Source organism: Paraburkholderia polaris, assembly GCF_012927345.1.
Classification (GTDB): domain Bacteria; phylum Pseudomonadota; class Gammaproteobacteria; order Burkholderiales; family Burkholderiaceae; genus Paraburkholderia; species Paraburkholderia polaris.
The window spans coordinates 57,672-114,902 of the sequence record NZ_JABBGJ010000037.1 but is presented as its reverse complement, the minus strand read 5'-3'; the positions used below and the strand labels follow the sequence as shown (position 1 = coordinate 114,902).

Below are 57,231 nucleotides of genomic sequence, written 5' to 3'. Positions count from 1 at the left end.
GGGTATCGAGTGGCCGATTGACTTCGAGCCGTTGCTGGCCGCGAAAGACGCGGCAGGCAAGCGTCTTGCCGATGCTGAAGTCTACGCATAAGGGGTTACCGTATGAGCGCACATGATGCCAGGCGGACGATTCTCGTCACCGGGGTAAATGGCCAGGTTGGCTTCGAGCTCGCGCGTACGCTGCAAGGGCTCGGCAACGTAGTCGCGGTCGACCGCGCCACGCTGGATCTGTCCAATCTGGACCAGGTCCGTGCGGTTGTTCGAGACGTGCGGCCTGCGCTGATCGTCAACCCCGCGGCCTATACGGCGGTCGACAAGGCAGAAGAGGAATTCGATCTCGCCATGCGCATCAACGGCGAAGCGCCGGGCGTGCTGGCCGAAGAAGCGAAAAAGCTCGGCGCAGCGTTGATTCACTATTCGACCGATTACGTGTTCAACGGCGAGAAAGACGGTGCCTACGTCGAAGACGACCCCACGGATCCGCAGAACGCGTACGGGCGTACCAAGCTCGCCGGCGAGCAGGCGATCGCTGCGACTGGCGTGAATCATCTGGTGTTGCGTACGAGCTGGGTGTACGGCACCCGTGGCAAGAATTTTCTGCTCACCATGCTGCGGCTCGGCGCCGATCGGCCCGAGTTAAAGGTCGTCGCCGATCAGTTCGGCGCGCCGACCTGGAGCAACACGATCGCGACGCTGACCGCGCATCTGAGCGCCCAGGCATTTGCTGCGGAAGACAGCGCTACGTGGTGGAGCGAGCGCTCGGGCATCTATCACCTGTGTGCTGGCGATGCGACATCGTGGCACGGTTTCGCGTCCGCTATTTTCGAACTCGCGGATCTGCCGAACCGTCCGAAGACGCTGCCGATTCCGGCTTCCGACTATCCAACGCCGGCAAAGCGTCCATCCAATTCACGGATGTCGAACGAGAAGTTGGCGCAGGTGTTCGGGCTTGCTGCGCCGCATTGGCGCGACGCCTTGAAGCTGTGCCTGACCGACGCTTTTCCGCGGTCGCCTGCAGCCCGTTCTTAACGCATAAGACGCGCTCTTGCCCGACGCTCGCCATGCGGCGTGGCGCCTTGACTGTCTGACGATAGTGAAAGGGGGCAGGGGTAGAATATCGCTCGGTCTGGAAGACTCGCGGCGGCCCGGTATTTGGGGCAAACGCGTGAACATTCAGGGCGTGCGGATGGTCGCGCGATCGACTGATTTGTGGGTCGTGCTGACTATTCACCGTCAGAAGACATCAGTAATAAATACGGTACTGAGAGGGCTCTGTGAGTTTGTTACCGATCATTCTTTGTGGCGGGGCGGGTTCGAGACTATGGCCGGTCTCGCGCGAGTCGCACCCAAAACCGTTCATTCGCCTTGCGGATGGCGAGAGCCTGCTGCAAAAGGCGTTCTTGCGCGCGGTTGCGCTGCCGGGCGTGAAGGAAGTGCTCACGGTAACGAACCGCGATCTGTTCTTCAAGACCGAGGACGATTTCCGCCAGGTGAACGCGAAGGGCAACGCAACCTCGTTCATTCTCGAACCGTTTGGTCGCAACACGGCTGCGGCGATTGCCACGGCGGCGTTGCACACGGCGAAGGTGCATGGCGACCAGACAGTCATGCTGGTACTGGCCGCCGATCACCTGATTGCCGACCAGCAGGCGTTCGCCGCGGCTGTGGCGGCGGCGCAGAAGCTTGCGCAGGCGGGCAAGGTGGTGACCTTCGGTATGCATCCGGAGACACCTGAAACCGGCTATGGCTACATCGAGGCGGATGGCGACAAGGTGGTGCGTTTTGTCGAGAAGCCTTCGCTCGAGAAGGCACGCGAGTATCTCGCTTCGGGCAATTTCTTGTGGAACTCGGGCATGTTCTGCTTCACCGCGGGCACGATCCTGAAGGAAATGCAGCAGCACTGCCCGGAGATTCTCAGCGCGGCTGCGGAGTGCATGGAGAAGTCGCCCTCCGCCGAGGGTAAGGCTGGTGCTCAGGTTCGCCTTGAGCCTGGCTCCTTTGGCGCGGTGCCGGACGTATCGTTCGACTATGCGGTGATGGAGAAGTGCGAGCAGGCGGCGGTGGTTCGCTGCGACATCGGCTGGACGGATGTCGGTTCGTGGACGGCGCTTAGCGACCTCTCGCCGGCGGACGGCAGCGGCAATCGTGTCGAAGGCGAAGCGCTGCTGCTCGACGTCAAGAACTGCTATTTGCGTGGCGGCGACCGGCTGATTGGCGCGGTGGGCGTCGAGAACCTGATCGTGATCGATACGCCGGACGCGCTGCTCATCGCGGATAAAGACCGGGCTCAGGACGTGAAGCAGATTTTTGCCGAACTCAAGTCGCGCGGTCATGAAACGTACAAGGTGCATCGCAAGGTGCACCGGCCGTGGGGGACTTACTCGGTGCTCGAAGAAGGCCCCCGCTTCAAGATCAAACGCATCGAGGTCAAGCCGGGCGCGAGTCTTAGCTTGCAGATGCATCATCATCGCAACGAGCATTGGGTGGTGGTCAGTGGCATGGCCAAGGTCGTGAACGGAGAGAAGGAGCTATTCGTTTCGACCAATGAGTCGACCTACATTCCGGCGGGTCACAAACATCGCCTCGAGAATCCGGGCGTAGTTGAACTCGTGATGATTGAAGTGCAGAGCGGCGAATATCTGGGTGAAGATGACATCGTCCGCTTTGAAGACATTTACGGACGTGCTTGAGATGGATATTAGTTTTGTCAATGATACGGAAGACCTCACACGTCACACTCAGAACGACGATCTGATCGTCGGGATGAAGTCGGTGCGGGTATGGGGCACGCTGGGATGGCACGATATCCGGCAGCGGTATCGCCGTTCGGTAATCGGTCCGTTCTGGTTTACGTTGAGCACCGTCATCATGGTGCTGGTGCTGGGCGCGCTGTATTCGACGCTGCTGCACCAGGAAATCTCCGACTATCTGCCGTACCTCGCAGTCGGGTTGGTGGTATGGGCCTATCTGGCCTCGGTGGCAAACGAAGGGTGTACGGCCTTCATAGGCTCGGCATATCTGATCAAGCAGATCCGTCTGCCGCTAACGATCCACGTGTGTCGGATTGCCTGGCGCAACTTCGTGATCATGCTGCACAGCTTGCCTGTGGTCGTCGTGCTGTTGCTGGCGTTCGGCAAATGGCCGGGCTGGGAAATCCTGCTAGTGCCGTTCGGTCTGGTGCTGCTGCTGCTGCATGGCGTATGGCTCGGCGTGACGCTCGGCGTGCTGTGCGCGCGCTTTCGCGACATCCCGCCGATCGTCACGAATCTGGTCCAGGTCGTGTTTTTTTTCACGCCGGTCATGTGGTCGCCGGAAATCCTGAAGAGCCGTGCGTGGGTCGCTGAATACAACCCGCTTTATCACCTGATCGAAACGGTTCGCGCTCCGTTGACCGGCCGTACGATGCATTGGGAATCGTGGGCGTGGTCAGTTGGTTTGTTGGTAGTGGGTTTTGTCTTCGCGCAATTCCTGATGCAGCGTTTTCGTAATCGCGTTCCTTATTGGCTTTGATACCGTGAGTTCTTCTTCGATTGTTGCTCGTAACATATCCGTCGAATTTCCGATTTACGAGAACTCCCATCGCTCACTGAAAAAGGCGGTGCTCAATCTCACGACGGGTGGCCGCATCGGTCAGGATGCCGGTCGGCATGCGATTGTCAAAGCGCTCGACGATCTCAGCTTCAGCTTTACCGAAGGCGACCGCGTGGGTCTGGTCGGTCACAACGGGTCAGGCAAGACAACCCTGTTGCGCACGCTGTCGGGCGTGTACGCGCCCGTGCGCGGCGAGCTCAGGGTGAATGGCAAGATCGCTTCGCTGCTGGATGTGTCGATGGGCCTCGACCCCGATGCAACCGGCTTCGAAAACATTTATCTGCGCGGCATTCTCGACGGCCTGAAGCCAGCGCGTATCCGCAGCAAGATCGACGAAATCGCGGATTTCAGCCAATTGGGCGACTACCTGAATCTGCCGGTGCGCACCTATTCGAGCGGGATGATGTTGCGTCTTGCGTTCGCGATTTCGACCAGCGTCGAAGCCGACATTCTGATCATGGACGAGTGGCTGAGCGTAGGTGATGCGGAGTTCAGCATCAAAGCGGCGGAGCGCCTCGAGAGTCTGGTGGGCAAGGCTTCGGTGCTGGTGGTGGCTTCGCACGATCCGAAGCTGGTGGCGCGGGTGTGCAACCGCAAAATTTCCATGGAGCACGGCAAGATGATCTCCGACGAGCCGATCGTCGCGCCGGAGCCTGACCCGGAACCGCTGGTCAGCCACTCGGCGCAATTGCCGCACTGATACGGCTACGGGCGGTTGGTCGCGGTCATATGGCCGCGGTACCGTCCGTTGCATGCATTTGACGGCGATGCGGCGCCGGCCGTTATGTCTCATTGAGGCTGCACGCCTAATCCAAACAGTAACGCTGAAAGCGTGCGCGGTTCTGCGCGGTGCAATCGGCGCAAGCCACACAGGCGCAACAAGGTTCGAATTTCATGCGAGCTAATCATCCATTTCTGCGGTACTCCGAATCTTTGCTCGTGCGACAGCCGTTTCGCACGCTCAAGGGCTTCGCGGGTGGCTATATCGCCTATCCGATTGCCGAGAGCCGCGAAAAGCGCAGCGTGCGTCCGAAAATCGAAGAGTTGCGCCAGCATTACGCCCTACCGATGCCAGAGCGTCGCCGCATTGCGCTCGAGCGGTTGGCCGGCATGCTCGAATTCGCGGGCGCGCAGGTGCCGTATTACCGCGATCTGTTCCAGGCGAAGCAGTTCGATCCGGCGAAAGTCAAGCAAGACCAGCGTTATCTGGAAGAGCTTCCTTATCTGACCAAAGATATTATCCGCGAGCAGGGCGCACGACTGTATTCGGCGCCACTCGAACAAACGCGGCATCACGTCTGCAAAACCGGCGGGTCGACAGGCCTGTCGTGCACGATCTATTACGATCAGGACGGCGCCGACTATTCATCGGCAGTCACGTTCTACGCCCGCGAGCGCATCGGCAAATTGCGTCACCGCTCCGAACTTCATTTCGCTTGCCGTTTTCCGGATCAGGCGATTCCGGAATGGCCATCGCGCGAAGACTTCAAATGCTTCGCGATGAATCGAAGCAACATCTTCTTCGACCGCATCGACGACGAAGGGCTTGAGGAGATGTGGCAGACGCTCAAACGGCGTAAGCCCTATCTGGCTCATTCGCATCCGTCGACCATGTATGCGCTCGCCTGTTACGTGCAGCGCAAGTATGGCGGCGGCAACGCATTCCAGGTATTCGAGTCGAGTGGCGAATTGCTCGAACCGCACGCGCGCGAAGTGATTGCGTCGGCATTGCGTTGCCGGGTGATCGATCGCTACGGTCTCGCCGAGCTCGGTGTGATGGCCTACGAACTCAATGGTCACGAAGGCGGTTTTCAGATTCTCGAATCCGAAGGGTGGCCGGAAAGCCGCGTATCGGAAGGCAATCCCGATGGTGCGCATGAACTTGTGTTCACCGGTTTCCGCAATCGGCTAATGCCGTTGATCCGCTACGCGACGGGCGATCTTGCACGTGTGGAGGAATCCGCGAACGGTTTTTTCCTGACGGATGTTGTCGGGCGAATTCATGATGTCGTACCGATCAACGGCGTAGCGCACCCCACGCACCATATCCAGGACATGCTTGATCATCGGGTCGGCGGCATTCAGGAGTTTCAGATCGATTTGCGGACCACGCCGCCGACATTGCGCATCGTGCTCGAGCCTTGGGCGAATCCGGACGAAACAAGCAGCAAGCTGCGCCACTATTGGCAGGATGCTTTTACGATTGCTTTCGTCGGGCATGACGATCTGGTGCGCGTCGGAAGTCGCGCCAAGTTTCGTCACGTGGTGAGCGCATGATCGGCGTTCTGTTCGCGGACGCTTCCGCGGTGGCTGGCCAATACGTATTGGCCGCCGTGCGGCGGTCGGTCAGTGTGACTCAGGCACAGCCGATTTCGCGCAGTGCTTTGCGCTCTATCGCGCCGGCCGTAGTCGTTGCAATCGATGTGCCGGAGGAGTGGGGCGCGGACCTGTTTGAATGGTTAAGCGCTCAGCCACGCAAGCTGGTCCTCTTCGGTCGCGTGCCGTCTGCACTCGCGCGGGATCTGAACTATGAAACGGTAGACTGGCCGGCGGAACTGGAAGCGGATAGTCGCAGCGAAGCCGCGCCGTCGCGTGAAGCGAGAGAGAGCCATGCCGTAGTGCGCTATACGCACCTGGTGGAAGCATTGGGCGGGCAGACGTGGGACCGACCATTCGAGCGCTTCGACTTCACTGACGAATGGAACAACCTCGGCTACGGGCGCATTCGGCACGACGGCTCGATTTGGGCGGTCGCGCAAGCGGGCCAGGTAGCAAGCGATGCGGAACTGGCGTCGGTACACGTCGCCGGCGGCCGTCGTTTTTCTTACGCGGCGCTTTGGGACGCGGACGCAGCGAGCGTGCTGTGGATCAACCGCCCAGTCGGGCCATGCGATTCGTTCGAATGGCGCATCGTCGAGAATTTCCTGTCAGGCTATCGCGCGCAAGCACTGCCGTGTCAGCCGGTGTTGAGCGAGATTCCATGGGGTTTCGATGCAGCGATTACCTCGCGACTCGATTGCGATGAAAGTGTCGAGGCAGCGCGCCCGTTGTGGCAAGCCTACCAGCGCCTCGGCGTGCCGTTTACGCTGGCTGTGCATACGCAGAATCTGATCCGGCCTGAAGAACACGCGATCTTGTGGGAACTGCTGGTCGACCAGGGGCAGGGCGCGGTGCTCTCTCATACGGCGACTCACGCGCCTAATTGGGGCGGCAGCTACGAAGCCGCCCTCGAAGAGGGGCGTCAATCGGCACAAGCGCTGCAGATCGTGACGGGCAATCCGGTGCGGTACGCGGTGTCGCCGTTTCACCAGTCGCCGCCGTATGCGTTGCGCGCATTGGCCGACGCCGGCTATGAAGGCTGCGTCGGCGGCATCATCCGCAATGATCCGGAGTTCGTGCTGGCGCGCGGCGGAGCGCTTGCGGGTTTGCCGGAAGGCTTCGTCGGCCATAGCCAGCAATGCATGCTGCACGGCGATTGCATGCTCGCCGTAGGCGACCCGCTTGCCGTATTCAAGCGTGCTTTCGATCTCGCGTACGACACACAAACGTTGTTCGGCTATCTCGATCATCCGTTTTCGCCGCGCTATCAATACGGTTGGCCGGACGAAGCGGCGCGCATTGAAGCACATGAGCAATTCATTGAGTACATCCGCAGCCGCGCGCAAATGCCGGTCTTCATGACGGAGGCGGGTGCGCTCGATTTCCTCAAGTTCAAGTCGCAGACACAGGTGATCGAGGAGGACGGCGGATTCCGCGTCCTCGTCCCTACCGGCATGGCCGCTCCTTATTCGCTCGGCGTCGAATTTCGCGGTGCCTATGAGCAAGTCGAGTCAGGGGAACGATTGCAATGAAAATCATGGTGGTGATGGGCACGCGGCCCGAGGTCATCAAGCTGGCGCCGGTCGTAAGAGCCTTGCGCGCCGAGGTCGAAACCGTCGTTTGCGCGAGCGGTCAACACAAGGACATGGCTGCACAGGCGCTCAAATTTTTCGGCATCGAACCGGACATCACGCTCGACACGATGAGTCCGGGGCAATCGCTGAACGCCTTGTCGTCGCGCCTCCTGGCTGCTCTCGATCGGGCGCTGGAGCAGGCGCGTCCGGACTGGGTAATCGTGCAAGGCGATACGACGACGGCGTTTTGCGCCGGTCTCGCGGCTTTTCATCGCGGGATTCCGGTGGGCCACGTCGAAGCTGGATTGCGCACCGGTGATCTCAAGAGCCCGTTCCCCGAAGAAGCCAATCGCAGTCTGCTGAGCCGCATCACCACGCTGCATTTCGCGCCGACTGAATTGGCGCGCCAGAATCTGTTGAACGAAGGCATTGCAGCGGAAAAAATCCTCGTCACCGGCAATACGGTGGTGGATGCGATTGCGGCAGTGCGCAGGAGTTGGGACGGGACGCCGCCAGAAAGTCCGCTGCCACCATGGACGGGTGCCGAGCAGCAGCACATCCTCGTCACCTGCCATCGGCGCGAAAATTTTGGCGACGTGTTGCAGGATATTTGTCGCGTATTGCGCGACCTGTGCCAACGCTATAGCGATTACCGCTGGATCTTCCCGGTGCATTTAAATCCCGCCGTGCGCGAGCCCGTGCTGCGTGAACTGAACGGCATCGCCAATCTCGCGTTGATTGAGCCGGTCGATTACCCGACCAGTCTCTATCTGATCAGCGGCAGCGCGGTCGTTGTCAGCGACTCCGGCGGCATTCAGGAGGAAGCACCCACTTTCGGCGTGCCGGTCGTCGTGATGCGCAACCACACCGAGCGGCGCGAAGGGGTTGACGCGGGCTTTGCAACGCTGGCCGGTCAGGCGTCGGACAGTATCGAACGCGCGGTGATTGGCTGGCTCGACGATCCGGCGCGCCGCGAGGCACTGCGTAATCGAGCGAACCCTTACGGTGACGGGCTGGCCTCGCAGCGTATTCTCGACAGTCTGCTGGGCCGGCCGGTCGAGGTGTTCAGTGGTTGAACGGCAGGATACGACGCTTGCCGCGCGAGACTGCGTGTTGTTTTCGACCGCCGACTGGGACGAACCGTATTGGACGAACAAGCAGCATACCGCGAGCAATCTGGCCGCGCGTGGCTGGCGGGTGCTTTACGTGGAGAGCGTCGGATTCCGTTCGCCCAAAGTCGGCAGCGGGCGCGACTGGGCCCGCCTGTGGCGCCGTCTGTGGCGCGGCATGCAGTCGCTCGTACTCGGGGCGCCTCGGCGCGCTGAGAACATCTGGGTGCTGTCGCCGTTGATGGTGCCGGCCAAACATCATTGGCCGCTGGTTCGCACGCTGAACCAGGCGCTGCTTCGGTTCTCCGTCGTGCGCTTCGCGAAATCACGGCGCTTCAAAGATCCAGTCGTGTGGACATATCACCCGTTCATGCTCGATGCAATCGAGACGCTGCCGCGCGGGCCGCTCGTGTATCACTGCGTCGACGATATCGCGACCATTCCCGGCGTCGACGTGGCAGCGTTCAACAATGCGCAGCAAGCGCTGCTCGCGCGTTGCGAAGCGGTCTTCACGACCGCGAAATCGCTGCAGGAGACCTGTCTGCCGTATAACCCGAACACGCACTACTTCGGTAATGTGGTGGACGACGCGCACTTCGGCCAGGCACGTCAAGCGGGCCCGGTGCCTGCGGAACTGGCCGCCATTCCGGAACCCCGGCTGGTCTATCACGGCGTGCTGTCCGACTTCAAGATCGACTTCCCGCTGCTTTTGCAGACCGCACAGGCGCGGCCGGATTGGCACTGGATCATCATCGGCGAAGAACGCGAAGGGCAGCGCAGCGATTTGCTCGCACAACTTGCGCGCTTACCCAATGTGCATCTATTCGGCTATCGCAGCTATCAAACCTTGCCGGAGTATCTGCGCGGCGTGCAGATCGGCGTGCTGCCGACCTTGCTGAACGAGTACACGCGCTCGATGTTTCCGATGAAGTTTTATGAATACCTGGCGGCCGGCTTGCCGGTGGTGTCGACGCCGCTGGATTTTGCGAAAGAACCGCGTGCGGGTCTCGAAGTGGGTGGCGACCTCGAAGCCTTCATTGCCGCAATCGAGAAACAGCTTGCGCGCGGCAAGCTGAACGCGGATGAGGCGCGAGCGGCGGTGGGCGACAACACGTGGGAGCGGCGTCTGGACAAGATGCTGCAGATCACGTTCAGCGGCCGTGAATCGGGCAACGGCAGCGTGCGACAGCACTGCGGCGCGGAGGTGCGCACGTGAAAGTGGTTCATGTCTACCGTACCTACTTCCCCGATCCGCCAGGTGGCTTGCAGGAAGCGATTCGCCAGATCGCGCTGTCGACGCGCGCGTGCGGTGTCGAGCCACGCATTCTGACTTTGTCGCCGACACCCGAGCCAACGGAGATCGACTCTCCCGAGGGGCGCGTCGTACGCGCGAAATCCTGGGCGGCGCCTGCGTCGTGCGATCTGGGCGGCCCGAGTGCATTAATGAAGTATTGGCAGATGGCCGACTGGGCCGACGTCGTGCATTTCCACTTTCCGTGGCCGTTCGCGGATGTATTGCATCTGCTGGGTCGCACGAAAAAGCCCACAGTGATGACATATCACTCTGACATCGTGCGGCAGAAAGCGCTTGGCGCCGTCTACGGGCCGTTGATGCGGCGCACGCTGCGTAGCATGTCCGCTGTGGTTGCGACTTCGCCTGCCTATGCACAGACCAGCGAGGCGTTGATGGAATGCGTGACGAAGGAGCGGCTGAAGACCATTCCGCTCGGCATCATCGACTACCGAGACGAGCCGCATCCCGTAGATGCGCAACGCGACATGGCGAACCGTCTTGGTCTTGCGGCGGACGAACCGTACTTTCTAGCTCTCGGCGTGTTGCGCTATTACAAAGGCCTGCACACGCTGATCGAGGCTGCGCGCCATGTTAATGCGAAAATTGTGATCGCCGGTTCCGGTCCGGAACGGGGGCGTTTGGCGGAGTTGGCGAGGCAGACGGGTGCGAGCAATGTCGTCTTCGCGGGGCAGGTGACGCACGAAGAAAAGGTCGCCTTGCTCAAGGGATGCCGCGCGATGGTGCTGCCGTCGCATTTGCGCTCTGAAGCGTTCGGCATGGTGTTGGTGGAGGCCGCAATGTTCGGTAAGCCCATGGTGTGCTGCGAGGTCGGATCCGGAACGTCCTACGTCAACCAACACGGTGTGACGGGCTTTGTCGTCGCACCGGAACAACCAAAGGAACTGGCTGGCGCGATGAATGTGCTACTGAGTGACGACGCCTTGGCGGCACACATGGGGCAAGCGGCGCGCGAGCATTATGAAACGTTGTTTTCGGGTGAGGCATTGGGTAAGGCGTATAGCGCGCTGTACGACGACGTCGCGCGATGAAGCCCAGGGCGATGCGAAGGCAGAACGGCAATGCGCGGGCTGTCTCAACGAGTTATTTCCGTGACGAATCGGCAATCTCGCCGCGGGGAACTCGGCCGGTGACTTGGGGACAATCACTGTGGCCATGGGACGCGTATACAATGTTACGTTTCGGGCGGTGGGGCCGCGAGCAGGCATAGCGCGACGGCATGCGGTTGCCCCCCGGGCAGCGTGCTCCCTGGATTTCGAGGGCTTCGTGCACGTATCTGCTGGCGCAGATTTCCAACGAGTAGACGTGCCTTTGCGCTCCTCATTTTGCGGTATGGTCCGCAGACGCTTGCGTTTCCGGATCGGCATGACAAACACACGACACACATGAACTCAAGTATCTCGAACACGCCTTCGTCGATTGCAGTCGTCATTCCGTGCTACAAAGTCCGCCCGCACATTCTTGGTGTGATCGCAAAGATCGGGCCGGAAGTCGACCAGATTTATGTGGTGGACGACTGCTGTCCCGAGAGCAGTGGCGACTTCGTCGAGGGCAATTGCACAGACCCGCGCGTTCGCGTTGTCCGCCATACGGTGAATCAGGGCGTCGGAGGGGCGGTTATGTCGGGGTATGCGGAAGCAATCGCCGGCGGAGCGGACGTGATCGTCAAGGTGGATGGTGACGGTCAGATGGACCCGGGTCTGCTGCCGCAATTTGTGCTGCCGATTGTCGACGGCTGGGCTGACTATACCAAGGGCAATCGCTTTTACGATCTGACGCATATCACCAGAATGCCGGCGATGCGCCTCATCGGTAATGCTGGACTGTCGATCATGACCAAGATATCGACCGGCTACTGGACAATTTTCGACCCAACGAATGGCTACACGGCAATCAATGCGCGCGCCGCGGCGCACTTGCCCTTCGACCGGATCAGTCGGCGTTATTTCTTCGAAACAGACATGCTGTTTCGCCTGAACACGTTGCGAGCGGTTGTCGCGGATATTCCTATGGACGCGGTGTACGGAGACGAAGAATCCAACTTGAAAATAACGAGTGTTCTTTTTGAGTTTATGGGTAAGCACGCAAAAAATTTCACGAAGCGGATTTTCTATAACTATTTCCTGCGTGACATGACTGCCGCTACGTTTGAACTGATCATCGGCTTGATTCTGTTCATTTTTGGCGTCTGCTTTGGTACTGTTCATTGGATCAGCGCCCTTGCGTCCACGACCCCGACACCTCTGGGAACGATCATGCTGTCGGCATTGCCGGTGCTGATCGGTTTGCAGCTCCTGTTGGGGTTTCTAAACTTTGACGTCGCGAACGTCCCATCCCGGCCAATAAGCAAGTTCCTGCCTTTCAACCCGGTCGAGGCGCGTGTGGGGTTACGCTCGAACGATGAGAAGCTAGAGCGCTCCGAATAATGCTGCTTGTGAGTGCCCCGGGCGTTAGGCGTGGGGCGCTGATGTGCTTCCTCTCACAACGATTGAATTACTGCCTACGAGAATGACGCCTCTTCAAACAATTTGGGCCATCGCCTGCGCCTGCATCATCGCAATCGGACAAATCGCCTTCAAGAAGGCAGGTATGGAAGTGCAGAGTGCCGGCACCTGGTTTTCTCCACGTGCGGTGCTGACGATCTTTTTCGCTCTTGCCATCTATGCAATCGCTACGTTGCTGTGGATTAACCTGTTGAGATTCGTGAATCTCAACAAGGCTTATTCATTTATGGCGTTGTGCTTCATCATCGTGCCGATCGCTAGCCACTTTGTGTTCAAGGAAACTGTGACCGCGGGATATGCGGTAGGCACCGCCCTCGTGGTTTTAGGTTTGGTAATCGCGACCCGCTTTGGTTAGTGGCACGCCTGAGTGGGCGATGTCCGCTGACGGTCGGCTTGCCGGCCGTCGGCGTGAGAGTTCATGGCAGCTGCGCCGACCTTGTCGAGCGTGTGCGACGTAGATTCCCATTCGCACCATAGAACACTTTTATCCGACCAAGATGCGAAAGATTCTAATAGCAATCTGCCTGTTAATGGCCTGCGTTGGCTTGTCGCCGGCACATGCGGCAAACGATTCCTCGCAAACTTCGCGAGCGTTTCTGGATAGCGTAGAAGTCAACGCACACACTCGCACGATCACGTTATCTGGCTGGGCGGAGTCAGCCCACGGCACCACCGAAAATCTCAAGCTCCTTGTGTTTATCGGCCCTGAGCAGGTTGCGACGGGGCAGGTTGAGCGCTATGCGCGGCCGGACGTCGCAGCGGCGACCGGCCGACGCGACTGGCTCGATTCGGGGTGGATCGCAAACGTTCCCATCCCGGCCTCGCTGCAGCGGGGCGCACGAAGCTTGCGCGTCAAAGTTCAGTTCGAGCATGACGGTGAGGTCGATTGCGTGCCGTCGAACCCGGCTTTCACTTCCTTGGTCATTCATGCAGATACAGGGCGTTTAATGGCGACGAAGCTGATCGTTATTGTGGGCCTCGGCCTGCTCGTGCTGTGCTTTGTGTTTGCATCCCGCATCAGTCAGGCCTTGTCAGCGTGGATGCGCTGCGCGGTTGCTCCCGTGGCGCCCTTGGCAGTGGGAATCGTTGCCGGTTTCGCGACGCTCGTGGCGCTCGGCGTATCCGGCACCTCTTTGGGCATCACGGACGAAGATATTCCCATCGACGGTATTCAGACAACTGTGCTGGCCGGCCATAGCGAGCAAATCAGAAGCGATGAGTGGCGCGTTCTAACGCCCATGTCGATTGGACAGACCCGCCACGTGCCGCCGTTTCCAGTAGTCAATCGGAACCTCGGCCCGAACGGGCATAACATGCTGATTCCCGGTATGACGTCCGTTCCGGTACTTGGCGTGCCAGCGTTGGGCCGCCCCGCTACATGGGGCTACTTTATTCTCCCGTTGCCGCAGGCATTGGCATGGCAATGGTGGATGCCGGCGTTCGGGTGCCTTCTAGCGCTTTGGGCATGTTTCTCATTGTTGTTCCGGGCTCAGTGGCGTCTGGCGTTTTGCCTTTCACTTTGCTTCGTCATTTCGCCGTATGTAATTGCCTGGTCTTACTGGCCCGCCTATGTAACGATGTTCGCCGCATCTGCATTTTCGGCCTTCGTTGTCTTGCTGAGAGGATGCACGAGGTGGATGAAACCTTTGCTGGCTGTGCTCCTCGGTATCACTGCTTCTGGTTTCGTACTTACCCTATATCCGGCGTGGCAAGTACCGCTTGGTTACCTGTTTGTCATGCTGCTTGCGGCCATTGTTATCCGTGACCGGAAGTCGATCATCTGGTCGCCGCGCGGCTTGATCTGGATCGTCGCTGGTTTGATGCTGGCCGGTGTAACTGTGGGCTTCTGGTGGATGGAGGCTAAGGACGCTGTGGCGGCGATGCTTGCTACCGTTTATCCAGGAAAGCGAATTGCGGTGCCAGGAGGCACTATAGATTCCTGGTATTTTGCACGAGGGTTTTCGAACTTCACGACCCTTTATGCGAACCTCAAGGATGCGTCCAATCAGAGTGAGGTTGCGTCGTTTCTTTACCTCACATTGCCGGCTATTTGCGGAGCAATCGCGAACTGGAAATACCAACAAAAAAACCGTCCTGTTTTTTTTGCACTGATTGCCTTTCTGGCACTTGCAACTTGGTACCAGTTCGTGGGTTTCCCGGTGGAACTCGCGCAATCGAGTCTGTGGGGCCGAACATTCCCGCCCCGCGTGGACATCGCAACGGGACTGGCAGCGATTGCACTTATCGGCACGGCCTTCGCACGAGATCCCAACACGGATGTCGTCGAAAGCTCGCAACGGGCGAGACAGATAGCGGCGATCGTTGTGGCCCTGTTGTGGGCGGCGTTCGTCTGGTTCAGTCTAAAGTCGGCGCCCTCAGTTATTCATGAGCTTCTGACCCCAACGGCCATGTTCGGCATGCTGGCCGCTGTTGCATGGTGTTCATATCTTCTTGCGGCCCGATTTTTCACGGGTTTTTTCCTGTCCTTCTTAGCGTTCCTTCTCTTCTCCGTGGCTTCCTTCAATCCGTGGGTTGCCCTCACTGTTCCATCAGCCGCTAGCGCTCACGCGGCCATGAATTGCGACAACGGAAAAGACCGTACGCTGGTTATCGGTTCGAACGTTCCCGCGATGACGATGATGGCTTCCGGTTGTCCGGTGCTCAATGGGGTCTCTTACTACCCGCAGATGAAGTTGTGGGACGCTCTAGATCCGCATAAGCAGAACGTATTCTCGTACAACCGCTATCAGCATCTATTCTTTAAACTCGCTGATCTGCAAGGAGCAGTGGACCCCGTTGTCACTGTTCCGCAGGGTGACGTGATTAACGTGACAGTCGATGCACGCCATTTCGACTTTAGGCGCCTTCCGATCGAGTACGTAACTGTGAAGTCTGATGAGGGGTTGGATTTGCCGCTCAATCAGACATTGGCCCCAGCGCCATCTTTGAGCCAAGGTTGGCTTAGATTCAAGGTGGTACGCTAGCTCAAGGGTGGCACAAGAGATGCTGGCGCATCAGTGATCACCCTGGTCGTATTAATTTCGCCAGATTACGTGCTATATACTTTCCGCTGCCTCACCAACCATTGTGTGGGAGATGCTCATGGATCGTGATCTGGTGGTGCGCCAGCCGTTTTTGGAAAACACCGGCTATTGTCATTGCTGCCGATCCACGGTCACTTTCCGATCGGAAAGTGACTGGCTGCGAGACAATTACTATTGCCTCCAATGCCGTTCGATCCCGAGAAACAGGCATCTCCACTTGGTTCTCGACGCGAAATTCCCCGGCTGGGAAAGCGCTGAAATCCACGAATGTTCGCCGGTTAATGACTTCACCTCTCGATATGCGCAGAGGTACACGCGTTCGGTTTATGAAGCCGGCATTGCTCTGGGCAGTATCTGCAAAGGCGCCAGATGCGAAAATGTCGAAGCGATGACCTTTCGCGACGAATCGTTCGATCTTTTCATTACCGAGGACGTGCTGGAGCACGTTTTCCGGCCGGACCGGGCTATCGCTGAGATCATGCGAGTTCTACGCCCCGGAGGCGCACACGTCTTTACCGCCCCGAAGCAGAAATGGATCACCCATACACGGCAGTGCGCTCAATTAATCGATGGCGAAATCAAGCATCTGTACGAGCCACAATATCACTCGGCTGCGGATGGCGGGCGCTCGCTCGTCACATGGGAATACGGTTACGACTTCGAACTTTTGCTCAGTGAGTGGGCGGGCGATGTGCCTGTCGAGACGCACCGGCTGATGGATCGTTCGAAGGGTATCGACGCAGAGTTCAACGAAGTTTTCGTGATCCGGAAGCCATGTAATGGCTCTTTACACGCATGGAATCCTCGTTCGTTCGCCTAGTGCTGCCAATGCTGCTGTATCCATTTCTGGATCCGGCTTAGTTTATCTAATCCGGGCACATGATCCGCACGCCCGGCATGTTCTGCATACTGATCACAATGACTGTCGACGTCACAAGAGCAGCCGCGCAAGCGATCAGGTAGAAGCTCCAGGCCTGGTTGCTGAACATCATTTGGTGCGAAAGCGAGAAAAAGGCCTGAACAAACAGGAGATGCACGAAATAGATGCTCATGGTTCGCTTCGCGACCGCGGAGACAGCGCGTCGGAAAACGATGCCTTCGATCCGATCGAATGCACCTTGAAGCGCTATAAACGACGCGGCCGAGGCAACAATGACGGTGGGTGAGGAATATTCAAAGAACACCATCGTCGGAACGCCGTGAGAGAGAGCCGATGCACGCGCCCCAAAGATCGTCACGCCGAGAGCTATCAGGGCGACCACAGCTGACACAACAAGGCCGCTGCCGTCGACGCGCCTAAATCGTCCGTAAAGCATCGCCCCTAGAATCGGGTAGCCGGCGTAGAGCGGCAGGAAGGAAAAGTCGATGCCAAGTGGCGCCGCGCCGAACAGACCGTAACAAAACGGATTGATGCTGGTTCCGATGAACCACACCCCTAGGACAAGCAGCTTCTGCGCATCGGTTGAATTCCTGTAGAAGCCGGAGAACAGCGGCAGGCACGCGTAGTACCCAATGATCGTGTAGACGAACCAAAGGTGAACGGCTGCGGGATAAGTGAGAATTCGAACAATCCAGTTGCCGACTATGCCGTGCTCGATAAACGTCGCGCGCGCCAGATAGACGCAGGACCAGAGGAAGGCAGGGATTGCGATCCGCTTTACGCGTCTGAACACCGAGGCGGGTGACGCGTCGCGCGTCAGGAGCAGTGCGCCCGTGGCGAGGAAGAGCAGGGGTACGCATATCGATGACAGTCCCCTGTATAGGAGCGCCGCCTTCCATTGCGGACCAAATTGCACGAAACCCGGCGCGGAAACATGAACCATGATCACCAAAGTGATCGCGACGAACTTCACGAAATCGAGCGACTCGTCGCGCCCCATCGGTTCTGTCCCGCCTGCGTTTCGCATTTGGAAGGTCTTATCTATCTCGAAATTGCGGATTATACATTTGGTGAGGGATGGTAATGAACTGATCACTCGGCTCTGCGAGCGTTTCGCTTGGGTTAAATCCAACCATCGAAACGCGGCAGGCAGCTTAAGCGCGGGTCGAAACGCAAGTGCCAAGTCCGTTTTCCACGGGAAGGGTTCCTCGGCTTATGTGCGCCTACCGGGTGGTCGATTCGGGTAAGCCGTCCGCGGGCTGCACTGCGTGTTTGCGCCGTCACTGTCGGCGGCCGTGGCCGTTGATGCGCGACACCCGCGCGCTTACGTTTGGATAGACTTTCACATCGCGTGAAACTTTTGCGGCAGCCGGTTGCGTTGCAATTTGGCGTAAAATCGGTGCCCTGCCGACAATGGTTTGGGGTCAACCTCGTAGGCAACCGGCGAAATTCTGGTTTGAGCTGTCAACGCGCACGGCCACCAGCGCCCACGACACTGGACGAACCGAGAAGGAGCCCGCAATTAATGCATTTCAAAATTCTCCTCACGACTCATAGCACCGCGTTCATGACTAGCGGCGGAGGTGAGTCGGAGCTCGTGCAGGTCGCCGAGTTGCTCGCCGATGCGGGTGTGCAGGCAGACATCTACGGCATACGTAGCCGGCCGCTGCGCTTTTATGATGCGGTGATGCACTTTTCTGTTCACGCGGATGGAGAGGCAATCATTCGCGAAACCGTTCAGCATGGCAAGAAGCTCTTTCTCTGGCCAAATGTCTGGTGGTTGACGCCTCCCGACGCGGCGGAAATCTCACGGATTGAATCCATCATCCAGCGTGCTGATCGCTTGCTCTTCAAGTCCGTGACGGAGTTGAACCACTTTGCCGCGCGCATTTCGGTTGATTTCCGCAAGTGTTCGGTGGTCGCGTCCGGAATTTCTGACCGATTCCTGGCGCCCGTAGATAAAGATTTACTTCCGGCAGTGTGCGACGTGTCCGACTACGTTCTATGTCTCGGCCTGATAGAGCCCGTCAAGAACCAGCTCGAACTTATCCGGGCGCTCAATCGTCTTGAAGTGGATGGTCTGATGGCGGGCGGATTCAGGGATGAGGAATACTACAAGCGGTGCGTAGGCGAAGCGCATCCCGGCATTCATTTTCTACCATTCATACAGCCTTGCAGTGCACTCCTGCGGTCTGCGCTCGCGAACGCTGTGTTGGTTGCCGAGCCGAGCTTCGATCCACCCGGGCGCTCGTGTCTGGAAGGGGCATTCATGAAGAGGCCACTAGTCATGCTCGACGGGGATTGGCAGCGCGAACATTTTGACGACAATGTTTGGTACACCGCTTCCACCAGTTCACCCGGCATTGCCCTTGCAATTCAAGCGGCGTTGGCTGACGGAAACAGGGACGAAAAGATCGAAAGCAACTACGAACGCATCTATGCACGGCACTCGTCGAGCACGGTTGCAACAGACCTAATCAAACACTTGATCGATGCCGGCCTCACAAACTATTAAGATTCCCCGCCTGCTTGTTGTTCAGCGGCGGTCCATGACCGATGGGCGAATGAAGTCGCGCACTATCGGTGCGAGGTTTGCGCCACTGCTTTCATATATGCAGCGGCATCAGCTTATCGAGTGGGAACAGATATCCGAGGAAGAGGTAGGGATCAGTCATTTGCATCGCTTCGATGTGGTGCTATTCAACAAGCACGTGTCGAACCTGTCATTGAAGATCATGCGGATGGCAAACGAGCTTGGCCTCCACACGATCTATGACCTGGATGACTGGCTTCTTGACCTACCCTCCTGGAGCGTCCTCGAAATGAATGAGGACGTGCTTTACAACGTACTGGCAATGATTCGTGAAGCCAGCGCAGCAACCGCGTCAAATCAGTTGCTGCAAGAGCGGATGCGCAGAGTGCGGCGCTCCGATGTACTGACCATTCCCAATGGGTTCGACCATCAAGCTTTCGATCTATCGCCCGAACTTTGGACAGAGAAGCAGCCACCGAAGATTATATTTTCCAACCTCGACGGCATTAAGCTGGTCAAGTTCAGGAAAGAGTTTTTTTCAACCCTATGTGACTTCCTGAAGAGAAACGAATCTCTATCAATTGACTTCTGGGGCGATCCGTTTCCCGAACTGAATTCGATTCCGCGGGTAACGCATCGCGGAAGTCGTGGAAATCTTGAATATAAAAAGGCTATTCGAGACGAGGGCTACATCTTCGCCATTGTTCCGTTGGGTGCGGAAGAGGACCCTGATACTTTGTTCTTCAATTCGTGCAAGTCTCCTATTAAATACGCTGATTACGGAAGCCTCGGTATCCCCGCAATCTATTCAAATTGTCCAACGTATCGAGAAAATGTGAAGCATCGCCTGACGGGGTACATTGCATCCAATACTGTTGACAGTTGGCAACAAGCACTTGAAGAAATGCTTCGCGACTCGGAGTTGCGGCAGACGATTCGCGTCAATTCCTATGCCGACGTGCTCGAACGATTTAGTGTTCAGCGCATCTCCAGCATGTTCCTGAAGGCTTTGCCCGCTCCCATGTCTTCGCATAACTAGGCTTACTATGGATCTTCTTTTAATTCGTCATGGTCAGTCGAATGCAAATATCGCTGGGCTCCTGAACTCGACAGAGCAGGACATCCTAACGGAATATGGCTTGCAGCAAGCTGCGAAGCTGCGTTCCGTCATGGAAAGCCGTGGACTATCGCCCGACCGAGTGTATTGCAGTCCGTGGAACCGCGCGTTGCAGACCGCTGAAGTGCTCTTCGAGGACAAGTGCGGTTGGACCGTTGACCGGCGCTTGGGAGAGACAAATGCTGGACGGTTTGCGACTTGGCGAGCCGACGAATTCCGCCGCACTTTTCCTGAGTTCGGAAAACATCTATCGGATCGTTACGAGGACGGAGAGTCACACCTCGAATTGGCCGCACGGTCTGTTAATTGGCTTGAGGAGGAATTCCTCCGACATTCGGATACGCCGGGCCTAATCGCGGCGGTGTGTCATGCCGGCCCGATCTCAGTTATCTCTCAGTACCTTTTGAACATACCGTTGTCGCTGTTTCCAAACGTACTGGTGCCGAATGCTTCTATAACTTTGTTCCGACAAGACGAACATACAAAAAAGTTCTATCTCGAGATCGCAGGACTGTCGTGAGTCGCCGGCGTCTGCCGTCCGCTCGATTCAAATTGGTCGTGCGGGCGGCATATTTTTCTGCAGTAGCGCTGGCCAGTAGCAAAGTGCGCGTTATGCGCGGCTCGACGTCTTCGTCGCCTGGGTGAAAAGATTGGACCAGACGCTATCGCTGGCCTGTTCCAGCAACTCGAGCGCCCGGGCTTTGCCCCCCGTCTCCTGGCGCTGGCGCCACGCGTTATCGAGTAGCAGTTCCGACAAGCTGTGCGCAAACGCAGCCAGCGACTCCTCCTTATGGAACACCCCGACGCCTGCGGCGACTTCGTCGATGGCCGTCCCGCTGTGGGCGAACACCGGCAATCCGAAATACATTGCTTCGAGCGCGGGTACGCCAAATCCTTCATGAAGACTCATCGACAGGAGCGCATCTGCCTTGTCGTAGCAGTAGAACAGATCGCCGTCGTCCAGCATGCCAGCAAAGCTCACATGCTCGAGCACGCCCAGCTCGCGGCCGAAGTTGAACAGATACTTCGAATATTCGTAGTTCGGCATCGTGCCGACCACGGTCAGTGTGATGTCGGCGCCTTGAGTTCTTGCCTCAGCCACGACGGCGAGGACGTCCTCAAGCCGCTTGTGCGGGACGACACGACCCACCACCAGCAGATTGCGTGAGCGGCGGCCGTAGTCGCGTTGGGCTGCCTCGTAGCGGAAGGCGGGCATGTCGGCAAATACCGGCGGGACCACTGCTACCTGAGCGCTGCCGGTGTGTGCCTTCAATTCCGTGGCCGTACCGCTCGAATTGGCGGCCAGTACGTCGAACGCCTTGAGCTCGGGGAGTTGTGCGATGCCGGCGCTGCATAGCTCGGCTGTCTGCGGTTCAAACGTGCGCAATAGCTCCGGATCGGTAATGCCGTGGAAATAGCACAGCTTGCGGCACGGCATGGCCAATAGCCGGTCGAGATGGTCGTCGTAAATCGAATAGCTGACCAACAGGGTGTCGTCTGCCGTTATGCTCGCGAACAACTGGTCGACGTGACTGACCGTGCGTGCCGACGGGTCGAAGCGCTGGCTGAAGAGCTCGACGTCCAGGCCGCTGCGCATCGCCGATCTGGCTATGCCAAAGCAGTGGTTGCCTACGGCATCGCCAGCGAAAATATCCGGCGCGTAAATGAATAGCTTCATTGGTTTTGTGTTCCCGCTTCGATTTCCGCCATGCGCGTGGCGTAACGATGCGACACGGCGTCGATCGAGTAATCCTGACGCAGACGTTGCTGCCCTGCGGTGGCAATCCGGGTGCGTGCCTCAACGTCTTCAAACACGCGGCGAATCTGCTGCGCGGCTTGCGCAACGTCCGGATCGCACCAGTATTGCCCTTCGTGAAACAGGTAGTCGCCGGCGCGTAACGGCACCAGTTCACCGTCCACGAGGAACGAAGTCTCTGCGTCGCAATAGTCGACATTGCCCGAGAAGTTCGTGACGATCACCGGCTGTCCGAGCAACATGGCTTCCGCAATGACGCGCCCGAAGCCTTCGCTCCGATGTAGCGAGATGTATGAGTCAAGCGATGCCATAAAGTTGATCGAGTCCTGCCTCGTCAGCTTTTCGGACACTATGTGAATACGCAGGTCGCGGGAGGCGATGTCGCGAATACGTTTCCAGATCGGATCGGACTCGCGGATATTCATTCCTTTGATAACGAGCCCGACACCGGTAACCGATGCATCGAAAGCCTTCTGGAACGCCTGTACGCCCGCGAGCGGATTTTTGCGCGTGAGCCACGAATTGCCGTCGAACATCAGATAGAACAGGAAGTCGTCCTCCGGCAGACCAAAGCGTCCGCGCACACGCTGCGTGGGAGCGGGGATGTCGACGGCCATCGGCATGTGATGCACCGGCGTGTCGCCCAGCTTGCGGAAAGCCGTCTGCACGAAGCGGCTTTGTGCCCAGATTTCGTCGACGAACTGGTGAACGCGCCCGAACGCAGTCGGCCACTGAGGCAGTTCCCACGGCCAGGCGCCGACCTTGTAGGTGGCGCTATCGATCAGATTGCGCCCACCCTCGAGTGAGAGCCGCATCATTTCGGGCGGCGGCAGGCAAAAAACGCTGACGCGGTACTTCTGATCAAGCGTCAGCAGACGGCTGACTGTTGTGTCGACTTTTGCGGGCCCCGCGATCGGCGCGTTGATAAACACGCGGGGCACAGAGGCGAGTTCGAGCGCGTGACCCATCATGCGAGCGTCTTCGGCCAAACCCAAGATGCCTTGCGGAAAGCCGATGACGTTCACGCCAAAAGGATACGCGCGCTCAGATAGGTTCGCTTGCGTGGCGAATTGGACGACTGACCCGACATGGACGCCATCCGGTTCAACCAGCTCGTTGCGCAGCAGCGAATACTCGTGCCTGCCAGACTCATTCCACCAATGGATCATGCCGCGCACGCCGTTGAACGTGGCGCGGTCGAATGCCGTGGTCAGATCACTCCGTTCGTTCCAGACGAGCTCAATGAAATAAGGGAGTTCGATTCCCTCGATGAACTCCGCCGCTTTCAGCTTGATCAGTTTTTCGAACAGATCGTCGGCGGACCATTGGCTTTCCGGATAGTTCGACTGACCTTCTTCTTGCCACCAATGAACGAAAGCAAACTGGCCTTTGAACGTGGAGCGGTCCAGATGGGTGTGCAAATCCTCCCGTTCTTGCCAGACCAGATTCAGCAGATGGGGAAGCGCGAGTGGTGCCGTGCCTTCAGCAATTTCGAGCTTGAGCAATCTGTCGAAGACCTCACGCGGCGACCAGCTTAGCGAAGGGTAATCTGTGGCGTGTTCTTGCCACCAGCCCAGATAGGCTAATTGACCAGCGAGCGTATGAATCGCGTAGTTCTGCTGCAGACCTGTCCTGTGGCGCCAGATCACGCTGAGCATGCGCGGCTGCGCGAGTATCGCGCCATCGTTCACCTCGAGTACCGACAGCTCCTCGACGATATCCCTCGTTGACCAGTTAGCGCGCGCATATTCGACCGCGCCATGGGTTTCCCACCAGCGCAGATAGGCGAGGCGGCTGCTAGGTGTGCCGAGATCGAAGTCGCGCTGCAAGTCGTCGCGGTCCTGCCGGAGTACATGCAGAAAGTAGGGCAGCTTGACCTGCTCGTCTCGATCTTCCGCCGGCGGGCTCAACAACAACCGCATTAGGCTGGGGCGTTCAAGACTGCTGGGATCAGTGTGCCGGAGCCAGAAGCCGATCGCCGTCGTGAAGGAACTGCACAGCACCTCGTTGTCGATCGCGTCGAGGCAGGCGCGATCCTGCTCGCGCAGTACCCACTTGAAATCCGGATAGCAGCGCGCGCCGATGGCCTCCCACCAGAAATAGAGCGCGAGCCGGTCTTGCAATGACTTTTCGCTGTATTGCTGCAATTCAGGCAGAAACTCCAACAGGAAATAAATTCCGTTGGGGAGCGAGAAATCAACGCTTGCGGACGGGTGGCCGAAACCTTCAAGCCAGTCGGTTCGATGCATCAGATGTTTTATCTCTTTATTGGAATGATCGGAGCCACAGCGCCGATCTCCCTGCCTAACTAAAACGAAAGATCGGAGATTGGGTAATCGACCTGCTGCCCAAACCCTACTGCCTGATGATCGACGTAGCGCCGCGTGCCAGCCGTTTTGTATAGCAACGAAGCTTGCGTTGCTGGCAGCGTGCGACCACCGTAGAAAACGTCTTGGAGTCCGATCTGGATATCGGGCGGGGTGACTTGCATGACGAGTGCGTGGCGCGTCCGCAGTGGATCTGCCACGCGCGCTTCGCCGTGCAGCATGTCAGGATGCCAGACAACGACGTCGCCCTTTTTGACCAAGATGGCTTGTTCGGCAAGTCCAGCCTGTTCGCATTGCTTGCGCAATTCGGCCTGATATGCGTTCCAGAGTTCCGGCGAGTGCGGGTCGATCTTGTTGCCGGGTTGATATACGGAGCGCAGAATTTTTTCGCGATCGAGCTCAGGAAGCGCGTGCGCCTTCGGAACGAGCGTTAGCGAGCCGTTCTGATCATCCATGTCTTCGAGCGCGAACCACAAGCCCATGTACAGATGCTCGGGCTCGGTACGAAACATCGGGGCATCACGCTCGGCGTCGTGCGCTGAGCTTCGCTCGGTGTACGACGACGAAAACACCACCCCTTCTTCCAGAAAGTGGTCGAGGATTTCCAGAATCAGCGTGTGCGTCGAGAACAGATTGATCAACTCCGGCAGCCCGCCGTGTAGATTGGCGAGCGGCGGCAAGTGGCCGTATTCGTCAGCATGCCTCTCGCACACTTGAGGATTGCGTTGCTTGAAGCGAGCAAACGCAGCACGTGTCACGTCGCACTTGGCCAACTGCGCGCTGGTGCCGCGCACCACCGTATAACCTTGGTTGACGATGTCAAGGACGTGCAAAAGCGCGGGAGAAAATGACTTTTCACGAATGCCGTTGTCTCGCCCGAATTCTAGATCGACGAAGTTCCTATTGGAAATCACGGGCGCCTCCGTGATTGGCTGGCGTCACAGGTTTGCAACGTCGATCTCCTGAATCTGATATCCCTTCTTGCTCGCGAAGACGCCGAACAGACGCTCGATCGTGTGAGCCAGCGTGCCGTCCAGTTGACCGGTTTCCAGTTCGAAGCTTTCGTTCTCCAGCTTCAGGTCGAGCAGATTCTGCAATGCATCGACCTTGAACCAGAACATCGAACCGGACGGGAAATGGACGTTGTAGTTGCCAATCAGCGAGTCTTCGCCGATCTTGCCGAGAATCGCGTCGAGCCAACTGACATTGCCTAGATGGATCTCAGGTACGGACAGGTCTGTGATCGAGCCTTTCGGTGCGAGCAAACCGACTTCCTTGTTTTTGCTGAAATAGTCGATGACCTTTTTGCCGCAGCTTTCCGACCCGGCGAGACAACCCAGCAGCGACGAACGCCACGTATCACCGTCGACACGGTGCAGGGAGCGTTTCGTATGCAGCTTGCAGCAATAGTCGTAACCGCGCTTGGCCACTTCGCCATAAGCAATCAGGAAGGGCCGGATATCGCGGCCAATGTTCTCGACCGGAAGCAGATACGTATTCAGGCCGCTGTCGATGAATTTGTCCAGATACGCCCGGTCGACGCCTTGCTTGAACGTCACAAAGACATCGGGACTGCCGATGTTCTTGATGTACGCAATCATGCTGTCGGCGAGGTCTTCATAGTACAAATGCAGCACGACGGCCGTATGGCTTTTCTTGGCAAACTTCGCGTTGTGTTCGTTGTAGAAATTGTCGGCAGCCGTTTTCTTGCGATAGCCGCGCAGCACATTCGCTGTGGCGTGCAGATATGCATAGCCGTGGTAACGATCAGGTTCCAGGTGCGCACCTTCGGCCCACTCATTCCATGCGTTGATGAACACCAGACGTTTGTCTTCGTCTTTGTGCTGCATCATGGTCTTGCAGGCGTCGTTTAGCCACTTCGCGTAGTTCTGCGGCGTGGACTTGACAAACGAAAAACCGGCGCCTGGCTTGCGCGCTTCGTTGTCCCACGAGGGCATCACCGTCTTGAACGTAAGATGATCTTCGGAGGTGATCTTGCCGAGGCGGTTCGCGACTTCCTCGAAGTCGTAGATCTTGCCCTTGTACGTCGGGTTCATGACGGTGTGCTGCTCGGTGATTTCCTTCGCGTGCGACTGGTGCGGCGGGAATTCAACGGCGGCATCGAAACCGAATACGGTTGGGTCAGTAATGTTGAACGACTTCGCAGCGACAAGATAGACGCCGGGCAGGCCGACTTCGAGTGCGCGCGCACGCCAGCGCTCGGCGGTGGCATGTGCATCAGGCAGCAGGGTCACGCGGTAGACGATCAGCACCGGTTTGCCGTCGACCGTGATGTAGCGGTCGTCGCGGAATGCTTCGACGAGCGAATCGAAGAAGTTGATGTCGTCTTCGGGACTGTGGTTCTGCGAGATCAGGATATCGTCTTCAAGCCCGTCCCAGCGACGCGACCAATTTTCGTTGGCCCAAGACACGCAGAACTTGATGTCGATTTCCTTATGCTCAATCAGGTTTTGCAGCGGCTTTTCCAGCAGCCGCTTGCCGCCAAACCAGTAGTGATGGAAACAGAAGCCGGTGATGCCGTAATGCTTGGCGAGTTCGGCTTGCTGCTGCATCACTTCGGGAATACGCAGATCGTAGAAACCGAGTTCGCCCGGCAGATGTGGCTGGTGATGGCCGACGAATTGCGGTACCGCTTTCGTGACATTGGTCCACTCGGTGAAGCCCTTGCCCCACCATAGGTCGTTTTCGTGAATCGGATGAAACTGTGGAAGATAGAAGGCGATGGCCTTGATGTCCAACGCTTCAGCGTCGACAAAATCAAGTGCCTTAGGGACGTACCTGACGTTCCATCCCTTGACGCCTTGCGCCTGATCGAATCGATCCTGCATGTATTGATTTACCAAATCAATTTTGTCTTCGTAAAAGTTCATTCCGTTTCCCTTCGTCACTTCACTAACGTATTGTAGATTTGGGCGAGGCGTGCAGTCGTGGTGGCCCACGAAAACTCCTTACCCAAGGCACTGGCTGCACGCTGGCTTGCACGGTCGTGGCCAGCGCCGGTTTTCAAAAGCACTTGCGCGATGTGTTGCGCGATGTCGTGGCTGTCGTTCGGGTTTACGTAGGTCGCGTAGTCCGCGAAATACTCCCGTGTCGAGCCCTCGGACGTGACTAGCAGCGGGGTGCCCTGTGCGGCTGCCTCGAGCGCCGCGAGACCGGGGGTTTCGAGCGTGCTCGGCAAACAGAAGAGTGAGCAGGCCTGATAGGCGGAGCGCAAGAGTTCGGAGTCGTGCGGCAGGGGCCCGACATAGGTTGCCTGTGAGCCGGCTTCCTGCATCACTTCGTTGAAATAGGCTTCGTCGCGTACGTGACCCACGAGCAGCAATTTCTGATCCGGATGGGACTTCATTGCTTGCGCCAGGCGCAGCTGGTTCTTGCGCGGCTCGATGTTGCCGACGTTCAACACGAACGGCGCATCGCTGCCAATGTGTTGCCGGAAAAGGTCGGGTCGCGGCCGTTCGAAGAATACGTCGTCAACGCCGTTGTACACCGTGACGAATTTTTCCCGCGGTAGATTCAGCACGCTGGCGAGCGTATCGCATTCAATCTCCGAGTTGGCGACGACGCGATCGGCAAGACCGAGCTGAGCGCGAATTTCATCGATCGGATAGAGATGCTTCGTTTCTTCCGTAATCCATAGGCTGGACGACACGACCAGCGGCAACCCGAGGCGCTTGACGAACGCGCAGAAATGCGACGAGCCGCCGACGCACGAGAAGAAGTGAATGACATCGTGGTCAAGGAAGCAGGGCTTCCAAGAGTCGAACAGCTTCACCTCGACGCCATGTTGCGGGAGGTGCTTCTCGTAAGCGAGCAACTGGATCTCGCCACCGCCTGGAGTGTGGAAAGCCATTGGATACGTGGCGAACAACACTTTCATATCAAATGCTCTACGTATGACCTAAGGTTCAGGATGCCGGCGACCCACCGGTATCCCCAATGTGCCGCCCTCGAAGGCGGTCGGGTGAAAATTCTTCTGCGACGGATTCATAGCCAGCGCACGCGGCGAAGCGCTGTAACTTGACGAAAAGCTTACGGACGCCGGTGATGTGTTCTCGTGTTTCTGGCGCGGTCCGCGGCAACGGCTCAGTAAACCCCCGTTGGGAGGGCGGTAGAGCAGGCCACGGAATTGCACCGAAGCTTCCCGCGGCGCTTCGCGATCGGGTAACCCTGAATGATACAGCGGAAATCCGCCGATTTCGGAGCAGCGTTCGATCGGCCTTACAATGGTGCACCAGAACCGCACTCGATTTCCGATGGTCGAATTTTACCGTACCTCACAACCTGCCCGCCGCCTTGCCATGCCGGCCCCGTCCGCCGGCATGGACCAACTGGGGTCCGATTTTCGCCTGTCCACAACCGCATGAGCCAGAATGTCCTCGTCACCGGCGCTAACGGATTTGTCGGTAAGGCGGTGTCGCGCACGCTGCAGCAACGCGGCGATGCCGTTACGGGTCTGGTGCGGCGTCCGGGCGGTTCAGGCGAAGGCGTGCATGAATGGGTCGTCGATCACGACGACTTTCAGGGTCTGGACTTTGCCTGGCCCGAGTCTTTGCATTGCGACAGCGTCATTCATCTTGCAGCTCGTGTCCATCTGCTCAACGATACAGTGTCCGACCCGCTCGCCGCCTACCGCTCGACGAACGTCACAGGCGCCTTGCGCGTCGCTGCTGCCGCCCGCCGCGCTGGCGCGCGCCGTTTGGTTTTCGTCAGCAGCATCAAAGCGGTCGGGGAAGGCAGCGCCGGCCGACCTATTTCCGAAGCAGACGAACCCGCGCCCACAGACCCCTACGGCATCTCCAAGCTCGAAGCCGAGCGTGCGCTGATCGACTACGGCCGTGAATCGGGCCTTGAAATCGTGATCGTGCGCCCGCCACTGGTCTACGGCCCCGGCGTGCGCGCCAACTTCCTGCAACTGATGAATGCCATTGCGAAAGGCGTTCCGTTGCCGCTCGGCTCAATTGCAGCCCGTCGCAGCCTCGTGTTCGTCGACAATCTGGCCGACGCACTCGTGCACTGCACAACCGACCCGCGCGCCGCCGGCGAGACCTTCCACGTCACCGACGGCCGCGATCTAAGCGTCTCAGAGCTGGCCCGGGCGCTCGCCACGCAACTGCTCGCGCCGGCGCGCCTCATACCGGTTCCCGTCGGTTTGCTGCGCCTTGCCGGCCGCCTCACCGGCCGCTCGGCCCAGATCGACCGGTTGATCGGCGAGTTGCGTCTCGACAGCTCTCACATCTGCGAGCGCCTCGGCTGGTACCCACCTCATACCGTCGAACATGGCCTGCTGGAGACAGCTGCCTGGTATCGCTCTACGCACTGAACCCATCCTCAATGCCGATCGCTTCATTCCTTGCCGCACCTGTCGTGCACCTGCTCCTTTGGGGCGTATTAGCGCTGTCCGCGTGCGCGGGAATCCTATGGTTTCTGCTCCGGAGCGGCTTCGCCTGGCGTCTAGCCACCGACATCCCCAACGACCGTTCGCTGCACACGCGTCCAACGCCACGGGTCGGCGGCTGGGGCATCGTGCCGGTGACCGCGACTCTTATCTGGCTGGCGGCACCAGCGCTGTGGCTGCCTGCGCTGCTGGCGGCGCTGCTAGCCGCGTTGTCGCAAATCGACGACCGCCGCGGTCTGCCCGCGCGAGTCCGATTTGGCGGCCACGCGGTAGCCGTGGCGGCGCTGGTCGTCGTCTACCCGGCCGACGCGCCTTGGTGGGTACTGGCCGCAATGGCGTTTTTACTCGTCTGGATGGTCAATTTGTACAATTTCATGGATGGGTCGGACGGTCTCGCCGGTGGCATGGCACTGTTCGGCTTCGGCGGCTACGCGATCGCCGCGTCCATTTCGACCCATCCGGACCGCGCGCTTGCGCTGGCTTGTCTGGTGGTGGCGGGCGCGGCAGCTGGTTTTCTTCTGTTCAATTTTCACCCCGCCCGGATTTTTCTCGGCGACGCGGGCTCGATTCCGTTGGGTTTTCTGGCCGGCGCGCTTGGCTACTGGGGCTGGCGCGAAGGCGTTTGGCCGATCTGGTTCCCAGCGGTCAGTTTTTCCCCATTTATTGGCGACGCGTCGGTTACCCTGTTTAAACGGCTACTCCGCGGCGAAAAATTTTGGCAGGCGCACCGCGAACATTACTATCAAAGACTGGTGCAGGGCGGTTTCGGGCACGCACCAACGGCGCGAGTTTGGTATTTCTTCATGGTCGCGGGCATAATGCTTGCTTTGTGGGCACTGGGTATTGCTGTGGTTTATCAATGGCTTGTTGTCGTCGCATGGGCTGCTGTGCTTGTGCTCGCCGGGCTTTGCATTGATCGCTACTGGCGGCGCCATCTGTCCCGTTCCGGGCAATCCTGAGGTTCTGCGCAATGAGAAGATTCAAAGCCCGATGGCTTTCGTTCAGTGCGTTTGCGTTCGACTTGTGTGCGGTGGCTCTGGCTTGGATGCTGGCCTACGTGATCCGTTTCAACGGACCGGTACCGGCCCAGTTCTGGTCGAGCGGTCTGCACGCATTGGTCTGGGTGCTACTGATCTACGCGGTAATGTTCCGCAGCTACGGGCTGTATAGGGGCATGTGGGTCTTTGCCAGCTTGCCCGACCTTGTGAGAATCGCCAAGGCGATCGGCGTCGGCGCAGTGGTCGTGGTCATCGGCTCGGCGCTGTTGCAGCCGGCCCCCGTCGTGCCACGCTCGGTCCTGATCGTTTCGCCTATGCTCCTGTTCCTCTCAATGGGCGGTTCGCGCGCGTTATACCGCGCTGCGAAAGAGTTCTATCGCTACGGCGGCCTCGTCGGGCAGGGCAAACCTGTGCTGGTGCTCGGTGCGGGTAATGCGGGCGCAAACCTTGTGCGCGAGCTGAAACGGTCGGGCGAATGGCGTCTCGCGGGTTTGCTCGACGACGACCCGGTCAAACAGGGGCGCGAAATCTACGGCTATCGCGTGCTGGGCGCCATCAGCGATTTGCACAAAATCACGGCTGAAATGAAGGTCGAGCACGTGATCATCGCGGTGCCTTCGGCTTCGGTCGAGGCGCATCGCCGCATTGCCACGCTGTGCGTGCGCGCAGGCGTACGAGCGATGACGCTACCGGCGCTGACACCGCTGACGCAAGGCCAGGCTTTCCTGTCCCGTGTGCGCCAGATCGATCTCGAAGACTTGCTAGGACGCGATCCGGTAACGATCGACACGCAGCACGTCGAAGCGCTGCTTAAAAATCGCGTCGTGATGGTGACTGGCGCGGGCGGTTCGATCGGCTCCGAACTGTGTCGGCAAATCTTGCGCTTCGGCCCGGTGCAACTGGTGGCCTTCGATATCTCCGAGTTTTCGATCTACCGCCTCAACGAAGAGCTGCGCGATAAATATCCAGAAGTATCCGTGGTGCCGATCATAGGCGACGCGAAGGATTCGTTGCTTCTTGACCAGGTGATGGGGCGTTATTGCCCGCATATTGTCTTTCATGCCGCGGCCTATAAGCATGTGCCGCTGATGGAAGAGGTGAATAGCTGGCAGGCGGTGCGCAACAACGTGCTCGGCACTTATCGAGTGGGACGCGCGGCGATTCGTCACGACGTCGCCCATTTTGTTTTGATTTCCACTGACAAGGCTGTGAATCCGACCAACGTTATGGGCGCGAGCAAGCGCTTGGCGGAGATGGCTTGTTCAGCGTTGCAGCAGGGTGCAAAACGCACGCAGTTTGAAACCGTTCGGTTCGGCAATGTGCTCGGCAGCGCCGGCAGTGTGATCCCGAAGTTTCAGGAGCAGATTGCGCGCGGCGGTCCGGTGACAGTCACGCACCCGGAAATCACCCGTTTTTTCATGACGATTCCGGAGGCGTCGCAACTAGTGTTGCAGGCGTCGAGCATGGGGCATGGCGGCGAAATTTTCATTCTCGACATGGGCAAGCCGGTGCGGATCGCCGATCTCGCACATGATCTGATCCGTCTTTACGGTTTTACTGAAGAGCAGATTCGCGTCGTGTTCACCGGTCTGCGTCCTGGTGAAAAGCTGTACGAAGAACTGCTGGCAGACGACGAAACGACTACCCGTACGCCGCATCCGAAATTGCGTATCGCGCGGGCGCGTGAGGTGCCGGACAGCTTCATTGATAACCTGCTGCCTTGGCTGATGCAGCACCGCGTCCCGACCGACGACGAAGTTCGCCGCGATCTGCGCCGCTGGGTACCAGAATATCAACCGGCCACTGCACCCGCGCTGCGTAGTGTCGGCAACGTTACATCAGTCACGCGGGCTTCCTAGAACTCACTCGCGATACGGGTTCCCGTTGTTGGCATGCATTAAAAAAGGCGCCTGAGCGCCTTTTTTTACCTCTTCCCCTTCCTCACCACCATCCACCGCGGCGACTTGAACCGCACAATACTCATATACAGCCAAACATAAGTCGCCGCAAACACCACCACAAAACAGAACAGATGCAGCGTATGCCGCCAGAACAGCGTCGCCGGCACAACCGCAATCAGACACAGCAACCAGAGATACGGTGACGTCAGCGAGTTTCGCCGGGTCAACTCCCGCGCAGTCCTCGCCCCCACCGCCCAGCGCATCAACCGCTTATAAACCAGCATATGCAGATGCACGCCGTCGGGAATCCCCGGCGACATCCCGCGAATGAATTTCTTCCGGTAGATCGAGAAGCAGGTCTCGAAGATCGGGTACATGAAAAGCAGCACCGGATACCACGCCGACACATCCCGATTTCGCATCACGAGCATGATCGACAGCTCGGCGAGCATGAAGCCGATGAAATACGCGCCACCGTCGCCGAGGAAAATCAGCCCCGCCGGAAAATTCCAGATGAAGAAGCCGAGCACCGCGCCCATCATCATGAACGATGCCGACAGCACGATCGGATCGGACACCTGGAACGCGACGTAAGCGAGCGACGCAAACATCATGAACGCCACCATCGATGCGAGGCCATTGAAGCCGTCGATGATATTGATCGCGTTGGCGAGCGCCGCGACGGCCAGCACGGTGACCGCGCAGGAGATCACCGCATACGAGAGCAGAAAGTCGAGCGGCGGCACGCTGATGCGCGTGACGGCGATATTCAGCAGGAAGTAGGCGAGGGCGGCGGCCGCCATCGTGCAGACGAGCCGCGCGAGCGGTGACACGCGCTTGGTCAGATCCTCGACTAATCCCGAGCCGAACGCCGGCATGCCGCACGCGATCAGCCCAAGTATGCCGCCCGATACCGCAGGATACGCGTGATGCAGTTGCACGGCGGATACGATCAGCCCGATCAGAATCCCGGCGCCGCCGATGCGCGGCACGGGGCGCACATGGAATTTCTGCACACCGGCCAGATCGGTATCGGTGGAGAATTTTTCATGCAAATGCGCATAGCGCACGATCAACAGCGTGATCAGCAGTGAAACGAGAAAGCCGAGCGCAAAACTAAGCATGAAAGTGGGCCTGAGCGAAGACGCCGAATTATACAAACGAAACGCATGCCGCTCTGAAAAGCGCTGTTTGCTCCGGTTACGCAAAAAATCCCAGATAGTGAGGCTTAAGCCACCCGCAAACCCTTGCCTGTCATGGATTTCACCTATTTAACGAGGTCTCCGGAAGGCCGTTAACCTGGATGCGGCGAAGTGTAAGTTGCCGGCGAAAAAGGTGGTCGCCGGCGCATCGCGGGGTTCGCTGCCGATCAATAAGACGTTCTGGAGACCCAATGCTTAACAACATCACCATTCGTGGCGGCCTGACGCTAGTGATCAGCGTGTTCGTTGCTTTTCTGCTGACCGTAATCGGCGTCGGCTATGGCGCACTGAAGCTCGCGAATAGCAGTCTCGATGAAACGCAGCACAGTGCCGTAGCACTGTCACATCTGAAGGCAAGCTCCGAGAAGCTGCTGCAAGTGCAGCTCGCGCTCGGCTCCTATCAGACGCTCTTCAGCGTCGGAAAGCAAACGGACGACTTGTTGCCGGCCGCGCATAAGGTGCTGGTCGAATCGAACAACGACTTCAGCAACTACATGGCCGGTCCGTTCGTGAGCGAGGATGAGAAGAAGCTCGCGCAAAACGTCGAGCAGGCGCGCAGCGCGCTCGTCGATAAGGCAATCGAGCCTGAGTTCAAGGCGCTGACTGACTTCGACTTCAACACCTTCCGCAACATCCAGGGCGAAACGGCGAACGCCTTCTACGCGGCCTATTCGAAGTCCATCGACGCGCTCGAGCGCCTGCAGATGGGTAGCCAGAGCCAGCAGGCCGAGACGGCAGCCCAACGCTTCCAGGTGGCGACGCTACTGTTCGCCGCGATTGGCGCGATTGCCATCGTGATCGGCGTGATGGCGCGCATCGGTTTGTCGGCAGCGGTGATCAAGCCAGTCAATGCGACCATCAAACACTTCGAGCACATCGCCGCGGGTGATCTGACGATCGCAATCAAAAGCAGGTCGCGCAACGAGATGGGCCAGTTACTTGGCGCGCTGACCAAAATGCGCGATGGCCTCGTGGAGACGGTTGCGAAGGTGCGAGGAAGTACGACTGCGATTACTCAAGGCGCAAACGAGATTGCCTCGGGTAACGCCGACCTGTCGTCGCGAACCGAGCAGCAGGCGGCGGCGCTTCAGCAGACCGCGGCAAGCATGGAGCAGTTGTCGGCGACGGTGAAGCAGAACGCCGACAACGCGAAGCAGGCGAACCTGTTGGCGCAGGGCGCGCTGAATACGGTGACACGTGGTGGTGAAGTGGTGTCGCGCGTCACCGAAACGATGGACGGGATCACTGAATCGTCGCGTAAGGTGGCTGAGATCATCGGCATGATCGAAGGGATCGCGTTTCAGACCAACATCCTCGCCTTGAACGCGGCCGTCGAGGCAGCCCGCGCGGGGGAACAGGGGCGCGGCTTTGCGGTCGTTGCCTCGGAAGTGCGCAGCCTCGCGCAGCGCTCCGGCTCGGCGGCGAAAGAGATCAAGGAATTGATCGGCGAATCGGCCGCCAAGGTAGAGCAGGGTGCATCGCTCGTATCCGACGCACAGAAGACGATCCACGAAGCCATGGACGCGGTTCAACGCGTCACGGGCGTCATGAATGAGATCGAGGCGTCAGCGCTCGAGCAGAGCGACGGGATCGAACAGGTCAACAAGGCGGTCTCACAGATCGATGAGGTCACACAGCACAATGCAGCGCTCGTCGAAGAGGCTGCTGCGGCGGCGAAATCGCTGGAAGAGCATGCGGTTGCGTTGCGTGATGCTGTCGCGGTGTTTCGGGTGGCGGACTAGAGCGCTCGGATCTCAACGGATTACCCCCGAATATGAGCGCTATGCCCTCTCCCCACGCCCATACGTGTCTTCGACTCGCACAATGTCATCTTCGCCGAGATAGGCGCCGGATTGCACTTCGATTAGCTCGAGCGGGATCTTGCCCGGGTTCTTCAGGTGGTGCGTGATCCTCGCAGGCGCAATACGGTTGGACACAACACGCGAAAAAACCCCGCCTTAGCGGGGCCGATCGGCTAACGATCTTATTGTGTGGCGCCAGCACCACCCGCTGCTACCGGGGTGGTATAAGCGGGCACCGACGCCACGGTCGTGGCAGTGACAGGGAAACTCGATTTTGAATTGCCGTTATTTTGCAGTGCAGATGACCCGAGCGCCGAATACAAGGTGCTGTTCTGGATCGTCCCGGTCTCGGTGCCGTTGCCTACGAACTGGAAACCAACAAAGCCCGGATTGACAATCTGGTTGCCGCTTACGTTCACGCCGGTGATGTTGTAGGTAGCCCCTTGAGAGTTGTAGACCGTCACCGTGCCTTGAGAAGCGCCACCATGGAGAAAGGTATTGCCGGTGACGGTTACGTTAGCTACGCCCAAGGTGTTGTATTCAGATTCCGACGATATGTACATGTCGGCATATGAATCGGTGTTGTCCACGATGTTGCCGGTGTAGGTGATATTGTTGCCGCCCACCACTGACATCCCGCGGCCCCAGACCTGACCGTTGATCGTGTTGTTCTTGACGGTGATGTTCTGGACGATAGGTGAACCCGAATAGCTGACGATCGATATGCCATCATCGCCCGAGCCGGTGACCAGATTTCCGGTGATGAGGGTGCCGTTCGCGCCGTTCGTATTCGTGATGCTATCGGCCAGGGTGTTCTGCACCGTGTTGTTCTGGATTGTGCCGCCCTGGCCTCCCGCGTTAAAAATGCCAACGCTGGCAGAGCCGGTGATCGTGATGCCCTGAACGTTGAAGTTCGTGGCGCCGTCGATCCAAACCGCGGATGTCTGGTACGGGCTCAAACGGGTCGTGGCCGCGCTCGTAATCGCAAGGTTGGATAGCGACGCGCCGGTGCCAGTCAAATGAACAGCCTGGTTGTTGAAGTTGGTCGCCTTCAGGATTGAGGCTTTGCCGACGCCCGAGACTTTGATGCCAGCCACATTGAGCACGTTCGAATAGACGAACGTCCCTGCCGGAATGCTCACGCTACTGCCATTCGTCGCTGCGACAGTCAACGCATTCTGGATAGCGTTGGTGCTGTCCGTCTTGCCGGTGGGGTCCGCGTTGTACGGTGACTGCGTTATCGAGATTACACCGGAGGTCGGCGTTGTCGATGATGCAGGCGTTGCGGATGACGCAGCCGTCGGTGACGATGCGGGCGCCGTTGGTTGCGTCGATCCCGGCCGGCGCAATCTATTCGCCGTAGCGGCGGCATCAGCACCATCGGAGCTACCGCCGCCGCCACATGCAGCAAGAAAGGAGCACGAAACAAGAAGGGCGGTCAACGTCGTAGTCGGTAAATTAAGCTTCATAACACATCTCAAAATTTAACAAAGCCGCCCGCAGGCGGCATATGGGTGAAGGGAATAAAACGTCTGCTTGCGGCGAATTCCTGAGGCAATGCCGTCAGCAACAGGCGTGACGCCAGACTCCATAGCTTTCGCTAACGAGTGGCTCGTTCTCCGACCTGCTGTGCCCCTTGTGAATTGAGCGTTCCCGCCGCAGCGATGACTTAAGCTCCGCGCTGCATCGCTGCAAGCGCGTCCTTGAACGTCAGCAGACCGCTGAGTCCGAACTTGAAACACATTTTTGGCAGAGCCGTTAACACGGCACAGGCGTGGATCTACGCCTGCTTATCCGGCATCTGTGCGGCCTTGGCGCCAGTCGAAATCTGCACGCGCGGTGCAGTGCGCGCTTCGGCCAGGCGTGCGATGAGTTAATCTCCGCCCGCGACCTGATTCAGCGACCGCAATTCTCGGTGCGCATCTTCGAGGGCTTCTCACGCGGAAGTGATTTTCCAGAAGACTCTATAAATTTATTCGTACTACGAATTAATCGTATTGAAGTCATACTTATCCTTTGTTGTTGGCAAAAAGAAAGTACCGGAAGTACAGGTATGGCGTGCCTGCAAGTTCAATCGCGGGCACTAAGGACTACGATCTTTTGGTGAGCAATTCTGCTCAATGCGAATGCTACGAACCGTTACCGGTCACGCGGCGGTACTGCAACCGAGTCGCTCATTCCGAGCGCGCCGGCACAACCTGTTCACCTATTCACAGCAGCGACCTGTCCCGACCGCGCACGCGACAGGTCGCGCTACACAACCGGTCGTGCGAACGACACGAGGGCACTCGCACCGCCTGCTTCAATGGAACTGCATCGAAGTGTGCGGTAGATCTTTCTACATAAGATTCGATAGGGACGAATTATATTCGCAAAAAAACGTTTCAATCTTGAAACACGGCAGATTCGGCGGAAAAAAGCGATAGCTCCCTGCATCTAATCGTCAGAAGACAATTTGTCCTTCTCTGAGCCGATAAATGAAATATTCCTCTCGGCTTGGTCAATTAGTGACAGAAGATATCTAGGGAAGGGCTCCAGCGCGTAGAAACGACTGTTTCAAATTGTCTTATCAATGGAATTTGTACATTGTGTCGCGGCATTTTTAGCCCGTATTTACCCGCATGGGCGTCGTGCTCGGCGTCATGGTTAACCCGCTCGTATAGTTTGTCATGCTTACTGAAAAATACGTTCGACGCGGCACGCATCGTTCGACGCGTCGATGCGATTGGCGTCGTACCCTGGGCGTCCGCAACAGGATTGATATTTCCGTAAAACAGGACAACTCATTGGAGCTCTGCGCGCGATATCTTCAACGAACTGTCTGAAGGTATGGGGCACGCTCAAGAGGCGGTTGGTCCAGAAGACAAGGAGGCGATTGCGCGCAGGACGGATGCTGCTGAAGGGAAAATCTGGCCGAAGTCGCGTTCGAAGTGAGCGTGGTCCAGCAAACCATGGTCACGTTCAAGGCCTTGCTCGATGAAAGCGGAATCAATGCACTACGCTCCGCCGTCGAGCGGACATCCCATCGGAGCGAATGAGTTCCAGCTCGAAAAGACGACCTCCATGAGCTTCGCGGAAGACGGATTGCGAGAGTCCGAGCCACTCTTTAACTTGCAATTCGTCAATCCAGCTGGACAGGGAGTTGATTAGATTGAGGCTACCCTGGAGAAGCCACCGTTTTAGCCGACGGCCTGCCGATGAACTTCGGAGTACGAAATTAGAGAGGCGAACGGTCCGATTTTCCTGTCCCGAAGGGCCTTGTAAGCGGGTCTCTGGACCCACTTTAGCCGCTCATGGACGCACCTGCGCCATGAGTCACTCGCGGCTCATGTGCCTGCCGAACCGGCGTGGTCGTAGAACCTGGCATGCACGCAAGCGCCTTGCGTGGGAACCGGGAGATACCACTTCTGAGCGGACGGCCTTTGCCACAACTCAGGTCCAGGGCAGTGCAGGAGTCGACGGGAAGCAGCGCTGCCAGCGCTAGGCGCCGAACGTACGCACGCTGGATCGTATGCGCCGTGCTGCGGTCCGCGCTAAACGCGCGATGGTGCGGATCGCGTCCGAACCGAGCGTGTCACTCCGCCCGCGAGCTCACGCTCCAGAACATCGAGCAATTGACGCGCAGACCGCTCCCATCGGAAGCCACGAGCATGCTCCCTTCCGCGTTCGCGCCAGGTTTCGCGCACCGCGGCGTCCTCCATCATTTGCCTCACCTTGTCGACGATGTCGTCGACCGAATGCGCGTCACAGTACATCGCCGCATTGCCGCATACCTCCGGAAGCGCAGCTTCACGTGACACGATGACGGGACACCCACAAGACATCGCTTCAAGCGGCGGCAATCCGAAGCCCTCATATAACGAGGGAAACACAAAACAGGCTGCATTTTCATACAGCGCTCTCAATTCACTATCCGATACGAATCCCGCGGCGATGATGTTTTTCGACAAGTCGTAACTCGCCTTCGCCCGTGGATTGAACACCCGCAAATCGCATCCACCAACGACAACAAACTTCCAGTCGTGGCGATCACTCAGGCGCTCCATTGCGGCAAGTATGCGTGGAAGGTTTTTTCCTATCGAGAGACTTCCGACAGCGAGTACGTAGCGATCGTTTTGCAGATTCAACCGTGACAGAATCGCCGTGTCCGGTGCGATCTTTTCAAAGTGATCCACACCATTCCAGACCACCGAAATGCGTGACGCGTCGATGCCAAGGCGCTCGATGATTCGTGTCTTTGAGAATTCCGACACCGTCACGATGTGTCTGGCGCTGCGCTTCAGGAGCGAAAACGCGACGCGATACCAAAGCCTGTACTTCCACGAGTAATTTTCCGGCAGATCGTAGATCGCAACGTCATGCATCATCACGATCTGCCGACGAAAGAATAACGGACCCATATTGCAAAGGCTGAGAAGCGTTCGGCCACCAGCTGCGAATGGCAATGCCAGTTGCTCCCACAGAGAACCCTTCAACCACCGGCCGACCGTTTTTGCCTTCGGCAAGACAACGTCAGTCCGTGCGTTGTCAGGAATCAACAAAGGCAGTTCGGCATCCTCTGGAAATAGGCGCTGGAACGCCATCGCGAGTTCATAACCAACACGTTGCACCCCTGTTATGCGTTGAGACGCAAACTTGCCATTGATTGCAAACCCAGCAGAGGGCCCCTGCCACTGAGAGGATTGCGCCGAGCTAGCGTCGGCTGGAAATGCAGCCTGAACAGGGGCTTCTTCCCGACGCACGTTGGACCACTCTGCTAACTGTTTCATCAGATATCGCTCCAGCATGCTAGTCGATGTGAGCATTGAGAAGGGGCTGCCAGCGCCTCTGGCGAGATCCGGGAGGTCGGTCCGTGCCAGTACCAATCGAGCATGACGTCGCCCACGACGATTAATTGAGCGCAGTCGAAATCAGGCGGCGAAAGCTTCACTGCGGGTTTCTTGTCATGGCAGCCTAGATTGATCGAATAAACTTCACTCAAAACGTCGGCGACAGAAGCGACACTTATTTTTCCCATCACGTACTTTGCATTTCTGAGATATTCGAACCCGAGGTTTGGAAACATTCCACCTTCTCGCTTGGACACCGCAACGCCCCCAAGCTCTTTGTTGACAGGGCCCCACCGAAACGGATATTTCGTCGGCTCAATTCCTGGAGGGTGCAATAGTTTTCTGAAATTGTTTTCTGAACTTGTTTTCTGAAATTACCCAGCTCATGAAGGCCGTCGCAATGTTCAATGCTGATATCGTAAACATAATGGCGGAATTGACGTCGGGTCTTAAAGTCAATTGTAAATTTCGCCCTCTTAAAAGCCGCCAATATGGCCGAAATCCTCAGCCATTGTGAAGTATCGATTAAGACATCAACTTCATATTTCCTTATTTCCCTGAGCGAAACCAGCCAGCTCCAGCAATATGTCAACTCAGGAATCCTTGGATTCCCGATAGCCGCGACGACCTCGTGCTCGGGCAGATAGCCGTTGCGTATCACCGCGCGTTTGTCGCCGGCTGTCTTCGCGTTCTGGTACTGTTCGAGCAGTGTCGTCAATTCGGCCTCGACCGCTTGCTGGATGATCTGACGGGGACCGCGCTGGATCAGCTCATCCAGGCTGCCCAACGTTGCCGCTGTACCGTTGTTCGCTTCCTCCGTCAACTCACTCATCGGTGGCAAATTCCCGTTAGCGGGCTGTTACGCTCGACAAGCAACATTCTCGGCTAACTGCCACTGCCTTCTGAACGCCCCGCGTCGACCCCGTACATCAGATCCGACGATAGCTTTGAGGCATTTACACGTCACGGCAGAAGGTCATAACAATCGGCGGCGTCGAGCGTCGACAGTCTGCAATGGTCGATGATCCAACTGACATAATCCGTGCAGGAACGTTCGGTGTCTGTGCGGAGCCGAACGTTCGAATGTCCGGGTGAAAGAGCGCGCCAATGGTCGTATATGACCGAGGTCGTGTAAAAACAAGAATTTCCTCGGTTTTCGGGAAAATGTGCCAAACGTGGGAGCCCTCCCAGGTTTTCCACACTCTCCGTGTTTCGTATTATCCTAAATCGAAGTCTGTGGGCGGTATCGCACAGAGGGCGGCATCTTTGAAATTTAAGCTTCGAGCAAAACCCAGCATTGCTGGGCATCGCGCAAACACTGAACACCATTAGCCGGCCGTTCGGTATATGTAACAGTTCTCTAACGCCAAAGGCAACGCTGGGCAAGTCCACCGCCGAGAGTGCGCGGTAGCCGATTCGCGTTACGCGAGCACGCGCCAATCGTCTGTATATAAGGTTCGAAAAAGCTGGAAGGCCAGGGCTAACTTGCTGCTTCAAGACTGCCCAGCATTGACATCGTCTGGAAGCCGAAGATTCGGAAGGTTACCCAACGGAATCATTGATAGTTCGAGGCGTTCAAAAAATGTTGCATACCTTTTTCTTTGATACCGCTGCTAGCCAGCCCGAGAGTCCGGCGCTATGGGTCGACGAGCGCCTTTACGAATACGGCGAAATTGAATCACAGGCCCGTCGCGTGTCAGCAGGACTGAGGGCGGCTGCACCGACCGGGGGCGCGAACCGCTGTTTGCTGTTCGCTTATCGCAGCATTGACGCCTACGTCGGCTTGTTGGGCATTCTAGACGCCGGTATGGCATACGTGCCGCTTATTCCAAAGTGGCCGGCTACGCGGATCGCGGCAATCATCGAGCAATCCGGTGCGTCGTTGATGCTTGTCGATCGCCGCTGCGTTGCCGCGCTCGATGAAGTGCTGTCTTTGCTCGATGAGTTCCCGCAGATTTTCCTGCTCGACCAGAACGCGGACGATCCGCACCTGCCGCCCATTGCCGATGGGCTATCGCGGCTGCCGGACACGTCGTATGTGCAACATGAGGGCATGCCGCAGAGTCTGGCCTATATCCTCTTTACTTCCGGCTCCACGGGGGTTCCCAAGGGTGTACCGATCTCACACGCGAACGCCGATGCGTATGTGCAAGGCCAATTGCAACTGGAAGATGAAAACGAGAAATGGCCCGAAGCGCGCTACGTGCAGTTCTGCGAGTTGAGCTTCGATCCGTCCGTGCACGACATGTTTGTGTGCTGGGCGAACGGTGGCTGCCTGTACGTTCCTGAAACCGTCGATCCTGTCTATAACGCAGGCTTCATCAAGACTCACGAGATTACACATTGGAATAGCGTGCCTTCCGTGGCCGGCTTCATGCGTCAACTGCGCAAATTGAGGCCCGGTGAATTTCCGAGTCTTCGCCTCTCGGTGTTCGGCGGCGAGCCCTTGTCTCGCTCGCTGGCACTGGCATGGATGCAGGCTGCACCGAACAGCCGGCTGAGGAACATTTACGGGCCGACTGAAGCGACCGTATCCTGCACTTCCTTCGAGGTCACCGCCGAGTTTCTCGACGATCCGCGGCAAGTGTCCGTACCGCTCGGCTGGGCGGTCCCGGGCATGGAGCTGGTGATAGTGGATGCCGAACTCGAACCGGTCGCCGTCGGGCAGACGGGCGAGTTACTGATCGGTGGCCCGCAGCTTGCAGCTGGCTATCTGCTACCCGGCGAAGCCGGCAACGGTCGGTTTGTTGCGAAGACCTTTCCGGGCCGGCGTGGACAGCGTTGGTATCGAAGCGCTGACGCCGCGCGCGAATCGCTGCGGCACGGAATCGTGTTCCAGGGACGACTCGATACGCAGGTCAAGATTCGCGGTAACCGCGTCGAACTGGAGGAAGTCGAACATGTCGTCCAGGCGTGCAGCCATGCTGCGCTATGCGCGGTAATACCATGGCCGCTCAGCGAAGTCGGCAGTGCTATCGGCCTCACCGCCTTCGTGACGAATCCTCAAGTCGATATCGTGCGGATTCTGCAGGCGTGCCGGCAGCACTTGCCGGTCTATGCCGTACCTGAACGGATTGTTGTCGTCGACACGTTACCCCTTAACGTGAACGGCAAAATCGACAGGAAGGTTCTCGCGGCACAGTACATGCGCGACCAGACTGTCGGCTAACGTTTAGCGACCGAAGCTTCGAGGCGAAATTGCAGCACATAGCCTTAGCACATCGATTCTATGAAGAACGTTCGAATTTTTGGGAAAAAAGATGAAAGCCGACTTGCGCCGCATTCTCTCGGAAACGGCATGCCTGGACGTTCCAATCGAAACCCTCAGCGATAGCGACGATCTCTACGCTGCCGGCTTGTCATCGCTTGGCTCGGTCCGCGTAATGATGGCTATCGAAGAGGAGTTCGACATAGAGATCCCGGGTGAGTTGATTACCCCCGACTTCTTTCGGAGTATCGATTCCCTCGTAAACACGATCGGGCAAGTTCGCGCCGGAGAAGTTGGGGGCGCGGAGGCAACCACGCGCCCGTGCGCCGACAAACCATGACAAGCAATACAACAACGACGCCGGTAACGTTCGACGGCTGCCTGGGTTGGCTTCACCGGCCGGCAAGCTCTCAGGCCACAATAGGCGCAGTGTTGTGCAGTCCTTTCGGCTACGAGGCGCTGTGTGTTTACCGTGGCTGGAGCGAGCTTGCGGAAGCACTGGCGGCGGGCGCTGGCATTCCTGCGCTGCGCTTCGACTATCCCGGAACTGGCGATTCGAAAGGCAATGAGGAAGACCCTCAGCTCTTTCGCGCATGGATCGACAGCATCAAGGCAGCGGCAGCGTATCTGCGGGCCACTACCGGCGTCGAACGCCTCATCTTTTGCGGTCTGCGCCTTGGGGCGACGCTAGCGGCCATCGCAGCGGAAGAAATGGGCGGTGTCGATAGCCTCGTTATGGTGGCGCCCGTAATATCCGGCAAGCGTTATATACGGGAACTGGGCATACAGCATAAGAGCTGGCTCAGCACGGCCAACGGCCTCCAGGTTGCACAAGCGAATGACGACGGGCGCGCTGTTGGCGCTTATGGCTTTCAGCTATATCCGGATACGCTCGAACAGCTGGCGGCTGTCGACCTTGAGAAACACACCCGGCATGTCGCGCGGCGTGTGCTGCTCCACGATACCTTCGACAACCCACACATAAACCGGCTGCTCGAGTGTTACCGTGGTCTGGGTGTCCAGGCGGACGTGCAGATCTTTCCCGAATATGACAAGTTTCTGGTCGATCCCTGGTATAGCGTACCTCCCAGGAATGCATTTAACAGCGTGCTCACGTGGCTGGGCTTGCCTGCCGGCATGCAAGCCCAGCCGGCGCTCGACGTGCTCGCTCCCGCCGCCGACGCCAGAATCGATTTCGCGGCAGGCTATGAGACGCCTGTGGTGTTCGGCGGCGGACGCTACGTCGGCGTGTTCTGCCGGCCGCGCCGCGCACTGCAGGGCGCCCCTGCTGTGTTGTTCGTCAACACGGGCGGTGTCCATCGCATCGGCGAAGGACGTGTGGCCGTACTGATGGCGCGCCGGCTCGCCGCGCAGGGTATCGCCTCGTTACGTATGGACCTGGGCGGCCTCGGCGATAGCCGGCACCGCGACGATTCGCCGACGCTCGGCGCCGTGTACGCCCGTCATGGCGTCACAGACGCGAAGGTCGGCGTCGACTGGCTATTGGCGGCCGGCTACCCGAAAGTCGTCATGTTCGGCGTCTGCTCGGGTGCATTCGTCAGCATTCATACGGCCTTGGCGCATCCCGGCGTAGTGGGCTGCATGTCGGTCAATTTGCCGTTCTTCGTGTGGCGCCGCGCGCAAATGCGGGCGGGAGCCCGCCCCGTCGAATCCAGCCTCGTTTACTGGCGCTCAATCCGCGACCTGCGCAAGTGGTGCGGACTGCTGACGGGCCAGGCGAACGGGATGACGATCTTTCTCGAGCTCGGGCGCCGCTGGTGTGCGCGCGTCATTGCACGCACAAGCGGCCCGTTCGAACGCTGCATCGGCTTCACGACCTCGACCGGCGCCATCCGCCGGCTCGTGAAGGGCCTCGAGCACAAAGACGTGCAGACGTCGCTGGTATACGGCTCGCTCGACGCAGGACTCGATGAACTGGCGATTCATTTCGGACCCAACGGCAGCGAACTCGGGGAGCTGACGAACGTGACGGCGAAGGTGCTGGAGCGGGTGGATCACGCGCTCTTCTCGCGCTCGGCGCGTGAGGCCGTGATGAGTCACTTCGAGCAATTTCTCCGCGAGAGAATTCTCGATACTGAGGGCGTTGACGAGTTGTGCACTGCCGTTTTGCGCGCGAGTTAGCCGCAACGGTGGTGAAGCGTCAGGAACGTCATCACGGCGGGCCTAAGTTGCGGCCGCTGCGCGGCCCGGTCTTGTGAGGAGTCGAACCCAACGGAGCGGCGGCGCCATGGCGGCGATGGAAAGCTTCTTCGGCACACTCAAGTCAGAGTTCCTCCACTTGAACAGGTTCGAGAGCATCGACGAGCTAAAGGCTGGTATCAGACAATACATTCACTACTACGACCACAAACGCATCAAGCTGAAACTAAACGGGCTGAGTCCTGTGATGTACAGGACTCAGCCCTCTCGGCCCTAGCCGAAAACTGTCCAACTTTGCGGGGTCAGTTCAGACCGCACGTTTTTCGTTTTCCTCAACTTTCATCATCGGTATTCCTGGCCCCCACGCCGACACCGCACGCAAAACACAACTTCGCAAACGCGCGGGCAGACTCCCGCCCGAAGCCTGTCAGCAAGCCAAAGCGGGCTGCAAGGCCGAGCAGCATCATGGAGAGCGTCGCCTCACTGATCACCCGCGCCAACGCCATGCCCATCGCACCATGCCGAGGTCCAAGATAGAGCGCCGCGGCGAGATTGGCGAGCCCGGACGTCACCCCGGCCAGAGCGAGCGAGCGGTCCTTTTCTAGCGGAACGAACACGTAAAAGCTGATGAACTGATTGAACGCGGCAAAGGGAAACATCCACGCAAAGCACTGCAACACCGGAGCGCTCGGCGCGAACGCCTCACCGAGAATCAGTGGCAACAGCAATGGCGATAGCACGAGCGCGCCACACAGTGCGAGCAGTCCGTAGCCGATCAACAATGCACCACCCCGACGAGTCGTTGACCGCGCGCCGTCATAGTCGCCTTGCGCCAGCTGCCGCGAGATGGTCGGAACGAAAACCTGCGCTGCCGGCCCCATGAGGCTCAGTCCAATGGTGGCAAAGCGCTCTGCAGCGCCGAAGTAGCCGACTTGCGTCGGCGTCGACAGAAGCGTAAGAAGATAGGTGGAAAACGACATCAGAATGACTGATCCCGTGGAGTAACAGAACAGCATGGTGGAGCTACGGATCAGGTGACTGACGCCGGTCAGGCGGATTCGCGGTAGTCCGATGTCGAAGATCGTCAGACCATACGCAATCATCGAAGTGGTCACGCCCGCGATCAGCAGACTCCCCAATACCCATGACGAATCCACCGGACTGCGGACGATCGACAACACTAAAACGAGACTCATCGCGAATCCGACGACCTCAAGTATGATCGGAGTGCGGAACCGATGGCGCCCCTGGAAAAGCCAGCCGAGATTAAACCCGGACACGATGCCCAGTACCGTCGCGAGGATACCAATAGTCGGACGTTCTGAAAGAACCGGCGAGCAGAACGTGGCGACTATACCCACTATCCCGCCGAGCAACCCCATCAGCACGCGGGCGCTCACATGCAAGGAAAAAATCGCGTTGTATTCGCTGCGCACATGCGCCTTGGACACGTCACGCATGCCGACAACAGTAAAGCCGTAGCTCACGAGCATCCATATCACGTTCATCAGTGACATCGCCGCCAGCACACGACCGTATTCGGTTAAACCAAGTACGCGCCCGTAGAAGGGAATCACAACAATGAGGTAGATGTACCTCATGATGTATCCGGCGTACACGAATACCAGTACTCGAGTATTCTCCGTCCTTTTCATAGCGGTTTCTCTAAAGCCTCTTCGAGTGTCCAGGCATGCCGTAGCAAGCGCTGCCGCGACGACGAGCAAGCGGGTTCGAGATATGGCGAACCGCGTAGTTCGAGCGGGGCGAGGAGGGGGAGAGGCACTGATTGTATAAAGCAAATCTGATCGAAGAGCGGCCTACGTCCGCCTTGCGGATCGCGTCTTAACGGATGTATTTCGCCTTTGAGTTCCTCGCCGCCCCACGCAATCGAACCCAGCCGCAGCCAAGGTTCGGCAAGTACCCCGGGCACAGCAAATTCTTTCACGATTGCACCCAGAATCGGAAGCGATCTGGGAGTAGTCGATATGTCGTAATCGAAGCGCTGAATGACCGGCTCCGCAACCGAACGGCTTTGCATCACTGCTATCTCATTGGACAAGGATGGGGGCGGCGGCAGGCTTTGCCGATCCAGCGACGAAACCCCAAGTTCATTGAGGTCGGGCGGATCCACACGGACGAGCGCGTCGGTCGTATACATTTGCGTTGCAAAAAACCACGTAGGCACTTGCGAGCGCAACCACTAACACGGTGACAGCAGCAATCTCCGCCTAGTAATCGCGCATCAGGTTCGGCATTTCGCGGGCAAATAGATAGGGACGTTCACTGTCCGATTGGACTGCAATCGAATGGGAAGGCAAGTAGTCCATCGACGTATTCCCGAAATTGGAACGGTGTTTCGTCTGCCGATTACACAAGTGCCCCCGCGAAACGCATTGAATCAATTATCTCAGCACTACGAGCGATTGCGACGCCTTAGATCAGGCCATTGAACCGGGCGAGAACATGCTCAACATGCCTACAGCGAGGAAATTGAACGGCGTTACCGTATACCGCAACCTACTCGCCAGCACTTCATGCGTTTCCACGAAGATAGCGGGCCGCATTCAGCCATACTGTGCGCGAGCGCACGCTCTCCAGCAGCATCGCCGAGTCCGCGGTGAATCAGGTCGTCAGCCACCGCCTGGCCAAGAAGCGACAGATGCGCTGGACTGACGAAGGGGCGCGCTGCCTGGCGCAGATTAGGGTCGCGGTTTTGAACGGGGAATTCTCGCCCCGCCGCATCTCGGTGCTCGAGATAGCCGCCTCGCGTCACGGCAAATGCAGCGTGGCAGCATCCCCAGGCCGGCACCGACCAACGGACATAACAGACCGCGCAACCCTGCCGCAAGCCAGCACGGCCTGACGAAATCGACATCCCCAACTTTTGCACGCTCTCGGACGCCGCCTCTTTGCGCGTCCCGAAGAAAGAATTATCTATCGTCTCGCGGCGTTCTGGAACGTGCGACACATAATGCGCATACGAAAACGCCAATGAGCACACCAAATATGAAGCATAAGGAATGTGTCAAAACGCTCAACATTTGCCTGGTCCTTTCATTGGGGCGAGATTGAATTTATAAGGATTTACCTCCTTCGCGATTTACGGCCAACCACCGCACGCAGCCGGTAGCGCAACGTGCCGAACGCAAAGGACATACAGGCAGGAGCGATCGCATGACGCTGCGGTTGTCGCGCCAAACATCATATTTTACTAGAAGTGCGACCGAGTCGAAAAACGGGCACGTCTGAAGCAGTACGTGTAGGGCATGGCATCGTCGGATGCGACAACGGACTCCAGCCGGGACGCGGATGATTGCGCCAGTTGGAAGTCACCGCGTGAAGCCAGCCGCGCATACGAGCGTGGCAAAATTGGCATAAGCGCGGATGTAGTGCGACGCGAGGCAAAAGAACTGCAGGCCGCCGCGGAATGGCAGTTTGACAACAAAGCCGACGACTAACGGCGGCTTCCGATCAGATCGCGCGGCCAGCGCAAGGACCGGAGGCCGATGAGCCTTTGCAGACGCTCCTTCTTTTGCGCCATGCGCCGCGGGTAGTCAATTGCAGCTTTCCCGATATAACGATATCGGGTGCTCGTCGCAGTTTATCTTCGTGGACCGTCGGGCAATGTACGCAAACACACAAACGCATTGGTGCCCGCCCAGGTGTCCATTCGGACGCGGATAGGCCAATCCTCAGCGCGTGACTTCCATCGCCGTGATGCGTGGCAATAGCCGGTCGAATTCGCGTTTGACAATCTCGTAGCATTCGCATGCCCGCGCCTCGAGTCCGGTTCGATCGAGGATCCGGACATGGCCACGACTGTGATGGATGAGGTCGGCTTCGCAAAGCTTGCCAGACGCCTCGGTCACGCCTTCGCGACGCACGCCGAGCATATCTGCAATCAGTTGCTGCGTGACTTGCAAATCACTTGTGCCCGAACGATCGATGTCGACCAGCAACCACCGGCACAATTGCTCGTCCAGTCGATGCAGCCTGTTGCACGCCGCCGTCTGTGCGACCTGGGTGAGGAGAGCATGCATGTACAACAGCATCAGCGAACGTAGAGAAGCGCAATTGCGCAACGCTTCGCGCAGTGCTTTTGCGCTTATTCGATAAGCAAAACCCCGGCATTGAGCCTGAACGCTGGCTGGCATGGTGTCTCCGCCCGTCAGGATCGGCACGCCTGTCGTGCCATCCCTGCCGATCGCGGCGATTTCCACCGAACTGCCGTTTTCCATGGTCTGCAGCAGAGAAACGATCGCGGTGGCGGGAAAATAGACGGTTCGTATGAGTTCGCCGGATTGCGACAGCAGTTGCCCCGGACTTAATTCGACGAGTTCAAGATGAGGAGTCAGCACTTCCCATTCATGCGTTGGGAGCGCCTCGAGCAGACGGTTACCACGGTGGTATGACTGGAATGTCGTCATCATGTCCCTCACGTAAGTATCGCAGGGCCCGCCGGGTAAGGCAGGCCTCCGCCCGAATCGAGAAGCCAATGACGATGCATTGCCCTCACTCGCGCGGTCAGCAAACAGAAGCGGTAATGGAGACGATCAAAGCTTCGCATTGTTCCCGCGTCGCCTTCGCTGTCGCAGTGCAGCATAACGGGCGAAGAGGGGCGCACCAATAAAGCTGGCGGGATAGCCCGCACGATCGGCGGAATTGAGAGGACTTATTTGCGTTGAACGTTCGTTCCAACTCTGGACGCGCGCCTCACTTTGTTGCAGATCGAGTAGCAGCCGACGCTACCTGAGATGTCAACCAAGCTCAGTTTGAGATAGCGATATGTCCAGTGTATTAAGGATATCTATGGGACGAACTTCCGCGGGCGCAATACATTGCGCTCACCGACTCGAGTCGGTGGGCCGGCGGCCCGGTTCTATAGCGCATTTAGGCTCGTGTGCCGCGCGGCGCAACTCGTCCGAGGTTCAATGCATTTATCGTGCCGCTCGAGCACTCGTGTTAATGCGCGGAAGGCGCGACGCATCGACGCCGGTAATAGGGGGCTCGCCAGTCACGGAGGCGCACACCGGTTGCGCGAATACTTTGCCGTTAAGTGTGTTGGCGCCGCAGACGATCTGGCTCGACGCACAATTTCTACTCTGCACCGAAATCGGCAAGCCTCTTATCGAAGCGAACGCGCTGTTAGCAACGTGGTATTGACAGACGTTGCCAAGCGCGCGAAAGCCATCGTAGTTCGTCCGCGATACTTTATTCCCACTTACCAACACCAGCGAAACTGAGCCGGCGCCGGTGTTGATGTCGATCCCCGCGTGCCGCGCTGCTGGCCGGTTGTTGGCGGGGTTCGTCGAATTCTCGATGTCCGACACGGCGTTATTGCTGATGACAACATTCGTCGCGTTATAGGTCCGGTAACCATCTTCCTGCGCGACCAGGATGCCGGCCGCTTTCTGCACGCCCTGCACTGTGTTGCCCGACAGCGTCACATTGGCCCCGCCGACCACCGACAGACCCCTGCCCCAGTAATTGCCCGACACCGTGTTGTCGGCGACGAGTATGTTCCTGCTCAAGGCGCCGTCCTGCTCGTAGCTGACAATCGCGATCATGTCATCGCCGGTGCCGATCACAATATTGCCCGACACTAGAACATTCTGCGATCCGCCGGTGATGTGTATCCCGTCGGCGAGCGTCGCGCTAACCCTATTTCCCGCGAGCACGACGTTAGTCGCGCCTGACACGAAAATACCCGCGCTCGCGCCGCCCTCGATCCTGGTATCGAGAATCTGGATGCCTGTGCCGCGCACCACGACTTTCGTGGAACTTTCGGTTTCGAGCCTCTTACCGCCCGTGCCGCGCAGTGTCAGACCAGCGACCGTCGCGTTCGTCCCGTTGACGACGAGTGATTGATCGCCAGGGTTGGTCGCGACCAGCGTGGCGCCATATCCAGACACCACCACGCTCTGCACCTTGACAACCAGCGAATGGCTCACGACGTAAGTGCCCGGCGCGATCACCAGCCGTTGGCCGATACGCAGCGCGTCGAGCGCGGCCTGAATGATACGGGTTTGATCGCTGCCATCACCGGACGGATGGATCGTCGCGTCGGCGACCGCCGCGGTCGCGGGCAATTTCGCGTAGCCCGTCACGCTCAGTCTTTTTTTTGCGGTCAGCGTCGACGACGTCGCCGCAATGTCCGGTTGCGCGTAAGCGAGCGTCGCACAACACGACGCGATCGCAACGGCCGACAGCACGACTTCGATTTTCTTGATCATGCGGCCTTTCTTTGGCGAACACTCCGTCTTTCAGACGAAACGGCAATGAATCGACTGAGCATAATGCGCCCCTATGCGTATCAGCATTGTGACGCTACCGTGCGAGTCTGCCTGACAGGCCTCGTTCTACAGAAACAGAACACGATGAGCAGCATCGCGATCGATACAAAGTTTCTTCCGCTGAACAGAATGGGAACACGCAGAATCTCGAATAACGACACCATCAACACGGGATGCGCGCAACACCAGAACCCATTACCGTTGCGCCATCCTGAGTAACTTCTGCTGAACACCCAACCGATGAAAGCGGCGACGAACAGTCCAAACCAGCCCCATTCGTAGAAGTGCACGAAGATACCCGACGGATTGTTGAATTCCGGGTCGGCGTTGTTGCTCAGAAAGACAAGGTAGTCCGCGTTGAAATCGGGCCGTGCCAAAAGGAAATCGCCGAGAACGGGAAACCTGAACAACCAATCGAAGGTAAACACGGGTTCGCCTACACCCCAACCGAGAATCTTTAGAATCCCAGCGCCATTGTTGAGCGCAGTCGAGTAGTACAGCCCAAGCCGGTCGATCGCGAACTCGAAGATGTTGTTGTAGACGTTGATGTAGTAGCTCGCCCACGAGCGGTTGTATTCATTAGCGATGAAGAACCCGACCAGCGGAACGATGGCGGCATAGGGCCCGAGCATCAGAATCCTGGAAGGTCGATGCGAACGCCGGAATTTCAAAAACATTAACACGAGCGGAATCACGACCTCGATCAGCGCAAGGCGCTCTGCAAAAATAAAGCTTCTTAGCAGCGCCAACCCGAGGAGGACAAGCAGGTAGATTTTGTACCGTGTGATGCCCCGCTCCGGTTGCCGGAACACATAGAAGTACAACGGCACGTAAGCGACGGCCACCTGCGTCAGTGTGCTGATCCCAGCAATCCGACCTTTCACTTCAAGCAGGTCGTATGCGTTCGCGTTGCCGTCGAAGAACGACAGGATGAGCGCCGGGTGGGCGATCACGCCACTCATCATGGTCAGATAGCCGATCAATGAGAGCACAAAGAGTGCATCGAGCACCCATCGCGATATCTCGACCGGCACCTGAGTTACCGTTGGGGTCAATGTTCGGCCGAAGTAGGACACCGCCATTACGACAATGAGGAACAGTGCGCCGGCAAACGCATAGAAGCTGTCGAAATACACTTGTCCGATTGCTTTCGGATCGCCCAACAACTCCGTCGAAATCAGCGCGTAAAGCGGTAAGATGAAGAACAGCATCACGCGCGTCGGGTCCTCCCACCAGTAACCATTGAATGCACGTTGTCCGCGCATCGATATGCCGACATACTCTTGCGCCGGGCCAGTCCAGCGGGACCGTTCCGCCGGCTCGCCAATCTTGTGTTGCATCACGTTTCTCCTGAGACTGGCTGCCCAACGCGGCAAACCGCACCACTCGCCGCAATTCGGCTCAACTGGCATCCGACCGTAATTTACCGACACGGCCCGCTCTTGACAGGGGATTGGCGATGTAGCGCACCGCGCGATCGCTGACCGATGCCAACGGACTCAGACAAAGTACCGTCAAACAGGACACAGCAAATTTCTTGCGGATGCTCCAGAACGGATTGGCAAGCACTGTATGGAAATAGCTCCCCGATTCGAGCATGAACCAGCGCCATCGGCGCGCGAGCGGTGCTTGATACAGCCGGCTGGCAAAGTGTGCCTTTTCAGTTGAGAAGTCAAAAAAAGCCACGGGCAGCGTTTCACCGAGCCTCCGTTGCACGACGACGCGCAGCGTCGACCAGCGAGATTCAGCCTTTTTTGCTGAAGCCAGCGGACCTTCCGAATTGGCAAATGCGAGCGCCGCCGCAGAACCGTTGGCCCCGCTCGCGACGCTTGCTGCAGACCGGTGAACCCGATATCCGCCTAGCGGTAGATCGAGCATGTATACGTCGCCCAACAGTGCAATACCGTAGATCGCATAGAAATCTGCGCCATAGAGATTGTCGGTTGTGACGGGAATGGGGAATATCCGCTTCAGCGCCGCAACCCGGTAAGCGTTGCCTGAACCAGGTGGCGACGGATAGAGCCAACCCGCGCGCAGCAGCTTGCCGCAGTCGGCGACCGCCATGGATTGCGGTACAGTGACGCCCGTTTTGGCGCCTTCGTGGGTCACGACATCCAGCGTGAATTGCACCTTGACGTAGTCACCGGATGAAAATGCTGCGATGACGCGACTCACCGCGTCCGCATACAGTAGGTCGTCAGCGTCGAGAAAAATCACGTAAGTGCTATCGATATGCTCCAGCGCGCGATTGTAGGCTGCCACCTGGCCGCCGTTTTCCTGGAAGATCGCGGTGATGCGCTCGCCGTATGAATGGATGATGTCGCGTGAATCGTCCGTCGACCCGTCGTCGATGACGAGTACCTGCGTCGCGCCGGCGGTCTGCTTCAGCGCGGAATCGATCGCACCGCGTAGATACTCGCCGTAGTTGTAATTACAAATCACCACTGTCATATTCGACATGGTTTCCTCATGGAACTATCGTCCGATAGACGCTTCACGCGAAGCGCTGTCACAACAAGTAGTCAATCTGCAGGCCCGCCCGACATGCCTCGCTGTCTGCAAGCATGCAGCGGTAAGGTGATCCTTACCACTGCATGCTTGCGCCCGTCGGTGAGTTTGAGCGGCTGTGTCGTGCTGCTGCCACGCATAGATAGCTCACTGCGAGATCATTGTTCCGCAGGCTGTTCTGTAAAGCCACCGCGTCTGTAATCACCCAGCGTGCTATCCGCGTAACCGGCGTAACCGGCGTAACCATATTTGCCCGGCAATGCGTTGAAGTCGTTGAGCACCACGCCGCGGATCGGCACACCTGCCTGCGCCAATCTGCGAGCGCTCTCACGCATATCGGGCAAAGTGGTCACGCCATGGCGAGCCACCATGAAGACCGCGCCGGCGGCCTGCCCCAGCATGATCGCATCGGGGACCATCAGCAGCGGGGGGCCATCGATCACCACCATGTCGTATTGAGAGCTGACCTCCTCGATCAGGTTCGCCAATTCGGGGCGCAACAGCATCTCACTCGGACCGGACAGCACTTCTCCCGTGGACAGAAAGTCGAGCCCCGGCGACACGTTGCGGTGTAATACCGCCTCGAGGCGGCGGGTGCCCGCCACAACTTCTGACAGCCCTTGACCGCGTTCGACCTTCAAGTACTGATGCAAAACGCCCTTACGCAGATCGGCGTCGATCAGCAGCACGCGTTTATTCGACGCACCGGCCAGCGTTGCAAGATTCGCAGAGACGAACGACTTGCCGATGCCCGCCGTCGGACCGGTGATCAGCACAACTCGGTTACGCGCCTCCGGGAGCCTGAACTGCAGTATCGCGTAGAAGCTGCGCAGGCTTTCGATGGCGGCACCATTACTGGAGCCATGGGTGAGCATGAGAGGTTCCGTCGGCTTCGCCAGCGCGTCGCGACGCGTGTAATCGGGCAGACGGCCGTGCGGCGGCACCGTCGCGTACACGGGCAGCCCGATCGACGCTTCAATTTCCTGCGGGTCCTCCACCAGGCCGTGCACGCGCCGCCGGAAGAACACAAGACCCGCGCCGACCAGCAAACCCGAGAGTATCGAGCCGCCAATCACGACGCCGATGCGCGGCTGAATCGGCTGCTCTGTTGGCATCGCGGTGTCGATCAGCCGAACGCTACTCACCTTACCCGCGCCCACGAGCGTGAGTTGCTGACGGGTACCGAGCTGAATCCTGTACAAGTCGGCGTTGACCTGCACGTCACGCTGTAGTTGCACAACGCTCTGTTCGAGTGTCGGCAATGCCTGGGTGGCCCCCAGCACCGCTGCTAGCGCCGCCTGCGCGTCATGCAACTGGCGGTCGATTGCCTGCACCTCGGGATACTCCTCAGTGAAGCGCGACATTAATTCGTTGCGGCGCTGCTTCAGGTCGAACACCTTCACCTGATCCGCTACCGATTGTTGCAGCAGGGCCGCGCCGTACTGACTCGTATCAATCGTGCCGTGCTCGGCGCGGAACGCGTTGAGTCGGGTTTCGGCCGCTTCCAGTTGCGCCTTCAGCACCGGCAGTTGCGCGTCCAGAAAGCGGATCGACTTGTCCGCCTCGGCAGATTTACGCTGCACGTTCTGTTCGATATATGCGCGACCGATTTCATTCAGGATCCGGCTGTCCTCCTTCGGATCTGTGCCATCGAGCGTCGCGCCGATGATATTGGACTGTTTGCCTCTCTCCAGAACCGCGACGGCGTTCTGCAACGACTCGATCGTACCGGCTTCCGAATAGCGACTTAAATTGAAGGTTGCACCCGGCCTCCCGTCCACGCGCTGCACCAGCAGCTCGATCAGGCCATAAGGCGTCTGCTCGTGAAGCATCTGGCCGACATGGCCCTGAAGCTGAAACTTGTCCCCAAACAGGAATCCCCCGCCCGCAAGCGTGTAGCCTCCGCCTGGTTCCAGCGTCAGCCTAAGGGTCTTGCCGTACAGCCGCTCCGGGACGTTGAAAGTTGCGACGTCGATATTTTCCGTGCCGCTCACGTAGCCGCCGACCAGCGGAGTCGACAAGTTGTCCGAACGCGCAGAGAGCCACCAGCCGACGACTGGGATATACCGCGGTTTAGCCTCGATATAGAGCTTAAGGTTGTTGACCGCTTGCGATGTGACCATCCGCGACTTCAGTACCTCGATCTCGGATGACACATCGGTCTTCAAGTCGAACATCGACGACACATCGCCTAGCGCACTCTTTGGTGTGTCCGGACTCTGCTCGACCTGAACCAGGATATCGGAGCGATACACGGGCTGCTTGAACGTCGCGTAGGCAATGCCTGCTAGCAGAAACAGAAGTGTCGACCCGATGATGAGCCAACGCCCGTGATAGAGGGCGCTTAGATAGTGGCCTGCCGACGCAGGTTGCTGAAGCGCCGGCTCGAAGCCCGATGTTGACCAATTTGCGTGATTCACTGTCATAGACTCCTCAACCCTCTGGATTTCTCGGTCATTGCGCAGGCACCGCGCGGAAAAGCAGATTTCATTGCGTAAGCCCCTTCCTTGCCGAGTCCGCCTGCAGTTCTTGCCGTCGGAGTCTGCAGTTCAGCAACGCGTCTCCAGCGAGCGCGTTCCGATAGCAGTCGATTCGACGACATGAGAAATATTAATATGTATTCCATAGGAATTAATTTGCTTCGGCTGGGGTGCATGCTGTTCAGTACGCCCCTCTCGCGTCGAAGACTACTTTAAACGTTCTCAGCAGAATGCTGATGTCGAGCAGGGTTGAACGTTCTTTCACGTAAGAGACATCCAGTGCGACTCTCGTTGCATAGTCAACATTGCTTCGTCCGCTTACTTGCCACAATCCTGTCAATCCGGGTCTGACCGATAGGTAGTAGTAG

At 58.2% G+C, this 57,231-nt stretch carries 40 protein-coding genes and 4 pseudogenes (1 of these 44 cut by a window edge); 25 read left to right on the top strand and 19 right to left on the bottom strand.

Translation table 11 applies throughout. The features are described from left to right. The 14 genes and pseudogenes from HHL24_RS30440 to HHL24_RS30375 all read left to right on the top strand — a co-directional run. A pseudogene (locus HHL24_RS30440) lies at window positions 1–91 on the top strand (dTDP-4-dehydrorhamnose 3,5-epimerase); the annotation flags it as partial. 11 nt (window positions 92–102) lie between these two features. Then, window positions 103–1,029, top strand: coding sequence for a dTDP-4-dehydrorhamnose reductase (gene rfbD, locus HHL24_RS30435; protein WP_169489039.1), 927 nt, complete (start codon window positions 103–105; stop codon window positions 1,027–1,029). 245 nt (window positions 1,030–1,274) lie between these two features. Next, the gene (locus HHL24_RS30430; protein WP_169489038.1) at window positions 1,275–2,690 is read left to right on the top strand and encodes a mannose-1-phosphate guanylyltransferase/mannose-6-phosphate isomerase; all 1,416 of its coding nucleotides are present in this window, start codon (window positions 1,275–1,277) and stop codon (window positions 2,688–2,690) included. Window position 2,691: 1 nt separating this feature from the next. Next, entirely contained in the window at window positions 2,692–3,510 is an 819-nt protein-coding gene (locus HHL24_RS30425) for an ABC transporter permease (RefSeq protein ID WP_169489037.1), read from the top strand. A 4-nt stretch (window positions 3,511–3,514) separates the two neighbouring features. Continuing rightward, window positions 3,515–4,291, top strand: a complete 777-nt coding sequence (locus tag HHL24_RS30420) for an ABC transporter ATP-binding protein (RefSeq protein WP_169489036.1) — start codon at window positions 3,515–3,517, stop codon at window positions 4,289–4,291. 194 nt (window positions 4,292–4,485) lie between these two features. Then, window positions 4,486–5,868 carry a phenylacetate--CoA ligase family protein gene (locus HHL24_RS30415; protein WP_169489035.1) on the top strand — a complete coding sequence of 461 codons (1,383 nt, stop codon included), beginning with the start codon at window positions 4,486–4,488 and terminating at the stop codon, window positions 5,866–5,868. Continuing rightward, a complete protein-coding gene (locus HHL24_RS30410; protein WP_169489034.1) occupies window positions 5,865–7,442 on the top strand; it encodes a polysaccharide deacetylase family protein in 1,578 nt (525 codons plus the stop codon). Before HHL24_RS30415 ends, HHL24_RS30410 begins: the two co-directional genes overlap by 4 nt. After that, window positions 7,439–8,560 (top strand): non-hydrolyzing UDP-N-acetylglucosamine 2-epimerase, encoded by a 1,122-nt coding sequence (wecB, locus tag HHL24_RS30405; protein WP_169489033.1) that lies wholly within the window; start codon window positions 7,439–7,441, stop codon window positions 8,558–8,560. Before HHL24_RS30410 ends, wecB begins: the two co-directional genes overlap by 4 nt. Then, entirely contained in the window at window positions 8,553–9,809 is a 1,257-nt protein-coding gene (locus HHL24_RS30400) for a glycosyltransferase (RefSeq protein ID WP_169489032.1), read from the top strand. Before wecB ends, HHL24_RS30400 begins: the two co-directional genes overlap by 8 nt. Then, a complete protein-coding gene (locus tag HHL24_RS30395; protein WP_169489031.1) occupies window positions 9,806–10,936 on the top strand; it encodes a glycosyltransferase in 1,131 nt (376 codons plus the stop codon). The genes HHL24_RS30400 and HHL24_RS30395 overlap by 4 nt, the downstream gene beginning before the upstream one ends. A 354-nt stretch (window positions 10,937–11,290) precedes the next feature. Further along, complete coding sequence (locus HHL24_RS30390) at window positions 11,291–12,331, top strand: glycosyltransferase family 2 protein (RefSeq protein ID WP_169489030.1); 1,041 nt, start codon at window positions 11,291–11,293, stop codon at window positions 12,329–12,331. A gap of 82 nt (window positions 12,332–12,413) precedes the next feature. Next, window positions 12,414–12,764 (top strand): DMT family transporter, encoded by a 351-nt coding sequence (locus HHL24_RS30385; protein WP_169489029.1) that lies wholly within the window; start codon window positions 12,414–12,416, stop codon window positions 12,762–12,764. Window positions 12,765–12,906: 142 nt separating this feature from the next. Next, the gene (locus HHL24_RS30380; protein ID WP_169489028.1) at window positions 12,907–15,393 is read left to right on the top strand and encodes a DUF7657 domain-containing protein; all 2,487 of its coding nucleotides are present in this window, start codon (window positions 12,907–12,909) and stop codon (window positions 15,391–15,393) included. A 118-nt stretch (window positions 15,394–15,511) separates the two neighbouring features. Continuing rightward, on the top strand, window positions 15,512–16,273 hold the full coding sequence (locus HHL24_RS30375) for a class I SAM-dependent methyltransferase (RefSeq protein ID WP_169489027.1): 762 nt from the start codon (window positions 15,512–15,514) through the stop codon (window positions 16,271–16,273). Window positions 16,274–16,319: 46 nt separating this feature from the next. Here the strand turns inward: HHL24_RS30375 and HHL24_RS30370 are convergent, their stop codons facing one another. Further along, a complete protein-coding gene (locus HHL24_RS30370; protein ID WP_169489026.1) occupies window positions 16,320–17,333 on the bottom strand; it encodes an acyltransferase in 1,014 nt (337 codons plus the stop codon). Between the two features lie 525 nt (window positions 17,334–17,858). Here HHL24_RS30370 and HHL24_RS30365 point away from each other — a divergent pair. From HHL24_RS30365 to HHL24_RS30355, 3 genes are read left to right on the top strand one after another with little or no spacing between them, the layout of a single operon-like run. After that, a complete protein-coding gene (locus tag HHL24_RS30365) occupies window positions 17,859–18,848 on the top strand; it encodes a glycosyltransferase family protein (protein ID WP_169489025.1) in 990 nt (329 codons plus the stop codon). A 49-nt stretch (window positions 18,849–18,897) separates the two neighbouring features. Then, window positions 18,898–19,905 carry a glycosyltransferase gene (locus tag HHL24_RS30360; protein ID WP_230417626.1) on the top strand — a complete coding sequence of 336 codons (1,008 nt, stop codon included), beginning with the start codon at window positions 18,898–18,900 and terminating at the stop codon, window positions 19,903–19,905. 7 nt (window positions 19,906–19,912) lie between these two features. Beyond that, window positions 19,913–20,503, top strand: coding sequence for a histidine phosphatase family protein (locus HHL24_RS30355; protein WP_169489024.1), 591 nt, complete (start codon window positions 19,913–19,915; stop codon window positions 20,501–20,503). Window positions 20,504–20,593: 90 nt separating this feature from the next. Here HHL24_RS30355 and HHL24_RS30350 read toward each other — a convergent pair whose 3' ends face one another. The 5 genes from HHL24_RS30350 to HHL24_RS30330 are packed head-to-tail and all read right to left on the bottom strand — an operon-like array spanning window position 20,594 to window position 27,964. After that, window positions 20,594–21,661: a glycosyltransferase gene (locus tag HHL24_RS30350; protein WP_169489023.1), complete on the bottom strand. Its 1,068-nt coding sequence runs from the start codon at window positions 21,659–21,661 to the stop codon at window positions 20,594–20,596. Further along, the gene (locus HHL24_RS30345; protein WP_169489022.1) at window positions 21,658–23,988 is read right to left on the bottom strand and encodes a glycosyltransferase family 4 protein; all 2,331 of its coding nucleotides are present in this window, start codon (window positions 23,986–23,988) and stop codon (window positions 21,658–21,660) included. The genes HHL24_RS30350 and HHL24_RS30345 overlap by 4 nt, the downstream gene beginning before the upstream one ends. Window positions 23,989–24,047: 59 nt before the next feature. Next, a complete protein-coding gene (locus HHL24_RS30340) occupies window positions 24,048–24,980 on the bottom strand; it encodes a phytanoyl-CoA dioxygenase family protein (protein WP_169489021.1) in 933 nt (310 codons plus the stop codon). Window positions 24,981–25,004: 24 nt separating this feature from the next. After that, entirely contained in the window at window positions 25,005–26,957 is a 1,953-nt protein-coding gene (locus HHL24_RS30335) for a glycoside hydrolase family 99-like domain-containing protein (protein WP_169489020.1), read from the bottom strand. A 14-nt stretch (window positions 26,958–26,971) separates the two neighbouring features. Then, window positions 26,972–27,964 carry a glycosyltransferase family 4 protein gene (locus tag HHL24_RS30330; protein ID WP_169489019.1) on the bottom strand — a complete coding sequence of 331 codons (993 nt, stop codon included), beginning with the start codon at window positions 27,962–27,964 and terminating at the stop codon, window positions 26,972–26,974. Window positions 27,965–28,447: 483 nt separating this feature from the next. On the opposite strand from HHL24_RS30330, the gene HHL24_RS30325 reads away from it, so the two are divergent. The 3 genes from HHL24_RS30325 to HHL24_RS30315 are packed head-to-tail and all read left to right on the top strand — an operon-like array spanning window position 28,448 to window position 32,339. Beyond that, entirely contained in the window at window positions 28,448–29,407 is a 960-nt protein-coding gene (locus tag HHL24_RS30325) for an NAD-dependent epimerase/dehydratase family protein (RefSeq protein ID WP_169489018.1), read from the top strand. An 11-nt stretch (window positions 29,408–29,418) separates the two neighbouring features. Further along, on the top strand, window positions 29,419–30,441 hold the full coding sequence (locus HHL24_RS30320; RefSeq protein WP_169489017.1) for an MraY family glycosyltransferase: 1,023 nt from the start codon (window positions 29,419–29,421) through the stop codon (window positions 30,439–30,441). A gap of 11 nt (window positions 30,442–30,452) precedes the next feature. Beyond that, window positions 30,453–32,339, top strand: a complete 1,887-nt coding sequence (locus HHL24_RS30315; protein ID WP_169489016.1) for a polysaccharide biosynthesis protein — start codon at window positions 30,453–30,455, stop codon at window positions 32,337–32,339. A gap of 65 nt (window positions 32,340–32,404) precedes the next feature. Here the strand turns inward: HHL24_RS30315 and HHL24_RS30310 are convergent, their stop codons facing one another. Next, complete coding sequence (locus tag HHL24_RS30310) at window positions 32,405–33,505, bottom strand: MraY family glycosyltransferase (RefSeq protein WP_169489015.1); 1,101 nt, start codon at window positions 33,503–33,505, stop codon at window positions 32,405–32,407. Between the two features lie 269 nt (window positions 33,506–33,774). Here HHL24_RS30310 and HHL24_RS30305 point away from each other — a divergent pair, with 269 nt between their 5' ends. Beyond that, a complete protein-coding gene (locus tag HHL24_RS30305) occupies window positions 33,775–35,325 on the top strand; it encodes a methyl-accepting chemotaxis protein (protein ID WP_169489014.1) in 1,551 nt (516 codons plus the stop codon). A gap of 39 nt (window positions 35,326–35,364) precedes the next feature. Here the strand turns inward: HHL24_RS30305 and HHL24_RS30300 are convergent. The 4 genes and pseudogenes from HHL24_RS30300 to HHL24_RS45335 form a co-directional block, all read right to left on the bottom strand. Then, window positions 35,365–35,502, bottom strand: a pseudogene (locus tag HHL24_RS30300) (hypothetical protein); the annotation flags it as partial. A 65-nt stretch (window positions 35,503–35,567) separates the two neighbouring features. Then, on the bottom strand, window positions 35,568–36,527 hold the full coding sequence (locus tag HHL24_RS30295; protein ID WP_329606769.1) for a right-handed parallel beta-helix repeat-containing protein: 960 nt from the start codon (window positions 36,525–36,527) through the stop codon (window positions 35,568–35,570). A gap of 2,391 nt (window positions 36,528–38,918) precedes the next feature. Then, complete coding sequence (locus HHL24_RS30290; protein WP_169489012.1) at window positions 38,919–40,154, bottom strand: glycosyltransferase family 4 protein; 1,236 nt, start codon at window positions 40,152–40,154, stop codon at window positions 38,919–38,921. Window positions 40,155–40,824: 670 nt separating this feature from the next. Next, window positions 40,825–41,046 (bottom strand): annotated as a pseudogene (locus tag HHL24_RS45335) (IS256 family transposase); the annotation flags it as partial. Window positions 41,047–41,796: 750 nt separating this feature from the next. Between HHL24_RS45335 and HHL24_RS30280 the strand changes: the two are divergent. From HHL24_RS30280 to HHL24_RS30265, 4 genes and pseudogenes are all read left to right on the top strand, one after another. Next, window positions 41,797–43,383, top strand: a complete 1,587-nt coding sequence (locus tag HHL24_RS30280) for an amino acid adenylation domain-containing protein (protein WP_169489010.1) — start codon at window positions 41,797–41,799, stop codon at window positions 43,381–43,383. Between the two features lie 91 nt (window positions 43,384–43,474). Continuing rightward, window positions 43,475–43,762 carry an acyl carrier protein gene (locus HHL24_RS30275; RefSeq protein ID WP_169489009.1) on the top strand — a complete coding sequence of 96 codons (288 nt, stop codon included), beginning with the start codon at window positions 43,475–43,477 and terminating at the stop codon, window positions 43,760–43,762. Window positions 43,763–43,851: 89 nt separating this feature from the next. Beyond that, entirely contained in the window at window positions 43,852–45,564 is a 1,713-nt protein-coding gene (locus tag HHL24_RS30270; protein ID WP_329606770.1) for a serine aminopeptidase domain-containing protein, read from the top strand. A gap of 109 nt (window positions 45,565–45,673) precedes the next feature. Continuing rightward, a pseudogene (locus tag HHL24_RS30265) lies at window positions 45,674–45,859 on the top strand (IS3 family transposase); the annotation flags it as partial. A gap of 55 nt (window positions 45,860–45,914) precedes the next feature. On the opposite strand, the gene HHL24_RS30260 reads toward HHL24_RS30265, so the two are convergent. From HHL24_RS30260 to HHL24_RS30225, 8 genes are all read right to left on the bottom strand, one after another. After that, window positions 45,915–47,237, bottom strand: a complete 1,323-nt coding sequence (locus HHL24_RS30260) for a lipopolysaccharide biosynthesis protein (RefSeq protein ID WP_169489007.1) — start codon at window positions 47,235–47,237, stop codon at window positions 45,915–45,917. Next, window positions 47,234–47,740 (bottom strand): hypothetical protein, encoded by a 507-nt coding sequence (locus HHL24_RS30255; protein WP_169489006.1) that lies wholly within the window; start codon window positions 47,738–47,740, stop codon window positions 47,234–47,236. The genes HHL24_RS30260 and HHL24_RS30255 overlap by 4 nt, the downstream gene beginning before the upstream one ends. Window positions 47,741–49,274: 1,534 nt before the next feature. After that, the gene (locus HHL24_RS30250; RefSeq protein WP_169489044.1) at window positions 49,275–50,009 is read right to left on the bottom strand and encodes a Crp/Fnr family transcriptional regulator; all 735 of its coding nucleotides are present in this window, start codon (window positions 50,007–50,009) and stop codon (window positions 49,275–49,277) included. Window positions 50,010–50,519: 510 nt separating this feature from the next. Then, window positions 50,520–51,815 (bottom strand): right-handed parallel beta-helix repeat-containing protein, encoded by a 1,296-nt coding sequence (locus tag HHL24_RS30245; protein ID WP_169489005.1) that lies wholly within the window; start codon window positions 51,813–51,815, stop codon window positions 50,520–50,522. An 80-nt stretch (window positions 51,816–51,895) separates the two neighbouring features. After that, on the bottom strand, window positions 51,896–53,215 hold the full coding sequence (locus HHL24_RS30240; protein ID WP_329606768.1) for an O-antigen polymerase: 1,320 nt from the start codon (window positions 53,213–53,215) through the stop codon (window positions 51,896–51,898). A 61-nt stretch (window positions 53,216–53,276) separates the two neighbouring features. Then, window positions 53,277–54,335: a glycosyltransferase family 2 protein gene (locus HHL24_RS30235; protein WP_169489004.1), complete on the bottom strand. Its 1,059-nt coding sequence runs from the start codon at window positions 54,333–54,335 to the stop codon at window positions 53,277–53,279. Between the two features lie 206 nt (window positions 54,336–54,541). Next, window positions 54,542–56,803, bottom strand: a complete 2,262-nt coding sequence (locus tag HHL24_RS30230) for a polysaccharide biosynthesis tyrosine autokinase (RefSeq protein ID WP_169489003.1) — start codon at window positions 56,801–56,803, stop codon at window positions 54,542–54,544. A gap of 241 nt (window positions 56,804–57,044) precedes the next feature. Then, window positions 57,045–57,231, bottom strand: the 3' end of a protein-coding gene (locus HHL24_RS30225; RefSeq protein WP_169489042.1) for a sugar transferase. It continues 677 nt past the right edge of the window; only the last 187 of its 864 coding nucleotides appear in the window; its start codon lies off the right edge, out of view — the gene reads right to left on this strand; its stop codon occupies window positions 57,045–57,047.

Coding starts and splice junctions, on each gene's coding strand:
- rfbD (WP_169489039.1), top strand. CDS start 103: ATGAGCGCACATGATGCCAGGCGGACGATTCTCGTCACCGGGGTAAAT.
- HHL24_RS30425 (WP_169489037.1), top strand. CDS start 2,692: ATGGATATTAGTTTTGTCAATGATACGGAAGACCTCACACGTCACACT.
- HHL24_RS30415 (WP_169489035.1), top strand. CDS start 4,486: ATGCGAGCTAATCATCCATTTCTGCGGTACTCCGAATCTTTGCTCGTG.
- HHL24_RS30410 (WP_169489034.1), top strand. CDS start 5,865: ATGATCGGCGTTCTGTTCGCGGACGCTTCCGCGGTGGCTGGCCAATAC.
- wecB (WP_169489033.1), top strand. CDS start 7,439: ATGAAAATCATGGTGGTGATGGGCACGCGGCCCGAGGTCATCAAGCTG.
- HHL24_RS30390 (WP_169489030.1), top strand. CDS start 11,291: ATGAACTCAAGTATCTCGAACACGCCTTCGTCGATTGCAGTCGTCATT.
- HHL24_RS30385 (WP_169489029.1), top strand. CDS start 12,414: ATGACGCCTCTTCAAACAATTTGGGCCATCGCCTGCGCCTGCATCATC.
- HHL24_RS30380 (WP_169489028.1), top strand. CDS start 12,907: ATGCGAAAGATTCTAATAGCAATCTGCCTGTTAATGGCCTGCGTTGGC.
- HHL24_RS30375 (WP_169489027.1), top strand. CDS start 15,512: ATGGATCGTGATCTGGTGGTGCGCCAGCCGTTTTTGGAAAACACCGGC.
- HHL24_RS30370 (WP_169489026.1), bottom strand. CDS start 17,333: ATGGGGCGCGACGAGTCGCTCGATTTCGTGAAGTTCGTCGCGATCACT.
- HHL24_RS30365 (WP_169489025.1), top strand. CDS start 17,859: ATGCATTTCAAAATTCTCCTCACGACTCATAGCACCGCGTTCATGACT.
- HHL24_RS30360 (WP_230417626.1), top strand. CDS start 18,898: ATGAAGTCGCGCACTATCGGTGCGAGGTTTGCGCCACTGCTTTCATAT.
- HHL24_RS30355 (WP_169489024.1), top strand. CDS start 19,913: ATGGATCTTCTTTTAATTCGTCATGGTCAGTCGAATGCAAATATCGCT.
- HHL24_RS30350 (WP_169489023.1), bottom strand. CDS start 21,661: ATGAAGCTATTCATTTACGCGCCGGATATTTTCGCTGGCGATGCCGTA.
- HHL24_RS30345 (WP_169489022.1), bottom strand. CDS start 23,988: ATGCATCGAACCGACTGGCTTGAAGGTTTCGGCCACCCGTCCGCAAGC.
- HHL24_RS30335 (WP_169489020.1), bottom strand. CDS start 26,957: ATGAACTTTTACGAAGACAAAATTGATTTGGTAAATCAATACATGCAG.
- HHL24_RS30330 (WP_169489019.1), bottom strand. CDS start 27,964: ATGAAAGTGTTGTTCGCCACGTATCCAATGGCTTTCCACACTCCAGGC.
- HHL24_RS30325 (WP_169489018.1), top strand. CDS start 28,448: ATGAGCCAGAATGTCCTCGTCACCGGCGCTAACGGATTTGTCGGTAAG.
- HHL24_RS30320 (WP_169489017.1), top strand. CDS start 29,419: ATGCCGATCGCTTCATTCCTTGCCGCACCTGTCGTGCACCTGCTCCTT.
- HHL24_RS30315 (WP_169489016.1), top strand. CDS start 30,453: ATGAGAAGATTCAAAGCCCGATGGCTTTCGTTCAGTGCGTTTGCGTTC.
- HHL24_RS30310 (WP_169489015.1), bottom strand. CDS start 33,505: ATGCTTAGTTTTGCGCTCGGCTTTCTCGTTTCACTGCTGATCACGCTG.
- HHL24_RS30305 (WP_169489014.1), top strand. CDS start 33,775: ATGCTTAACAACATCACCATTCGTGGCGGCCTGACGCTAGTGATCAGC.
- HHL24_RS30290 (WP_169489012.1), bottom strand. CDS start 40,154: ATGAAACAGTTAGCAGAGTGGTCCAACGTGCGTCGGGAAGAAGCCCCT.
- HHL24_RS30280 (WP_169489010.1), top strand. CDS start 41,797: ATGTTGCATACCTTTTTCTTTGATACCGCTGCTAGCCAGCCCGAGAGT.
- HHL24_RS30275 (WP_169489009.1), top strand. CDS start 43,475: ATGAAAGCCGACTTGCGCCGCATTCTCTCGGAAACGGCATGCCTGGAC.
- HHL24_RS30260 (WP_169489007.1), bottom strand. CDS start 47,237: ATGAAAAGGACGGAGAATACTCGAGTACTGGTATTCGTGTACGCCGGA.
- HHL24_RS30255 (WP_169489006.1), bottom strand. CDS start 47,740: ATGTATACGACCGACGCGCTCGTCCGTGTGGATCCGCCCGACCTCAAT.
- HHL24_RS30250 (WP_169489044.1), bottom strand. CDS start 50,009: ATGACGACATTCCAGTCATACCACCGTGGTAACCGTCTGCTCGAGGCG.
- HHL24_RS30245 (WP_169489005.1), bottom strand. CDS start 51,815: ATGATCAAGAAAATCGAAGTCGTGCTGTCGGCCGTTGCGATCGCGTCG.
- HHL24_RS30240 (WP_329606768.1), bottom strand. CDS start 53,215: ATGCAACACAAGATTGGCGAGCCGGCGGAACGGTCCCGCTGGACTGGC.
- HHL24_RS30235 (WP_169489004.1), bottom strand. CDS start 54,335: ATGTCGAATATGACAGTGGTGATTTGTAATTACAACTACGGCGAGTAT.